Here is a 54,885-nt window from a genome sequence, read left to right as displayed (position 1 = left end):
CAGCTGATGCCGGCCGATCCGGTCCAGCGCGCGCGTGCCCGCCTGTTCCTGCTCAACTTCGAGAAAGAGCTGTTCGTCCACGTCGGCACGCTCGAAAACGAGAAGGGCAAGGCAGCGGAGAAGAATCACGAGAAGGCGCGCCTCGCGATCCGCGATCGCCTGACGCAGCTCGCGCCGATCTTCCTGAAGAACAAGTACATGCTCGGCGAAGAGTTCTCGATGCTCGACGTCGCGATCGCACCGCTGCTTTGGCGCCTTGACCACTACGGTATCGAGCTGTCGAAGAACGCCGCGCCGCTGATGAAGTACGCCGAGCGCATTTTCAGCCGCCCGGCTTATATCGAAGCGCTGACGCCGTCGGAAAAGGTGATGCGTCGTTGAGTTTGGCTTTGGAGCGCGGACGCCGCATCGCTTCGATGCGCGACCGCGCCCGCAAGAGGACTGTTGATGCAAGAGATTTCCACGAAGCCTTATCTGTTGCGCGCGCTCTACGAGTGGTGCACGGATAACGGCTACACACCGCATATCGCGGTCCGCGTCGACAATCAGACGCGCGTGCCACGTCAGTTCGTGCGCGACAACGAGATCGTGTTGAACATCAGCTTCGAGGCGACCAGCCAGCTGCAGATGGGCAACGAGTGGATCGAGTTCAACGCGCGCTTCTCCGGCAAGTCCCACAAGATCGAAGTGCCGGTCGCCAATATTCTTGCGATCTACGCGCGCGAGAACGGCCAGGGTATGGCGTTCCCGGTCGAATCGGCGGGCGGCGAGGCTCAGGATTCGGGCGCGGATGCCGCGGACGAAGCTGACACGCCGGCGGCTCCGCGCGCCGTCGAAACCGCCCCCGCCGCCCCTGCCGACCCTGCCGCGGCCACCGACGCCGCCGACAAACCGCAGCCCGACGACGATGGCTCGAAAGGCGGCGGAAGGGCTCGCCTTAAGATCGTGAAATGAAGTAGAATCACGGCCTCATGCCGGCTTAGCTCATCAGGTAGAGCGCTTGACTTGTAATCATGAGGTGGCGGGTTCGAGTCCTGCAGCCGGCACCAGATTGCGTTATCAGCAGTAACTGGAAATGCTAGAAAACCCCGTCGAAGCACACGCTTTGGCGGGGTTTTTCTTTTTTCGGTGGAAATTGCCCGGATCGTTGCTGATGCCGATCACCGAAGCCTTGGCCCGGCTTGTTTGCGACGAGGGTTTCACGCACGTCAAAACGTGCGAAGGCAGCGTGAGGTGAGCCGCGCGATGGCTCAAAAACCACGATATCTCTTTCACCTTGTCGATTGTAGACATTATTGTCTACTTTCGGTGCGTCTAGACTCACCTCATCACCGTCACCAATTCATGCCGCGCCGCGAATCCGCACGGCGGCGGTACGTTACTATTCGGGCGTCGCCCGGGATGGCGGGCAGCCGCCGGACATTCCGGTCCGCTGTCGCGGTCCACGTCGCCGGCGACGTCACATCGACTCCATTGCACCATGACCAGCCCCGCAACTCTCACCTGGCCAGAAGCCGACGGCCCGCGCACCGTACGTTGGCGTTCCGAAGCGGCCGTGCCGCCGCCGAAGCGCGTCGTCGTCGCCGACGACCGCACCACCGCCGATTCGGCCTACCGCCTCGCCTGCGAAGGCACCGCGCTGCTATGGCGCGGCGACTTCCAGAACGCGCGCCAACTGCTGCAGGCCGTCACGCGCCGGCTCGAACGCAAGCCGCGCAAGCAGGGAGCCACACCGCTCGACGCGTTCAACCAGCATCGGCAGGCGCAGTCGCAGCGCGCGCGCACGCTCGGCATGATCCTGATTCCGCTCGATGCCGACTACGCCATTCCGCTGCGTCGCGCGCCCGACGTGCGGCAGGCCTGCATCGAAGCTTATGGACCGGCGAGCGGTGACGCGTCGGTCGTGTCGTTGCGCGAGTTGCTCGGTTTGATCGGCGCGCACGAATGGCGCAAGAAGGGCGTCGAGATTACGGCGCTCGGCGAGCGCATCCATCCGCACTTCGGTGTGTTCTCACCGGTGCGCGGCGAGTACGTCGATCTGGTCGCGCGCACGCCGCTGCCGTCGCTGGACCTCGCGTTCGATATCGGCACCGGCACTGGCGTGCTGGCCGCGCTGTTGGCCAAACGCGGCGTGCGCAAGATCGTCGCGACGGACCAGGATGCGCGCGCGCTTGCGTGTGCTCGTGAAAATCTCGCGCGTCTTGGTTTCGCCGAGCACGTCGAGATCGTACAGGCCGATCTGTTTCCGGACGGTCGGGCACCGCTCGTCGTCTGCAATCCGCCGTGGGTGCCGGCGCGGCCCGCGTCGCCGCTCGAATACGCGGTCTACGATCCGGACAGCCGCATGCTGGTCGGCTTCCTGAACGGCCTCGCCGATCATCTGACGCCGGGCGGCGAGGGCTGGCTGATCATTTCGGATTTCGCCGAGCACCTTGGGCTGCGTACGCGCGAGTGGCTGCTCGCGGCGATCGAGCACGCGGGGCTCAGTGTCGTGGGGCGCGAGGACATTCGTCCACGGCATCCGAAGGCCAGCGATCAGAACGATCCGTTGTATGTTGCGCGAGCGGCCGAGGTCACGTCGTTGTGGCGGCTCAAGGCGCGGTGACGGCGACTGCGCGCGTCACGCCGACGTGCCGTGCGCTTCCAGATACGCGCACGCGCCCCGGCCAGCGACCAGCCCGCTGGCAAAGCAGGCGGTCAACAGATAACCACCGGTCGGCGCCTCCCAATCGAGCATTTCGCCCGCGCAGAATGCGCCGGGCATCCGGTCGATCATCAGATGCGCGTCCAACGCCTCGAACGGGATTCCGCCCGCCGTACTGATCGCTTCCTCGATCGGTCGCGCGCGCAGCAGTCGCATCGGCAGCGCCTTGATCGCGTGGGCGAGGCCGCGTGCATCGGCGAAGGCTTCTTTCGACAGAATCTCGTGCAACAACGCCAGCTTGACCCCGCCGATTCCGATTCGCCCGTGCAGATGACTCGCGATCGAGCGTGAGCCGCGCGGCCGCGTCACTTCCTCCACGACTCGCTCGAGCGGCAAGTCTGGCGCGAGATCCAGCGCGATCGTGACCTCGCCGCCGGCGAGAATCCGCTCGCGGATCAGCGCCGACAACGCGTAAATCAGGCTCCCTTCGAGGCCCGTTTCGGTCAAAAGTATTTCACCTTGTCGATTGTGGACTTTTCCGTCTACGCCGGTGACGGAAATCGCGACCGTCTTGATCGGCTGACCCGCGAAACGCTCGCGCAGATACGGGCTCCAGTCCGCGTCGAAGCCGCAGTTCGCGGGACGCAGCGGCGTCACCGGCACGTCGCGCGACGTCATCAGCGGCACCCACGCGGCGTCGGAGCCGAGACGCGGCCAACTGGCGCCGCCGAGCGCGAACACGACCGCGTCGCAGCTGATCGTCTGCTCACCGTTGGGCGTGTCGAAGCGCAACGCGTGGGCGGCACCGTCTTCGGATGTTGACGCCCAGCCGCTCCACTTGTGACGCATATGAAACTGCACACCCGCTTCGCGCAGCCGATGCAGCCACGCGCGCAGCATCGGCGCGGCCTTCATGTCGGACGGAAATACGCGCCCCGAACTGCCGACGAACGTCTCGACGCCCAACTCGCGCAACCATGTGCACAGCGCATCGGGACCGAACGCGTCGAGTAACGGCGCGATGCGCTCGCGGCGCGAGCCGTAGCGGTCGAGAAACGGCGCGAGGGCTTCCGAATGCGTGATGTTCATGCCGCCTTTGCCCGCCATCAGGAATTTGCGGCCGACCGACGGCATCGCGTCATATACGTGGACTTGCACGCCGCGCCCGGCAAGCGACTCGGCGGCCATCAGGCCGGCGGGGCCGCCGCCGATCACGGCGACGCGGGCGGAATCGAGCGAGAATGACATGCGGTTCAGCGGATCAACGGGGAGAAAAGGCGGTGCGCCGCGGTGACCGAACGGATATGCGGCGCGAAGGGCGCTATTGTCACACCGCGCGCGGCGCGCGGCAAACGCCGACAAACTCTGTCGAACTGTGCTCGGTACTGGCAAACAGGCGGCTATTCGCCAGGCGACCGGGCTCGATCGCCCCAGACCGGAAAATACTGGATTCAGTCTTTCTCCCGGCCGTTGCGCATCGCGTTCACCGCTTGGCCCGCGCCGCACGCGACCTATACTTTTCAAACATCTTCCATCGGACGCCGTTCGCGTCGTTCCTCGCGTCAATCCCCAATCACGTCGCTTGCGACGCAGCCGCTGCGGCGCGCTTCACTGCCGCGCGCCGGCAGCCGACGCGAAGCGCCTGATGCATCGATGGAAGAGTCGATCGTCTGGTTCAAGGAGATTGCCATGACCCGCAAATATATCGACTGTCGCGAGTTTCCGAGCGAAACGAACTGCACTGTCGCGCTATCCGCCGACAGCGACGGCGAACTGCTCGAAGCCGCGGTCCAGCATGCCGTCAGCGTTCACAAGCACGCGGATTCGCCGGAGCTGCGCGAGCAGCTGAAGACGCTATTTCACGAGGGAACGCCGCCAGTCGAGGCGCGGCACGCTTGAGACACCCGTGGAAGGGGAGTGTGGAAGCCCGCGTCGCGAGCGGCATCCAGCCGGCCGCGTGCGGGCGTGTTGCAGCAGTCTTGTGGTGACACGAGAAACGCGATACCAAGCCAATCTAACCAGCATGCCGACGCGCTAACCCGGATACGCCTCATCGACCTTCAGCCCGGCGAGCTTGAAGATCACCCGCAACGTCTGCGGCTTGATGTCGCGTCGCGACGCGAGCGTCGTCATCACGAAGTCGAGCACCTTGGCGTACTTGAGCATCGTCAGGCAGGTCTCGAGATCGACGTTGCCGTCACGCATGACCTCGGCGAGCCGCAGCATTTCCGTGGAGATGTCGCGAGCCATCTCCAGTTCGAGTTGCTGTTTCTCCGACCATGCCGGCGCGGCGGTGAGCTTCGCCATCATTTCCTGAAACTTCTGTTCGACATTTCCGTTGGGTACCGTATCCATTGCCGCCTCTTCTGTGATCATCCGAGCGCGCGACCCGTTGCAAAGCCGGCCGCTGCTGGTTACGTAACGTTCGCCCCTTGTTGCGGGACCGCTCTCCCCACATGCATCCGGTTCGCATGTCCGGTTGCACGGCCGGACAGCTTCCTGTTTTCGGCGACGCGGCTTGCACCCGCAGGCTCAGCCGGCGCTCAAGCTGTTTTCAGCCATTCTCGAGACAATTCCGCGCAGCGCCTTTCGAGCAGGAAGTGTTCCCGGTGGACCGCCTATCTCGCGTGACCCAGGCAGCGTACTCGCTGGGATTGCCGCACTTTGGGTAAACTGGCAGCAACCTTTCTCTTTTTCCGTCATCTGTCGCACGTTCGCACTGCAATTGATGGCGGCCCATACGATGTCCGGCAAAACCCACGAAATCCGTCCCAACCAGTCCGTCGAACTGCTCAAAGAGCTCCACATCCTCACGCGCGACGGCAAGATGAATCAGGACAGCCGTCGCAAGCTGAAGCAGGTCTACCATCTGTTCCAGTTCATCGAGCCGCTACTCAAGGACCTGAAGGACCAGCAGGGGGCGCTGACGCTCGTCGATCACGGCGCGGGCAAGTCATACCTCGGTTTTATCCTGTACGACCTGTTTTTCAAGGAGTTTCAGGATGTCGCTGGTGGGGCTTCGCACATTTACGGCATTGAAACGCGCGAAGAGCTGGTGACGAAGTCCGAAGAGCTGGCGGCGCGGCTCGGCTTCAAGGGGATGTCGTTTCTGAATCTGTCGGTGGCGGAGTCGATCACGTCGACGCGGTTGCCCGCCGAAATCGACATCGTGACCGCGCTGCACGCGTGCAATACCGCCACCGACGACGCGATCCGTTTCGCGCTCGAAAAGCACGCGAAGTACATCGTCGTCGTGCCGTGCTGCCAGGCCGAGGTGGCCGGCGTGCTGCGGCAGAACAAGGGCAAGGATCTGAAGAACGCGCTGACGGAAATCTGGCGGCATCCGCTGCACACGCGCGAATTCGGCAGCCAGATCACGAACGTGCTGCGCTGCCTGCAGCTCGAAGCGCATGGCTATCAGGTCAGCGTGACCGAGCTGGTCGGCTGGGAACACTCGATGAAAAACGAGTTGATCATCGCGCAGTACAAGGACCTGCCGCGGCGCCGGCCCGCTGAGCGGCTCGGCGAAGTGCTGGACGCGCTCGGGCTCGATGCGCTGAAGGAGCGATTTTTCGTGCCGGCCTGAGGCGCGGCCTGGCGCTTCACTTAGCGTTTCATCAACGCATCCCAGCCCGCGAGGCCAATGCGCCGCAGCGTTTCCTGATTGCGCTCGTAGATCTCTTCCGCGTCGGGAAAGGCCTGCACGGCCCGCTCGATGCTGTCCTCGCGCAGCAGATGCAGGATCGGATAGGGCGCCCGGTTCGTGTAGTTTTCGATATCGTCGGGCTCGCTGCCTTCGAACTGGTAATGCGGATGAAAGCTCGCGATCTGGATGACGCCTTCGAGCCGCAGTTGCTGGACCAGCCGGTCGGCGAAGAGCAGGCAGTCGTTGAAGCCGAGAAAGTCCTCGAACGCGCACGGCAGGATCAGCAACGTCGTGTCGATGGCGGCGGGGTCGGCGGCGACGAGGGTCTGCAACTCGGCTTCCAGGTCGGCCAGCACCGCTTCGAGCGTGTCCGCTTCGCTGAGCGCATAGCGAATCTGCCCCTTCACATGCACGGCCTTCGCGAACGGACACAGGTTCAAGCCGATCACGGCCTCCGTCAGCCAATGACGGGTCGCGGCGATAACGGCATCGTGGGATTCGGCGGGCAACGGCATGGCGGACGGATGTGACGGGAAAACGCGCAATTCTAAAGGACCCAGCTGACGGACTGGCTCAGCGAACCGGCTTCTCCGCCGCAAGCGGCCGCTATCAACTGCGCGGCGACTTTCGGCGCGGCGAGGATCGGCCCGCAGCCCGGCCCGTAAGTCTGGCTCGCCGCGTACACGCCCTCGATCAGCAGACCGAGCCCATCGGCCAGCGCTTGCGGATCGCCGGCGCCGGCCGCTGTCGACAGTTCGACGAGGCGCGCCATCAAGCGCTGCTTGTTGCGGAACACGAACTGCCGCGCCGGATGCGCGGTATCCGAAAACTCCACCGACACGTTCACGAACGGGCAGCCGCGGTAATCGTCGACCGAGGCGCGCACCGCGAGGTCGTCGAAGTACTGCTGAAGCTGCTTCGCCGGCTCGCCCGGATGCTTCGCGAAGCTCTTCTCGACGTAGCGGAAGAACTGCTCGTCCTTCTGCTCCAGATACGCCATCACGAGCTCGTCCTTCGACGAAAACTGCCGGTACAGACTCATCTTGTTCACGCCCGCGCGCTCGACCACCGCATCGACGCCGACCGTGCGCACGCCCTCGCGATAGAACAACTCGCTGGCCGCGCGCAGCAGATGCAGCTGCGCCTGCGGCCCGGCGGTCTGTGCGCCGCGCGCGCGCCGCGCACGAGTAGGGGCGGGCTTGGGGGTTTCGCTGTCGGACATGGCAAGTCACCCGAATGAGATTGACGCCTTGACATGTTACCGACCAGTAACTAAGATCGCAACACTATTGTGACCGATCTGTCACAAGTCATTCACCGAGGCCGCAATAATACGAACGACGCCGCCACCCGGGCCGCGTCGATGGGAGAATCGATGAACTGGGCTGCGCGACTGATAGGCGGGCGTTTCCACTACGGCTGGTTGACCGTCGCCGTGGTGTTCCTGGTGTTGCTCGCGGCTGCGGGTACGCGAGCGACACCGAGCGTGATGATGGTGCCGCTCGAGCACCAATTCGGCTGGAGCCGCGCGACGATTTCGCTCGCGATCTCGGTGAACATCGCGCTGTACGGGTTGATGGGGCCGTTCGCGGCCGCCGCGATGCAGCGCTTCGGTGTGCGCCCCACGCTGCTGAGCGCGCTCGGCGCGATGGCCGCGGGTGTCGCGCTGTCGTCGCTGATGACGCATCCGTGGCAAATGGTGCTGATCTGGGGCGTGATGGTCGGCGGCTCGACCGGGGTAGCGGCGCTGTCGCTGTCGGCGACGGTCGTGACGCGCTGGTTCACGACGCGCCGCGGTCTCGTGATGGGTATCCTGACCGCCAGCTCGGCGACCGGCCAGCTGGTGTTTCTGCCGCTGCTCGCGGCCATCGCCGAGCATTACGGCTGGCGTCAGGTCGTGTGGGTCGTCGCGCTCGCGGCGGCCGTCGTGATTCCGCTCGTCGCGTTCCTGCTGCCCGAGCATCCGGCCAGCATGCAGCTGCGCCCGTACGGCGAACCCCATGACGCGCCCATCACGACGACCGTCACCAGGCAGAATCCGCTCGCGATCGCATTCGGCACGCTCGCGTCGGCGAGCAAAACGCGCGACTTCTGGCTGCTGTTCTTCAGCTTCTTCATTTGCGGCGCGAGCACCAATGGCTATGTCGGCACCCATCTGATCGCGATGTGCGGCGACTACGGGATGACCGAAGTGCAGGGCGCGTCGTTGCTCGCGGCGATGGGCGTGTTCGACCTGTTCGGCACGACGATGTCGGGCTGGCTGTCGGACCGCTTCAATAGCCGCGTGCTGCTGTTCTGGTATTACGGGCTGCGGGGGCTGTCGCTGATGTATCTGCCGCACGCGTTCGGCATCGACTTTTTCGGACTGCCGCTGTTCGCGGTGTTCTACGGTCTCGACTGGATCGCCACCGTGCCGCCGACCGTGCGTCTTGCGACCGACGTCTACGGCAAGGAATCGGCGCCGATCGTGTTCGGCTGGGTGGTCGCGGGCCACCAGCTCGGCGCGGCGTTCGCGGCGCTCGGCGCGGGCATGCTGCGCGCGAGTCTTGGCACCTACACGGTCGCATCGATGATTTCCGGCGGCTTGTGTCTGATCGCCGCGGTGATCGTGCTGCGCATCAATCGCCCGGCCAAGGTGCCGACGCCGCAGGCAATCTGAGGCGCCCTCGCGAGCCGCGCGGATTCACCGTCAGCGAAGCAACGACGCACGGCCCCATAACGGGGCCGTGCGCGTTTTCTCAGCCAGCACGCATAGCGCCGCGCCGCAACTTGGAGCGCGCACCGAAAGCCCGTTATGCTATGTGGCCTCGGGCAGCCGCCCGGAGAACATGAATATCTACCGAGAGAAGCGCATGGCCACCAAACCCGCCTCAACCGAAGTTGCCATTCACGAGCTGATTGCAGGCCGTTGGAGCCCTCGCGCGTATTCGAGCGAGCCGGTGAGCCGCGATCAGTTGCGCGCCGTGCTCGAAGCGGCGCGCTGGGCGCCGTCTTCATATAACGTGCAGCCCTGGCGTTTTGTGGTATTCGATCGCAGCGTCGACGAAGTCGCGTTCAAGAAGGCTTTCGCCACGCTGGTGCCGTTCAACCAGGGCTGGAATGCGCTCGCGCCGGTGCTGATCGCGGTGACCGCGCACACACTGACCAACAAGGGCGACGTAAACCGCTGCGCGTTCTACGACGCCGGCGCGGCGGCGATGTCGCTGGTGCTGCAGGCGCACGCGCTTGGCCTCGCCGCGCACCAGATGAGCGGCTTCGACGTGAACGCGTTCCGTACCACCTTCGAACTACCAAAGGACGTCGAGCCGATCGCGATGATCTCGCTCGGCCATTACGGCGACGTCGACAAACTGGACCCGGTCCTGCGCGAACGCGAGAAGGCGCCGCGTCAACGCGCGGCGCTCGCGGATATCGCGTACGCCGGCGCCTGGAAGAAGGCGTTCTGAGCGATGAATTCGCCGCGCTTGCCGCGCGATTTCGCGTAAAGCGAAGAAAGCAGTCGATGAGCAACGAAGCAGTCAGGCACGCGCGGCACGGTCCGCGCGTTTTTCATGCAGCGCCGTCCATGCCGTTCTCGCCCTCCGTCACGCTGGACAGCGGCGCGGCCACATGCTCGAGCGACTTGCGCTCCGCGTCGACACCCCAGATCGCCGCGACGAGCGCCGCCGCGAGCATCAACGCCGAGCCGACCAGATAGCCCGAAAACACCTCGCTGCGCTGATGCGTATCGATCAGCCGACCGAAAAACGCCGGCCCGATGATGCCGCCGAGCGCGGTGCCGAACGCATAGAAAACCGCGATCGCGAGCGCGCGGATTTCGAGCGGAAACGATTCGCTCACGGTCAGATACGCGGAACTCGCGGCCGCCGACGCAAAGAAGAAAATGACCATCCAGGCGACCGTCTGCGTGACGACGCTCAGCAGTTGCTGCTCGAACAGATAGCCGGACAGCGTCAGCAGGATCGCCGACATCGCGTAGGTCGCGGCGATCATCTTGCGTCGACCGATCACGTCGAACAGCCGCCCGAGCACGAGCGGCCCCAGGAAATTGCCGAGCGCGAAAGGCAGCAGATACCAGCCGATGTCGTCGCCCGGCACGTGATAGAAGTCGGTGAGGACGAGCGCGTAGGTGAAAAAGATCGCGTTGTAGAAGAATGCCTGCGCGGTCATCAACGTGAGACCGACCAGCGCGCGGCGCCGGTGCACGTTGAACAGCGTATGGAACACCTCGCGCAACGGCGTATGGTCGCGCGCGCGCAGCCGCAGCCGCGTGAGGGCGTCGTCGGCGAGCGTGTGGCCGGCGTCGCGAAAACGCGTCTCGATGCCCTCGACGATCGTGCGGGCGTCGCGCTCGTCGCCGTGCGTGAGTAGCCAGCGCGGGCTTTCGGGTATCCAGATGCGCATCGGCAGGATCACCAGCGCGAGCACCGCGCCGATGAAAAAACACGCGCGCCAGCCCCAGTCGGAAGGCAGCAGGTGCGGATCGAGCAGCACCAGCGAGCCCGCGGCGCCGAGCCCCGCGCCCACCCAGAACGTGCCGTTGATGCCGAGGTCGGTCCAGCCGCGCACGCGTGCCGGCGTGAATTCCTGGATCGTCGAGTTGATCGCCGTGTATTCGCCGCCGATACCCGCGCCGGTGAGGAAGCGGAACAGCATGAAGCTCATCAGATTCCACGACAGCGCGGTCGCCGCGGTCGCGGCCAGATACAGCGTCAGCGTGATGAAAAACAGCTTGCGGCGGCCGAGACGGTCGGTCAGCCAGCCGAAGCCGAGCGCGCCGAGCACCGCGCCGGCAATGTACGCGCTGCCTGCGAGGCCGACGTCGGCATTCGAAAAGCGCAGCGCCGGGCTCGTTTTCAGCGCGCTCGCGACGGCGCCGGCAAGCGTCACCTCGAGCCCGTCGAGCAGCCACGTCACGCCGAGCGCAACCACGATCAGCGTATGAAAGCGGCCCCACGGCAGACGGTCTAGCCGCGACGGCAGATCGGTTTCGATCAGCGTGGCGTGCTGGTCATCGACGGCGGCGGTGGGCGGCACGCTCATGACGCGAAGTCTCCTCGATGGCGAAATGGGGCGGCATATTCGGTCGGACGTAGCAACATCCATTCCGCGCCATGATTTCAAACGATCTTGCGGCCGTCCCGGCAGCTTCAGTTGATGCTGCCGGAGTTTTCGTGATACAAAGCCGCTCCCCTTTCTTTGCGCGCCAGCCGTGAGCGGCCATTCCTGCCATGAACTATTGCGCGATTGACTTCGGTACTTCCAATTCGGCCGTCGCGGTTCCGATCGGCCCGCAGCTGAAGCTGGCGCCGGTCGAAGGCGCGTACACGACGCTGCCCACCGCGGTCTTCTTCAATACCGACGAACACACCAGCGAATTCGGGCGCGCGGCGCTCGCTGCTTACATCGACGGTTTCGACGGCCGGCTGATGCGCTCGATGAAAAGCATTCTCGGCTCGCCGCTCGCCGAGAATACGACCGATCTCGGCGACGGCAGTGCGATCAAGTACACCGACGTGATCGCGACGTTCTTGACTCACCTGAAGCGCGCGGCCGAGGCGAGCGCCGGCGGCGCGATTGACCGCGCGGTGCTGGGCCGCCCGGTGTTCTTCGTCGACGACGACCCGCGCGCCGACCAGATGGCGCAGCAACAGCTCGAAGCCGCTGCGCGCACGGCCGGCTTGCGCGACATCCACTTTCAGTATGAACCGATCGCAGCTGCGTTCGACTACGAATCGCACCTGAGCGCCGAGGGGCTCGTGCTTGTGGCGGACATCGGCGGCGGTACGTCGGACTTTTCGCTCGTGCGAGTGGGGCCGGAACGGATGAAGCGCGTCGAGCGCAAGGACGATGTGCTCGCGCACCACGGCGTGCACGTCGCGGGTACGGACTTCGACCGCCGCGTCGAACTCGCCACGATACTGCGCGAACTCGGCTACCAGTCGCTCGATCCGCAAGGGCGCGAAATCCCGAACCGGATTTATTTCGATCTCGCGACCTGGCACCTGATCAACACCGTCTACACGCCAAAGCGCGTCAGCGAACTCGCGCTGATGCGGCACCTTTTCACGGAGACGAAGCACCACGACCGGCTGATGCGCGTGGTCGAGCAGCGTTTCGGGCACGCGCTCGCCGCCCACGCGGAAGAGGCGAAGATCGGCGTGGCGGCGGGCGGCGAGACCGTGATCGATCTCGAGCAGGTGGAAGAGGATCTGCGTCTCGCGTTCGACGAAGCGCAGCTCGTCAAAGCGGGCGAGGAAGAAACGCGACGCATCGTGCAGGCCGCGCGCGATACGGTGCAGGCGGCGGGCGTCGCGCCGCGCGATGTCGACGCGATCTATTTCACCGGCGGGTCGACCGGCCTCGCGTTTCTGTCGGGCGCGTTGGCCGCGGCGTTTCCAGATGCGCAAGCGGTATTCGGCGATCGTCTCGCGAGCGTTGCGACCGGCCTCGGTATTCATGCGCGGCGTGTATTCGGATAATCCCGAATAATCAACAAATAATCCGCCGCGGATTGCGAAGTAACGCGAAGTTAATCGGCGCATTCAGATTGGCCGCCGTAATAAAAAACCCCGCCGAGGCGGGGTTTTTTTGCGTCCAGAAGGAAGCGCGGAGCTTACACCGGCTTGATGTTAGCCGCTTGCTTGCCCTTCGGGCCCGTCTTCACTTCAAACGTGACCTTCTGGTTTTCTTGGAGCGTCTTGAAGCCTTCAGTGCGAATTTCCGAGAAATGCGCGAACAGATCTTCACCGCCGCCGTCCGGAGTGATGAAGCCAAAGCCCTTAGCGTCGTTGAACCACTTGACGGTACCGGTTTCCATATTACTTTTTCCTAAAAATGGTGAATAAGGCCGAAGCCCGGGGTGCATGAAAATCAAGGAAGGGGGTAATGGGACCAACCGGAGTACCGTTGATGGGCGAACTACGAAAGAACCACTTCACTCGCCACTTGAAATCCTGCCCGAACGTTATACGGCGAATTCGGACGAAGGTCAACAGTCTAGACGAAACTTTGCCGGACAGATCCGAAATTTTCTTACAAAGCTTGCGCATGGGGACAACTTTTTGTAGGGAGAACCCTTAGTTCGGCTGCGGTTTCGCTGCAGTAACACGGTGCAACCGTTAAACTACGCGCCGCGCGTCGGTTGCACCTATTCCGCATCTGGACGCGCTTACATGCGCGTCACCCCGTCCCCACCGCCACAAGCGATGTCACGCGGTGCCGACATGGTTCTGATTTAGGAGAAGACTTGAAAAGTTCTATACAACGGAACATCGGGCCATTCGCGCTGATGCTGACCGGTCTGGGCTCGATCATCGGTTCGGGTTGGCTGTTCGGCGCGTGGAAGGCTGCAAAAATTGCCGGTCCGGCTGCGATTTGCGCATGGATCATCGGTGCGGTCGTGATTCTCGCGATTGCGCTGACCTACGCGGAACTTGGCGCGATGTTTCCGGAGTCTGGCGGGATGGTGCGCTATGCGCGCTACTCGCACGGCGCGCTGGTCGGTTTCATCAGCGCGTGGGCCAACTGGATCGCGATCGTGTCGGTGATCCCGATCGAGGCCGAAGCATCGATCCAATATATGAGTACCTGGCCCTATCCCTGGGCGCATGCGCTGTTCGTCGACGGGTCGTTGACGACCAACGGCCTGCTGTTGTCCGCCGGGCTCGTCATCATCTATTTCCTGCTCAACTACTGGGGCGTCAAGCTGTTCGCGCGCGCCAACTCGGCGATCACGATCTTCAAGTTCCTGATCCCGGGCGCAACGATCGTCGGCCTGATGATGACAGGCGTCCACACCGAGAACTTTGGCCAGACGACCACGTTCGCGCCGTACGGCTGGTCGGCGGTGCTGACCGCGGTCGCGACGAGCGGCATCGTGTTCGCATTCAACGGTTTCCAGAGCCCGATCAACCTGGCCGGTGAAGCGCGAAATCCGGCCAGGAGCGTGCCGTTCGCGGTGATCGGCTCGATCCTGCTCGCGCTCGTGATCTACGTGTTGCTGCAGATCGCTTACATCGGTGCCGTGAATCCGGCCGACGTGATGAAGGGCTGGAGCCACTTCAGCTTTGCTTCGCCGTTCGCGGAACTGGCGATTGCGCTGAACCTGAACTGGCTGGCGATCCTGCTGTACGTCGACGCGTTCGTGAGCCCGAGCGGCACCGGTACGACCTACATGGCAACCACCTCGCGCATGATCTACGCGATGGAGCGCAACAACACGATGCCGAAGATGTTCGGTAACGTGCACCCGTTCTATGGCGTTCCGCGCAACGCGATGTGGTTCAACCTGCTCGTCTCGTTCATCTTCCTGTTCTTCTTCCGCGGCTGGAGTTCGCTCGCGGCGGTGATTTCGGTCGCGACCGTGATCTCGTACCTGACCGGCCCGATCAGCCTGATGGCACTGCGCCGCGCGGCAACCGATCTCGAGCGCCCGCTGCACATCGCCGGCATGAAGGTGATCGCGCCGTTCGCGTTCGTCTGCGCGTCGCTGATCCTGTACTGGGCGAGGTGGCCGCTGACCGGCGAAATCATTCTGCTGATGGTCGTCGCGCTGCCGGTGTATTTCTACTTCCAGGCGAAGTCGGGCTTCGAGGGCTGGGGCCGTGACCTGAAGGCCGCCTGGTGGCTGGTCGCGTATCTGCCGATCATGGCGATCCTGTCGCTGATCGGCAGCAAGGAGTTTGGCGGCTTCGGCATTCTGCCTTACGGCTGGGACATGCTCGTCGTGATCGCCTTCGCGTTGGTGTTCTACTTCTGGGGCGTGAACAGCGGCTATCGTTCGGAGTATCTGGACGAGCGGCTCGTGCACGACGAAGTGCTCGAAGTTGTCGGCGCGCATTGAGCGCCGGTCGAAACCGAAGATCCGCTCGACGCGGGTCTTTCGGGGCCGATAAAAAGCCCGCCCGATCGATGATCAGGCGGGCTTTTTGTTGACCTTTGTGCGCGACCCCGCGCCGGATCATGCGGTCCCGAACACGTAGTTCGTCATCGCGAGCGAGCGTTGGTAGGTGCCGAGCGACTGGATCGCGAGCGAATAGTCGTCGTCGGCGGCACCGAGCGCGGCGAATACCGGCAACAGATGCTCGTCGGTCGGATGCATCAACACCGCGTGCGGCGCCTGGCGGCGATAGTCGAGCAGCGCGTCGATATCGCGCGCGACGAGCTTGTCCTCGAACCAGTCGGTGAATTCGGCCACACGCGGATCGGCGTCTTCCGGGCGCGCGGAGAAATCGGCGGCGCGCAGGTTATGGGTGATCTGGCCGGAGCCGATCACCATCACGCCTTCGTCTTTTAGCGCGCGCAGCGCGCGGCCGACGCGGAAATGATGCGCGGCGTCCTTGTGCGGTTGGATCGACAGTTGCGCGATTGGCACGTCCGCTCGCGGAAACATCAGCAGCATCGGCACCCATGCGCCGTGGTCGAGTCCGTGCGGCTGCACGTCCGCGACGATGCCGCTCGCGCCGAGCAGCGCGGCGGCGCTACGTGCGATGTCGGGCGCGCCCGGCGCCGGATATTGGATTTCATAGAGCTGGCGCGGAAAACCATAAAAATCGTGGATGGTTTCAGGCGCCGTCGCGATGCTCGCGAGTGGCTGCGCGGTACCCCAGTGCGCCGACAACATCAGGATTGCCTCGGGACGCGGCAATTGCGTGGCGAGCGCGCCGAACTCGGCGGACGGCATTGACGGATCGATCGGCAACGTGGGTGCGCCGTGGGACAGGAAAAGCGAAGGTAAGCGGTTCATGACAGCAACGCGGCCGTGTAAGCACGGCACGGAGAAATTGGGTTGCTACCAATATAGGTCCGCACGCCAGCTTGATAAATGGGCTCGGCGGGAATTGATTGCGTCGCAGCCGTTGTTAATCCGCGTTGTCGCGGTTACTCCTGCGCGCCCCGCAATCCTTCCCACGCCGGCGACAACGCCGGCCCCAGCGCAAACAGATCGAGCACGCGTGCGACAGTGTGGTCGACCATCTCGTCGATCGAAGCAGGCCGGTTATAGAACGCGGGCAGCGGCGGGAAGATCACTCCGCCCATTTCGGTGACGGCCCTCATATTGCGCAGATGCGCGAGATTGAACGGCGTTTCGCGCACCAGCAGCACGAGACGGCGACGCTCCTTCAGTGTGACGTCGGCGGCGCGGGTGATCAGGTTGTCGGCGAAACCGTGCGCGATGCTCGCGAGTGTTTTCATCGAGCAGGGCGCGACGATCATGCCGTCGGTCGCGAACGAGCCGGACGCGATGCTCGCGCCGACATCACGCACCGAATGGACGACATCCGCGAGCGGATGCACGTCTTCCTTGCCCAACTCGAGTTCATGCTGGATGTTGAGCCAACCCGCGCTCGAAATCAGCAGGTGGCTCTCGACGCCGCCGAGCCGCCGCAGCGTCTCGAGCAGCCGGATGCCGTAGATGGCGCCGGTGGCGCCGGTGATCGCGACGATCAGCCGGCGAGGCACCGCGGTGCGTGCTTGCTGCATGGCTTGCGGCGCCTGATGAAGCGAACGAAGCGTAGAACGCTCAGGCCGCGGCGAACAGCTGCTGCAGTTCGCCCGATTCGTACATCTCCATCATGATGTCCGAGCCGCCGATGAATTCGCCCTTCACGTACAGCTGCGGAATGGTCGGCCAGTTCGAGAACACCTTGATGCCCTGACGGATTTCGTCGTCTTCGAGCACGTTGACGGTCTTGATTTCACCGGCACCGCACGCCTTCAGGATCTGGATGGCGCGGCCGGAAAAACCGCACATCGGGAACTGGGCCGTGCCCTTCATGAAGAGAACGACGTTGTTGCCGTCGACGATTTGCTTGATGCGTTGTTGCGTATCCATGACTGACCTTGCGGTTCCGATAAAGGATGGGAATAGGCTGAAATGATAGCGGATTTCGCTACGGGCGGCCGCAGCCACGTCGCGCCTGGGGTTTTAGCCTCGGCGACCGCGCTCAGGCCGCAGCGGCGCGCAGCACGCCGCCGCTGATCCGCTCGATGCCGGCGAGATCGCGCGCCGAGCGGACCTCGGCAAAACCGCGTTCGCTCAACAATGCGCGCACGGCTTCGGCCTGGTCGTAGCCATGTTCGATCCAAAGCGTGCCGTCGGCGGCGAGACGCTCGGGGGCGCCGGCGACGATGGCGCGGATCGCGCTGAGGCCGTCGGCCTCGTCGGTGAGCGCGCCGCGCGGCTCGAAGCGCAGATCGCCCTCACGCAGATGCGGGTCGCCGCTCGCGATATACGGTGGATTGCTGACGATCGCATCGAAGCGCAACGCGGCGTCGAGCGAGCCGTACCAGTCGCTGGGCAGGAAAACGACGGCGCCCCCCGGGCGTTTCACGTCGAGCAGGCGCGCGCCGTTGCGCGCGGCGACGGCGAGCGCGTCGACCGAGCGGTCGAGCGCCCAGACCTGCGCGTCGGGCCGCATCGACGCGATCGCCACCGCGATTGCGCCGGTCCCGGTGCCGAGATCGAGCACACGTGGGCGCGGCCGAGGTTCGATCGCCGCGAGCGCGGTCTCCACCAGCAGCTCGGTCTCAGGACGCGGAATCAGCACGTGCGGCGTCACTTCGAATTCGAGCCCGAAGAACTCGCGCGCACCGACGAGCTGCGCGACCGGCTCGCCGGCCATGCGCCGCGCCTCGAGCGTGCGATAACGCTCGACGCTTGCGCGTTCGAGCGGCTCCTCGCCGCGCGTGATCAGCTGCGTGCGCCGCCAACCGAGCACATGCGTGAGCAGAATCCGCGCTTCGAGCGGCGGCAGCGGCGATGCGCGTATTAGCGCCTCGGCCGTGGCGGGCAGAGCGGTGGGGTCGAGCGGAGCCGGGGAGGCGTCGGTCATTGTCGGGGCGTTAGTCCGCGTCGCCGAGCGAAGCCAGCAGTTCGGCCTGATGCTCGCTGACGAGCGCCGCGATCAGTTCTTCGAGATCGCCGTCCATGATCGCGTCGAGGCGATACAGCGTCAGGTTGATGCGGTGATCGGTGAGGCGCCCCTGCGGGAAGTTGTACGTGCGGATGCGCTCCGAACGGTCGCCCGAGCCGATCAGGTTCTTGCGCGTCGCCGCTTCCTTCGCCTGCTGCTCGTGCGCCTGCTTGTCCTTGATGCGCGCGGCGAGCACCTTCAGCGCGCGATCCTTGTTCTTGTGCTGCGAGCGGTCGTCCTGACATTCGACGACGATGCCCGTCGGCAAGTGCGTGACGCGCACCGCCGAGTCGGTCTTGTTGATGTGCTGGCCGCCCGCGCCCGACGCGCGGAACGTGTCGATACGCAGATCGGCCGGATTGATCTCGACTTCGCCGATCTCGTCCGCTTCCGGCATCACCGCGACCGTGCACGCCGAGGTATGGATGCGGCCCTGCGTTTCGGTGGCCGGCACGCGCTGCACGCGATGCCCGCCCGACTCGAACTTCAGCTTCGAATACGCGGCATCGCCGGCAATTCGCACGATCACTTCGCGATAGCCCCCGAGGTCCGATTCGCTCGCCGACATCATCTCGACCTGCCAGCGGTTGCGCTCGGCATAGCGCAGATACATGCGCAGCAGATCGCCCGCGAACAGTGCGGATTCGTCGCCGCCGGTGCCCGCGCGGATTTCGAGGAAAATGTTGCGCTCGTCGTTCGGGTCTCTCGGCAGCAGCATTTTCTGCAGTTCGACGCCGAGCGTCTCCATACGATCGCGTGCTGCGCGGATTTCCTCTTCGGCGAAATCGCGCATCGACGTGTCGGCGAGCAGTTCCTGCGCGGTGGCGGCGTCGTTCTGCGCCCGGCGCCACAGCCCATAATGCTCGACGACCGGGTCGAGCTCCGCGTGTTCGCGCGTCAGCTTGCGGTACTGGTCGAGGTTGGCGGTGATGTCCTCGCGGCTCAACAGGTCGTTCAGTTCGGCCAGCCGGGTGGTCAGCTGGTCGAGCTTGCGTTGCATGCTCGTTTTCATCGGGCGGGTAGCGGAGCGGACTCCGGAATGGATGCGGCCAGGGGAACGGGCGAATGCCCGGGGCGGAAGCACTTTGCGAGCCACGGCGGTGGCGCGCGGGGGTGCGGCGAGCACTGCGCCGCTAACGCTCGGTAGAGCCGGGGTGTTTGTAGAAGCCGCTCATCAGCTCGATCAGCTTGTCGCGGTTGTCGGTGCTCGCGCGATTCAGCGCGTGCGTAGGACCATGGATCAGCTTGTTGGTGAGCGATTGCGACAGTGCCTCGAGGACTGCGGCCGGATCGTCGCCGCGCGCGAGCATTTTCTGCGCGCGTTCGACCTCTGCGCGGCGCAGCGTGTCGGCCTGCGTGTGCATGTGGCGGATCACCGGCACGATGCTGCGCGCATCAAGCCACTGCATGAAGTTCTGCACGCGCGTTTCGATGATCGCTTCGGCCTGCGCGACCGCGGCCTGGCGCGACGCATTGCCTTCGCGAACGATCGCACCGAGGTCGTCGACGGTGTACAGGAACACGTCTTCGAGCTGGCCGGCTTCGGGTTCGATGTCACGCGGCACCGCGAGGTCGACCATGAAAATCGGCCGGTGACGGCGCGCCTTGACCGCGCGCTCGACCGCGCCAAGACCGATGATCGGCAACGTGGACGCCGTGCACGACACGATGATGTCGAATTCGTGCATCCGCGCGGGGAGCTCGGAGAGCGGAATGGCGCGGCCGTTGAAGCGCTCGGCGAGCCGCATGCCGCGCTCGGCGGTTCGGTTCGCGACGACGAGTTCCCGCGGATGCTGCGCCGCGAAGTGCGTCGCGCAAAGCTCGATCATTTCGCCAGCACCGATGAACAGCACGCGCTGGTTCGCGATCTTGTCGAAAATGCGTTGGGCGAGGCGTACCGCGGCGGCGGCCATCGACACCGACTGCGCGCCGATCTCGGTGGTGCTGCGCACTTCCTTCGCGACGGCGAAGGTGCGCTGGAATAGCTGATTCAGGTAGGTGCCGAGGGCGCCGGCTTCGGAGGCGGTGCGCACCGCGTCCTTCATTTGTCCGACGATCTGCGTTTCGCCGAGCACCATCGAATCGAGCCCCGACGCGACGCGGAACGCATGGCGCACGGCTTCGGACTGCGGCAGCGCATAGACGTGCGGCGCGAGTTCATCGATCGGGAGGTTGTGGTACTTCGACAGCCACTGCACCGAGGCTTCGCGCGCGGCGAGGTCGTCGGTCGCGCAGTAGAGTTCGGTGCGGTTGCAGGTGGACAGAATTGCCGCCTCGGGCGCGTTGGGGGCCATGTGGCCCAGCCAGATGCCTTTGAACGTATCCAGAGCGGGCTTTATCTGTTCGAGCGGAAACGCCACGCGTTCGCGCAAGGCGACAGGCGCAGTGTGATGGTTGATTCCGATCGTTAGAAGCTGCATTTGGGGGAGCTATCGTTCAGCCATATATTATAGCGTTTCCACGATACTCACATTCTGCCCGCCATATATCCCGCATGCGTCAGTTCGCGCCTGTCAGGCTCTCCGGCGGGATCGCGTCGAGCTGGTAACCGTAACCATAGACCGGCGTCAGCGTGTAACCAAGCTCCGGGCGCAGTTGCAACTTGCTGCGCACGCGCGACGCGTGGGTGTCGATGGTGCGCGAATTTACGTCACGGCGGCGGGCCCACACGGTTTCGAGAATATGCGCGCGCGACACCGGCCGCGCGAGATTGTTGAACAGCACCAGCGCGAGGCGGAATTCCTTCGGCGTCAGGATCACGGTCAGGTCGCGGAATGTCACGGCCAAATTCGCCGCGTCGAACGTATAGCCGCCGATCACGTCGCGTCGACGGTTGGGCGGCCGCCGCAGGCCCGCACGGCGCTGCAGCGCCTCGACACGCGCGAGCATTTCGGGGCCGCGCACTGGCTTGCTGAGACAGTCGTCGGCGCCGGCATGCAGCGCGGCGACGATCTGGCATTCGCGCGGTGCGCTCAGCAGCATCATGATGGGCAGGCCCGGCAGAATGGAGCGCGCGCGCGGGATCACGTCTTCGGCGCAATGGTCGCCGGCCCAACTTTCGGTGATCAACAGGTCGAAAAATTCGTCGGTAGCGCGCTGCAGGAAGGTGGCGCTAGTGGTGAAGTGCTGGCACGCGTGGCCGCCGGCGAAAATGAGCCGGTCGACCAGTTTGGCGTGTTGCACGTCGGGTTCGATAAGGGCGATGCGCATGGCGCTGCGTCAGCCTGGCAACGGGCGAAGCATGAGGCGTTTTCGTCAGACTTACAACTTGCCTAAGCACACCCCGATCCCTAAACTCAACCGCTATGCGGAAAGCGCCGTGCTGAACTTGTATAGTTGAGGAGGCAAAAATGCTAGCGTTGGCGGCTCCTTCCGCCTATGAGACGAATCCGAAATTGATCTTGCCATGTTTGAGCGCCCAGTCTGGAGTCGACGCCTGATGGGTTGGCCAGGCATTCTCGTACTCGGCGCGGTGATCGGCCTCGCGGGCTGGTGGTTGCATCCGCAGCGCCGCGCGAGCCACGCCCGCTGGTGGGCCGCGCTGTTGGCCGGTGTGCTCGGCACGAGCGTCGCGCGGATGGCCGGCAATGTGACAAGTCTCTTCCATGACGGCGACATGCTCGAATGGCCGGTATGCACCGCCGTCGCGCTCATCGCCGTCGCCGTGACGGTCGGCCTCTTGTCGCGTCAATCAACGCGCCGGTCAATCCGTCGATGAATCCTTGCAGGTAACTCCATGAACGCCCGACTTCCCGAAACCTCCTCCATTCCCGAGCGCCTCGCGAGCCTGCGCGCCGCGATGGCGCGCGAGGGCATTGCCGCTTACCTCGTGCCGTCGGCGGATCCGCATCTGTCCGAGTATCTGCCAGGGCGCTGGCAAGGCCGCCAGTGGCTGTCGGGCTTCACCGGCTCGGCCGGCACGCTGATCGTCACCGCCGATTTCGCCGGCGTCTGGACCGACAGCCGCTACTGGGAGCAGGCAAGTGCGCAGCTCGCCGGCAGCGGTGTCGAGCTGATGAAGATGACTGGCGGCCAGCTCACGACGCCGCATTTCGAATGGCTCGCGCAGAACGTCGCGAGCGGCGGCACGGTCGGTGTGGACGGCGCGGTGCTGGGCGTCGCGGCCGCGCGCGCGTTGAGCGCCGCACTGAACGCGCGCGGCGTGCAATTGCGCACCGACCTCGACCTGTTCGACGCGATCTGGGCGCAGCGCCCGGCGCTGCCCGCCGACGCCGTCTTCGAGCACGCCGCGCCGCAAGCGGGAGTCACACGTGCGGACAAGCTTGCGCAGGTGCGTCGCGCGATGGTCGAGAAAGGCGCGCAGTGGCACTTCATCTCGACGCTCGACGACCTCGCCTGGCTGCTGAATCTGCGCGGCGCCGACGTCAGCTACAACCCGGTGTTCGTCGCGCACGCGCTGATCGGCGTGGATCGGGCGTCGCTATTTATCGCCGACGGCAAGGTGTCGCCGGCGCTCGCCGAAGTGCTCGCGCGCGACGGCATCAGCGTCGAGCCGTACGCGAAAACCGCCGACGCGCTTGCTGCGCTGCCAGCCGGCAGCACACTGCTGATCGATCCGCGCCGCATCACGTACGGCTCGCTGCAGGCGGTGCCGTCGTCGGTCAAGGTGGTCGAGGCGGTCAATCCGTCCACTTTCCTGAAGTCGTGCAAGACCGCCGCCGATGCCGCGCACGTGCGTGAGACGATGGAGCAGGACGGCGCCGCGCTCGCCGAATTCTTCGCATGGTTCGAAAGCGCGCTCGGCCGCGAGCGCATCACCGAGCTGACGATCGACGAGCGTCTGACGGCAGCTCGCGCGCGCCGTCCCGGCTTCGTGTCGCTGAGCTTCGCGACGATCGCGGGCTTCAATGCGAACGGCGCGATGCCGCACTATCGCGCGACCGAGGAGTCGCATGCGGTGATCGAAGGCAATGGCCTGCTGCTGATCGATTCGGGTGGCCAATATCTGAGCGGCACGACCGACATCACACGCGTCGTCCCGGTCGGCACGCCGAGCAGCGAACAGCGCCGCGATTTCACCGTCGTGCTGAAGGGCATGATCGCGCTGTCACGCGCGCAATTCCCGCGCGGCATCCGCTCGCCGATGCTCGACGCGATCGCGCGCGCACCGATCTGGCAGGCCGGCGCCGACTATGGCCACGGCACCGGTCACGGGGTCGGCTACTTCCTGAACGTGCACGAAGGCCCGCAGGTGATCTCGCACTACGCACCGGCCGAACCGTGGACCGCGATGGAGGAGGGCATGATCACGTCGAACGAGCCGGGTCTGTATCGGTCGGGCAAGTGGGGCGTGCGAATCGAAAACCTCGTGCTGAACGTGGCCGCGGAAAAAACCGAATTCGGCGACTTCCTGAAGTTCGAAACGCTGACGCTGTGCCCGATCGACGCGCGCTGCATCGAGCTGTCGCTGCTGCGCGACGACGAGCGCGCGTGGCTCAACGCGTATCACGAGACGGTGCGCGCGCGCCTCGCGCCGCATGTATCGGGCGACGCGAAAGCGTGGCTGGAACTGCGCACGCAACCCATCTGAGCATAGCGACGACCTTCCAAAGGAGCGTGGTGCATGGCGATCAAGGCAGTGGTGTTCGATTTCGGCGGTGTGCTGATCGACTGGAGTCCCGAGTACCTGTACCGCGAGCTGATTCCCGACGAAGTCGAGCGCCGCTGGTTCCTCACGCACGTCTGCTCGATGGACTGGGTGATCCGCCAGGATGGCGGTCAGCCGATCGTCGAAGCCACCGACGAGCTGATCGCGCGGTTTCCCGATCACGAACCGCTGATCCGCGCGTTCTATGAGCGCTGGCACCAGATGGTGGCGGGTGTGCTCGACGACGGCATCGCGCTGATGGAAAAGCTCGAAGCGGCCGAGGTGCCGCTCTTCGGGCTGACCAACTGGTCGGCCGAGACGTTTCCGTACGCGTGGGAGCACTATCCGGTGCTGCGGCGGTTTCGCGACGTCGTCGTGTCGGGGCGCGTGAAACTCGTGAAGCCCGACCCGGCGATCTTCGCGGAGATGCGCCGGCGCATCGAACTGCAAATGCCCGGTGTCGAGCCGGCCGAACTCGTCTTCATCGACGACAACGCGAAGAACGCCGAAGCCGCGAAGGCGCTCGGCTGGCACGGCGTGCATCACACGAGCGCCGCGCAAACGGAAGCCAAGCTGCGCGAGTTGGGCTTGCCGGTTTGAGCTGACCGCCGCCGCTACTGCCCCAGCAGATTCTTCAGCGCATTGCCGAGACCCTTGACGGTCTCGCCCGCACCCTTCGCGACGCCTTCGACGCTGACCCCGAGCGCCTGCGCAAACCCCGCGCCGATGCGCGTGAGGATCCCTTCGCGCACCGAGAACTTCGGATCGCGCAGATCGCCGTCGAGCACGAAATGCAGCGTGATATTGCCGTTATGCGTCTTCAGCGCCGCGACGGCGGCGCGGGTCGGAATCGACATGAACGTCTCGAGCGGATTGTCGGATTCGGCGAGCTGCAGGTTGTGGACTGTCACCGTGCCGGGCGCATGGAGATGATAGTTCCGCACCGTCGATTCGATCGTCAGATCGACGGTGCCGCCCGTCACCTGTGCGCGCGTGCCGGCCTTCTTCAGCAGATACGGATCGAGCATCGCAATATCGACACCGTGCAGCGTGCTCGTCGTCTGCGAATCGCGGCTGGCGATTTTGATCCAGCCGTCGAACGTCACGATGCCCGTATGCGCCGGCCCCTTCATCGAGCCGCGAACGCTGACATGGGTCGGTTCGGTAAGCGCCGGCAGATGCAGATGGTCGACGCTCGCGTTCGCGTTGCTGACCGTGACCTTGAACGGCGGCGGCCCGACAGTCATGTCGTAGAAATGGAAGTTGCCGTGTTCGAAGCGGATATGGTCGACCAGCTTTTCGCGCGGGATCGGCGGCGCCGTGCCGGCGTTGCCCGGCTGATCGCCGCGGTTCAGCGATTCGCGCAGGTTCGGCAGCAGATTCAGCGAGCCGTCCTTCGTGCGTAACACGGCTATGTCGAAGCCGCGCACGACGACCTCGCGGATATGCATGCGCCGCGCGATCAGATCGCGCACGTCCGGGGTGATCGTGATTTCGTCGGCGCGTAGCGGTTCACCCGCTGGCCAGTCAGGCGGCGCTTTTAGCACGACGTGGGTGAGGTGTACCGAGGTGAGGCCGACGTCGATACTGTCGGCGCTGCCGAGCGGCCCGAGCGCCGCGCTGACGCGATTCTTGACTTCCTGTTGCGCGAATTGCATCGCGCCGATCGCGATCAGAACCAACGCCAAAAGCGTTCCGCCCACGATGACGATCCAGCGCCTGCCCTTCGACATCGCCATGCCTGTCTCCTCGTTGCCGCGTCGCGCGGCGCTGTGTTGACCGTCTGTCGCGTGCGCGAGACTTTCACGCGCGCCTCCATCTAGCGACGGTTAGCAACGCGCATGCCCCGCGGCCCGTGCGGCATCGCGCCAGACGGGCCGTCGTCCGCCCGCTTCTTAACGCGAGATCGGCTTGTAGCGCAGGCGCTTCGGCCGCGCGCCTTCCTCGCCGAGACGCGCGCGCTTGTCCGCTTCGTATTCCTGGTAGTTGCCGTCGAAGAACGTGACTTGCGAGTCGCCTTCGAACGCGAGGATATGCGTCGCGATGCGATCGAGGAACCAGCGATCGTGCGAAATCACGAGCACCGAGCCCGCGAATTCGAGCAGCGCGTCTTCGAGCGCGCGCAGCGTTTCGACGTCGAGGTCGTTCGACGGTTCGTCGAGCAGCAGTACATTGCCGCCCGCGATCAGCGTCTTCGCCAGATGCAGACGACCGCGCTCGCCGCCGGACAGATTGCCGACGATCTTCTGCTGGTCGCCGCCCTTGAAATTGAAGCGGCCGATATACGCGCGCGATGGTGTTTCGTACTTGCCGACCGTCAGCACGTCCGCGCCGCCCGAGATTTCCTCGAACACGGTCTTGGTGCCTGCGAGCGCTTCGCGGCTCTGGTCCACGTACGCGAGCTTGACGGTCGGACCCTGCACGATTTCGCCCGAATCGGGTTGCTCGCGGCCGGTCAGCATACGAAACAGCGTCGATTTGCCGGCGCCGTTCGGACCGATGATGCCGACGATCGCGCCGGCCGGGATCTTGAAGCTGACGTTATCGAGCAGCAGCCGGTCGCCGTACGACTTGCTGACGTTCTTGAACTCGATCACTTCATTGCCGAGGCGGTCGCCGACCGGAATGAAGATTTCCTGCGTTTCGTTGCGCTTCTGGTAGTCCTGGCTGTTCAGCTCCTCGAAGCGCGCGATACGCGCCTTCGACTTCGCCTGGCGGCCCTTCGGGTTCTGGCGCACCCACTCGAGTTCCTTCTTGATCGCCTTCTGGCGCGCGGACTCCGACGCTTCTTCCTGCTTCAGACGCTCTTCCTTCTGATCGAGCCAGCTGCTGTAGTTGCCCTTCCACGGAATGCCGTGACCGCGGTCGAGTTCGAGAATCCACTCGGCGGCGTTGTCGAGGAAGTAGCGATCGTGCGTGACGGCGACCACGGTGCCCGGGAAGCGCGTCAGGAACTGCTCGAGCCATTCGACCGATTCCGCGTCGAGGTGGTTGGTCGGCTCGTCGAGCAGCAGCATGTCGGGCTTTTGCAGCAGCAGCTTGCACAGCGCCACGCGGCGCTTTTCGCCGCCCGACAGATGCTCGATCTTCGCGTCCCATGCCGGCAGGCGCAGTGCGTCGGCGGCGATTTCGATCTGCTGCTCGGCGCTGCCGTCGGTCGTTGCGAGGATCGCTTCGTACTTCGCCTGCTCGGCGGCCAGCGCGTCGAAGTCGGCATCCGGCTCCGCGTAGGCCGCGTAGATTTCGTCGAGCTTCTTCTGCGCTTTGAACACGTCGCCGAGGCCTTCCTCGACCGCTTCACGCACGGTTTTCTGCGGATCGAGTTGCGGCTCCTGCGGCAGATAGCCGATGTTCAGGTTCGGCATCGGTGTCGCTTCGCCTTCGATCTCCGTGTCCACACCGGCCATGATGCGGATCAGGGTCGACTTGCCCGAGCCGTTCAGGCCGAGCAGGCCGATCTTCGCGCCGGGGAAGAACGAAAGCGAAATGTCTTTCAGGATCTGGCGCTTGGGCGGCACGATTTTGCCGACCCGGTTCATGGTGAAAACGTATTGGGCCATTAGCTTGCAGTAGACGTTGACGACGCCGGCCGCGTGCGGGCGGGCAGTCGGGGGTGAATGGGTAGTCGGTGTGAGGGCCGGGCGGAACACCCGGCGCCGGCAGGCGCGGCGTCGGATTCGACGACGCTGCCGCGCGCGGCATGTGGTTCAGGTGGCATTGTACTTCGCGGCGAGGGCCGGGCGGCAGGGGGGCCGGCGGCGGGCCGCCGTCGCGGCGCGCCACGGGCGTCTCAGTTCGCGCGCCGTCCAGTCGCCGGATCGAAGAAGTGCAGATGCTGCGCGGGCAGCACGACCTGCAGCGCCTCGCCGGCCGCGGGACGATGCGCGTGCGGCAGCCGCGCGGTCACATCGTGCTTGCCCCAGCGGCCGTGCGCTAGATTGTCCGCGCCGAGAATTTCGCAAGAATCGACGCTCAGTGTCGCGAACGGTGCGTTGGCCGTGCCCGGGCTCAGATGCTCGGGGCGAATGCCGAGCGTCCACTCGCGGCCTGTCGCGACTTCGCGGCCGATCGACGGCACGCCCGCGAGCGGCAGCTTCGGGCCGTTGCCGGCGACGTCGAAGGTCGAGCCGTCGTCCGCGACACGGCCTTCGAGCAGGTTCATCCCCGGCGAGCCGATGAAGCTCGCGACGAACACCGTGGCCGGCCGCTCGTAGACTTCGGTCGGCGCGCCGATCTGCTCGGCGTGGCCCTGGTTCATCACGATCACGCGCTGCGCCAGCGTCATCGCTTCGATCTGATCGTGCGTGACGTACAGACTCGTGGTCTTGAGGCGCGCATGCAGGCGCTGGATTTCGAGGCGCATCTGCACGCGCAAACGCGCGTCGAGATTCGACAGCGGCTCGTCGAACAGAAACACCGCCGGCTCGCGCACGATCGCGCGGCCCATCGCGACGCGCTGCCGCTGCCCGCCCGACAACTCGCGCGGCTTGCGCTGCAGCAGCGCGCCGAGCTCGAGAATCTGCGCGGCGGCTTCGACGCGTTTCGCGATCTGCGCACGATCGACGCCCGCGATCTTCAGCGCGTAACCCATGTTCTCGGCCACGCTCATATGCGGATACAGCGCGTAGTTCTGGAACACCATCGCGATGTTGCGATCCTTCGGCTCAAGCTCGTTGACGACCTTGCCGGCGATCGAAATGCTGCCGTCGGAGATGCGCTCGAGCCCGGCGACCATTCGCAGCAAGGTCGATTTGCCGCAGCCGGACGGCCCGACCATGACGACGAATTCGCCGTCGGCGACGTCGACGTCGATGCCGTGCAACACGAACTGTTTGCCGTCGTAGGTTTTCTTAACGCTTTGCAGAGTCAGTGCAGCCATGCCGTTCTAGCCTTTGATTTTGAGTGCTTGTCGCTGTCCGCCATACCGGATCATTTTTCCGAATCCACGAGGCCGCGCACGAACCAGCGCTGCATCGTCAGCACGACGGCGAGCGGGGGCAGCATCGCGAGCAGCGTGGCCGTCATCACCAGATGCCATTCGGTCGCGGTATCGCCCGAGGCGATCATTCCCTTGATGCCGATCACCGCGGTGATCAGCGACTGCTGGCTGGTGATCAGGATCGGCCACAGATACTGGTTCCAGCCGTAGATGAACGTGATCACGAAGAGCGCCGCCATCGTGGTCCGCGACAGCGGCAGCACGACGTCCCAGAAGAAGCGCAGCGCGCCCGCGCCGTCGATGCGCGCGGCTTCCATCAGCTCGTCCGGCAGCGTCTTGAAGAACTGGCGGAACAGGAACGTCGCGGTCGCCGACGCGATCAGCGGCAGCGTCAGACCGGTGTACGTATTGCTCAGATGCATCGACGACACCACCTGCACGGTCGGGAAAATCCGCACTTCGACCGGCAGCATCAGCGTGATGAAGATCAGCCAGAACGCGAGCGTGCGAAACGGAAAGCGGAAGTAGACGATCGCGTACGCGGAGATCATCGACACGGCGATCTTGCCGATCGCGATGACGAGCGCCATCACGAGGCTGTTGACCAGCATGCGATTGAACGGCGCCGCGGCGTTGCCGGTGCCCTGCGTCCAGATCGTGACGATGTTCTCGAACAGATGCGTGCTCGGCACGAGCGACAGCGGCACCGTGAACACCTCGTGCTCGCTCATCGTCGCCGCGCAGAACGCGACGTACACCGGAAACACCACCAGCGCGACGCCGATGATCAGCACCGCGTGACAGAACAGGTCGAAACCGCGTCGGTTCTCGATCATGAGTATTGAACCCTGCGTTCGATGAAGCGGAATTGCACGACGGTCAGTGCCACGACGATGATCATCAGCACGACCGACTGCGCGCCCGAACTGCCGATGTCGAGCCCCTGGAAGCCTTCGGCGAAAATCTTGTAGATCAGCGTGCGGGTGGCCTGGCCGGGGCCGCCGCCGGTCGCCGCGTCGATCACGGGAAAGGTGTCGAAGAACGCGTAGGTGATGTTGATCACCAGCAGAAAGAACGTGGTCGGCGACAGCAGCGGCAGGGCGATGCCGAAGAAGCGGCGCACCGGACCGGCGCCGTCGATCGCGGCCGCTTCGATCAGCGAGCGCGGAATCGCCTGCAGGCCCGCATAGAAGAACAGGAAGTTATAGCTGATCTGCTGCCAGACCGACGCGAGCACGACGAGGAACATCGCCTGACCGGGGTTCAGCGCGTGATTCCACACGATGCCGTATTTCGCGAGCGCATACGTGACGAGGCCGATGCTCGGGTTGAACAGGAACGACCACAGCACCGCGGCGATCGCGGGCGCGACCGCGTACGGCCAGATCAGCAGCGTTTGATAGGCCTTCGCGCCGCGCGTCACGCGATCCGCGCAGACCGCGAGCAACAGCGAGATCACGAGGCCCGACACGGTGACGAGCGTGCAGAACACGATCGTCGTGTTGAACGACGCCAGATACAGCGGGTCGGCGAACAGCTGTTTGAAGTTCGCGAGTCCGACGAACGCGCTCGACGTACCGAACGCGTCCTGGGTTTGCGTCGATTGCCAGAGCGCGACGCCCGCCGGCCACAGGAAGAACACGAGCGTGATGAGCAGCTGCGGCGCGACGAGCAGGTAGGGCAGCACGCTGGTGCCGAAGTAGGAGCGCTTTTCCATCGGAATGTCCAGAGTGTGCTGCAACGACGGGTTCCCGCGCGGGAGCGCCGGAACCCTGCCTGCAGGCGATGCTTAGTTACCGGCCTTTTCGAAGCGGCGCAGCAGGTCGTCGCCGCGCGCGACGGACGAGTCGAGCGCCTGTTGCGGCGTCTTCTTGTCCGCCCACACCTGCTCGAGTTCTTCGTCGATCACGGTGCGGATCTGCGGCATGTTGCCCAGACGCAGGCCCTTCGTGAACGGCAGCGGCGGCTTGTTCAGCATCTGGCGGATCGCGGTGTCGCTGCCGGGGTTCTTGTCGTAGAAGCCCTGCTGGCGCGTCAGGTCATACGCGGCGGTCGTGATCGGCAGATAGCCGGTGTCCTGATGCCACTTCGCGGCGACTGGCGCCGTGGCCAGATAGGCGAGGAACTTCGCGACGCCCTTGTAGACGGCCGGATCCTTGCCCGACAGCACCCACAGGCTCGCCCCGCCGATGATCGCGTTCTGCGGCGCGCCCTTCACGCTGTCGTCGTACGGCATCATGCCGGTGCCGAAGTTGAACTTCGCGTATTTCTTGATCGTCGCGAGCGAGCCTGACGAGTTCGTGATGATGCCGCAGTCGCCGCTATAGAACTTCGACACCGGTTCGTCCTTGCGGCCGACATAGGTGAACGTGCCGTCCTTCGCCATGTTCTGCAGGAACTGGATGTGCGCGACCTGCAGCGGCTTGTTGAATTCGAGCTGCGCGTCCATGCCGTCGAAGCCGTTGTTACGCGACGCGAACGGCGCCGCATGCCACGCGCTGTAGTTCTCGAGCTGAATCCAGCTTTGCCAGCCCGACGAATAGCCGCACGACATGCCCGAGGCCTTCAGCTTCTGCGCATCGGTGTGCAACTCGGCCCAGGTCTTCGGCGGCTGGTTGGGATCGAGGCCAGCCTTCTTGAACGCATCCTTGTTGTAGTACAGCACCGGCGTCGAGCTGTTGAACGGCATCGAGATCAGTTCGCCGGTTTTCGAGTCGCTGTAATAGCTCGCGATGGTCGGCACGAAGGCTTTCTGATCGAGCGGCAGGCCCGCATCCTTGAATACCTGCGTGACCGGGACGATGGCTTTCTTCGCCTGCATCATCGTCGCGGTGCCGACCTCGTAGACCTGCAGGATGGCGGGCGCATTGCCGCTGCGATAGGCGGCGATGCCGGCGGCGAGGGTCTGGTCGTAGGTGCCCTTGAACACGGGCACGATCTTGTAGTCGTTTTGCGATTTGTTGAAGTCGTTCGCGATGTCGTTCAGACGTTCACCCAGTGCGGCTTCCATGGCGTGCCAGAACTGGATTTCGGTCGCGGCGTGAGCCGCCTGGCTGACGCCGATGCTCAATACAGCGGCGACGGAAAGTGAGCGGAACAGCGGCTTGTAATTCATCGATTTGTCTCCGGTTCGGAAGGGGCGCGGACGCGAATCGCGCGATTCTAGTTGTGTTCGATGACATTCCGGCGGCGGCGCGCCGGAAGCCGAAATTTAGCATTGGCTGTCACGGAAAGGAAATAAACGGGAATCTATTCGGAAAGATCACGGGTGATGCAACTCGGGCCACGGCGCGGGCAAAAACAATCGCCTCATGCAACACGTCCGATCGGTCGGGCCGATACCTGAAGGTTCGTACACGATTGGGTCGCCAAGGCATTCCCATCATGTCGGAGCTTTCGGCATGCCATTGACGCCTAATCCGGGAATCGCTCTTGCCTATGCGTTGCCGAGAAATCCCACAGCTGTGCTGAAGGTCGTAGACCCTGTCGAAGGCGACAGTCACATTCTCGCGGTATCGCGTGTGTGCGGCATTCCGTTTATTGACGATGCGCCGAAAAACTACAAGGCCAAAGCGTTGCACGGTGTTTCGGCGGTCACGACTGCCAAGGCCCGTTGTCTCGACGCGTTGCGGAAGTCGTAGCGCGCAAACAAAAAAGCCCGCAACCCCTGAGGTTCGCGGGCCTTAAGCGCGCAGCGCAGTTTGCGCTGCTTCGCGCTTACACGTTGAACAGGAAGTTCATCACGTCGCCATCATGCACGACGTACTCCTTGCCTTCCGCGCGCATCTTGCCGGCTTCCTTCGCGCCTTGTTCACCCCTGTAGGTGATGTAGTCGTCGAAGCTGATCGTCTGCGCGCGGATGAAGCCGCGCTCGAAGTCGGTGTGGATCGCGCCGGCCGCCTTCGGCGCCGTGTCGCCGACGTGGATCGTCCACGCGCGCACTTCCTTCACGCCGGCCGTGAAGTAGGTCTGCAGGCCGAGCAGCTTGAAGCCCGCGCGGATCACGCGGTTCAAGCCCGGCTCATGCATGCCCATGTCGGCGAGGAAGACTTCCATGTCGGCTTCGTCGAGGTCGGCGATTTCCGCTTCGACCGCCGCGCACACGGCCACGACCGGCGCGCCTTCCGCGGCCGCGAACTTCGTGATCGCGTCCAGGTGCGGGTTGTTCTCGAAGCCGTTTTCCTTCACGTTGGCGACGTACATCGTCGGCTTGGCGGTGATCAGGCAGAACGGCTTGAGCGTGGCCTTTTCTTCATCGGTCAGATCGAGCGCGCGGACCGGCTTCGCCTGGTCGAGCTGCGCGCGGACCTTCTCCAGCACCGCCGCGTTCTTCGCGGCTTCCTTGTCGTTACCCGACTTGGCCGCCTTGGAATAGCGCGCGAGCGACTTCTCGACGGTGGCGAGGTCGGCAAGCGCGAGCTCGGTGTTGATCACCTCGATGTCCGACAGCGGATCGATCTTGTTCGCGACGTGAATCACGTTGTCGTCTTCGAAGCAGCGTACGACGTGCGTGATCGCGTCGGTTTCGCGGATATTCGCGAGGAACTGGTTGCCGAGGCCCTCGCCCTTGCTCGCGCCGGCCACCAGACCGGCGATGTCGACAAACTCGACCACGGCCGGCAGGATGCGCTCCGGCTTGACGATTTCGGCGAGCGCCTTCAGCCGCGCGTCCGGCACCTCGACGATGCCGACGTTCGGCTCGATCGTGCAGAACGGATAGTTTTCGGCGGCGATTCCCGCCTTGGTCAGCGCGTTGAACAGGGTGGACTTGCCGACGTTGGGCAGGCCGACGATGCCGCATTTGAGGCTCATGGAAATCCTTCAGTGAATCAGTAGGTTGCGTGATGCGCTCGACGCTGCGCGCGGATTCGGAAAGCCTTCGCGTGAGGTGGGGCGCGGCAGGCTCAGCGGAGCGGACAAGACACCGAATCGGGGCGTTGGCTCGACGATTGAGTGCGAGTTTTCACGGAAAGCGCAATTGTAACCCGTTCGCCCGCGCGGACCCGCCGGCGCATTGGCGCGAAGCCACTGTAGAATCGTCAGGTCAGAGCCGGCGGAGCTCCAATTTCCGGGGGAGCAGCGTGGGAATCATCAGATGGGTTGGGATCGGCGTCGTCGCCGCGGTCGTGGTGGGCTCGGTCGCGACATGGGTCGCGCCGAATTTCGACGAAGCGCAGGCCACCACGGACCGGCAGACCATCGATTGTTTGACGACCCACCTGTCGCACGAAGATCACGCCGACATCGCGCGGTTCGCCGATAAGAACGACTACGACTCGCTATGGCGCGTGTTCGACCGCGTGTTCCCCGACTGCGCGGTACGCAGCGATCAGCGCGATCGCAAGGCGGAGCTCGAGGCGGCCGCGTGGCGCAACCTCTCGTCCAATCGCGACTTCATGCGCATGCGCGAGGCGAACGCGGCGCTCGCGGCAAGCGCCGCGACGCATTAGCACGACGCATCGAGGCCGCGCGGCCACCGGCCCGGGACTCAAATGCGCGTGGCCGCCAACGCATGAAGTGCGGGTTGCGCGAGCGGTCGGCATCAGACTCGCACAGTCCCGGCCGACAACCTCAGGCTCTGCCCCCAGACACCATGTCCGGCACGAGCCCGCGAGGCCCCACGCACAGCGCCCAACGGCCGCGCCCGTCGATCCGTCCCCCGCACCCCCCGCGGCTATAATGCGCGCATGAACGCACACCACCAGACCTTTGATGCCGCCGTGATCGGCGGCGGGCTCGTCGGCAAGACCGCGGCGCTCGCGCTCACGCAAGCCGGACTGCGCGTCGCACTGCTCGCGCAGCCTTGCGCGGCGCTGCCCGCCGGTGCTGTCTTCGACTCGCGCGTCTATGCGTTGTCGTCGAGTTCGCAGGCCTTGTTCGAACGGCTGCGGGTCTGGCAGGCGCTCGATCACACACGGCTCGGTCCCGTCTACGACATGCGCGTCTATGGCGACGCGCACGCCGAGCTGCATTTCTCGGCGTTTCAGGCATCGGTGCCGCAGCTTGCGTGGATCGTCGAGTCGTCGGTGATCGAGCGCGCGCTCGATGCCGCGCTGCGCTTCCAGCCGAACCTCACGTGGTTCGACGCGCGCGCGCAGGCGCTCGATTTCTCCGTCGACAACGCGAGCGTCGGCCTCGCGAACGGCAGCGTGCTCGAAGCGGATCTGGTAGTCGGCGCGGACGGCGCGCACTCGTGGGTGCGCGCGCAGATCGGCTCGAAGATGGTGCGCCGCGACTACAGACAGATCGGTGTGGTCGCCAATTTCAAGGCTGCGAAGCCGCACGGCGAAACCGCGTATCAGTGGTTCCGCGAGGGCGAGATCATCGCGTTGCTGCCGATGCCGGACGGCCACGTGTCGCTGGTCTGGTCGGCGCGCACCGAACACGCCGAGCAGTTGCTCGCGCTCGATCCCGAGCGGCTCGCCGCCGAAGTCGAGCACGTGAGCGGTGAACAGTTCGGTGCGCTCGACTGCGTGACGCCCGCGCAGGGCTTCCCGCTCGCGTTGCAGACCGTGGACCGGCTCGTCGCCCCGCGGGTCGCGCTGGTCGGCGATGCCGCACATCTGATCCATCCGTTGGCAGGACAGGGCATGAACCTCGGCTTGCGCGACGTCGCCGCGCTCGCGAGCACGATCGGCGGCAAGGAGTCGTTCCGCGATCTCGGCGACATGGTGCTGCTGCGTCGCTACGAACGCGCGCGCCGCGAAGACATTCGCGCGCTGATGATTGCCACCGACGGTCTGCAGAAACTGTTCTCGGTGCCCGGTCCGCTCGCGCGCGCCGTGCGCAATACCGGCATGGCGTTCGTCGGCGCGCAGCCATTCATCAAGCGCTGGCTCGTGTCGGCCGCGCTGGGGTAAACCGCGACGAGGCGTCGGGCGGATAGCCGATGGCCGGTCACCGGCGCCCGGGACAGGTATCATGACCGGATCGAAGCGCTGCGATCCGCCCTTATCCGACCCCCGATCGAACCTGATCGAGCCTGATTGAACAGATAGGCGGCCGAAACTCGCGGCCGGAACGTAAAAAACGCGCAGGTGCGCGACTGACTCCAGGACTCCAGCATGAAAAAGACCTTCCGCATCGCCGCCGCCGCGCTCGCGATCGGTGCCGCTATGCTCGGCTGCTCGGCGCAGGCCGACCAGACCACCGACAAGCTCAAGGCCACCTTGCAAACCCGTCTTTCCGACGTGACGATCAAAAGCGTGTCGAAGACGCCGATCGCGGGCCTGTACGAAGTGAATCTCGGCACGCAGATTGTCTACAGCGATGCGAGCGGCGACTACCTGATGCTCGGCGACATGGTGGACTCGAAGACGCGCAAGAATCTGACCGAGGCACGCCTGTCGGAAACCAACCGCATCGACTTTGCGAGCCTGCCGTTCGGCAACGCGGTGAAGGTCGTGCGCGGCAATGGCGCGCGCAAGATCGCGGTGTTCTCCGATCCGAACTGCCCGTACTGCAAGCAGCTCGAAAAAACGCTGCTGTCGATCGACAACGTGACGGTCTACACGTTCCTGTACCCGGTGCTGTCGCCCGATTCGACGGCCAAGTCGAAGTCGATCTGGTGCTCGGCCGATCGCGCGAAGGCGTGGGAATCGTGGATGCAGGACCGTCAGGCGCCGACCGCCGCCGCCACCTGCGACACCGCCGCGATCGACAAGAACCTCGCGCTCGGCCGTTCGATGAACGTCGAAGGCACGCCGACCGTGTTTCTCGCCGACGGTCGCCGCCTGCCCGGCGCGGTGCCGGCAGATCGGCTCGACAAGGAACTGTCGGCCGTGCACTGAACAGCGCGCTGGCCACAGCGCCACGCCCGCCCCGGGCGCGCAACAGATGCAACGTTCAAACTGAAGGAGGCGCACGCAGCGCCTCCTTTCGCATCGAGCCCCGAACTTCTCCGCCTCACTCTCCTGACACTCCCAAGCGCCGCCGATGAAGCCGATCCGCTACACCATCGTTCCGGGTAACCCCGCCGCCCACCTGTTCGAAGTCACCGTGACCGTCGCCGATCCCGATCCGGCCGGCCAGCGTTTCATGCTGCCGGTGTGGATTCCGGGCAGCTACATGGTGCGCGAGTTCGCGCGCAACATCGTCACGCTGCGCGCGGTGAACGACGCGGGCCGCAAGGTGCGCGTCGAGAAGATCGACAAGCACACGTGGCAGGCCGCGCCGGTCAAGGGAGCCTTGACGCTGCGCTATGAGGTGTACGCATGGGACCTGTCGGTGCGCGCCGCGCATCTGGACGACACGATCGGCTTTTTCAACGGCACCAGCGTGTTCCTGTCGCCGCTCGGCCATGAGGACGCGCAGTGCGTGGTCGATATCCAGAAGCCGCAGGGCGCCGCGTATCGCGGCTGGCGCGTCGCGACCGCGCTGCCGGAAGCGCGCGGCACGAAGCGCTACGGCTTCGGCGAATACCGCGCGCAGAACTATGACGAATTGATCGACCATCCTGTGACGCTCGGGGAATTCGCGCTCGCGACGTTCAAGGCGCACGGCGTGCCGCACGACGTCGTGATCGGCGGTCGCGTGATCGGGCTCGACATGGAGCGTCTGTGCAAGGATCTGAAGCGCATCTGCGAAGCGCAGATCGCGTTGTTCGAACCGAAGTCGAAGAAGGCGCCGGTCGAGCGCTACGTGTTCATGACGCAGGCTGTCACCGACGGTTACGGCGGGCTCGAGCATCGCGCGTCGACCGCGCTGATCTGCAATCGCACCGATCTGCCGGTGCAGGGCCGCGAGCCGATGAGCGAGGGCTACCGGACCTATCTCGGTCTGTGCAGCCACGAGTATTTCCACACGTGGAATGTGAAGCGGATCAAGCCGGCCGTGTTCGCGCCGTATGACCTCGGCGTCGAAAACTACACGTCGATGCTGTGGCTGTTCGAGGGCTTCACGTCGTATTACGACGACCTGATTCTCGTACGCAGCGGCGTGATCTCGCAGGACGACTATTTCGGCCTGCTCGGCAAGGTGATCGGCGGGGTGCAGCGCGGCAGCGGGCGCCTCAAGCAGAGCGTCGCCGAAAGCTCGTTCGATGCGTGGGTCAAGTACTACCGGCAGGACGAGAACGCGCCGAACGCGATCGTCAGCTATTACACGAAGGGCTCGCTGATCGCGCTCGCCTTCGACCTGACGATCCGCGGGCAGACCGGCAACCAGAAATCGCTCGACGACGTGATGCGTCTGCTGTGGAAGCGCTTTGGCCGTGACTTTTATCGAGGCAAGCCGGTCGGCGTCGACGAAAGCGAGATCGAGGCGATTTTCGCGGAAGCGAGCGGCGCGCAACTGGCCGAACTGTTCGCCGAGGGCGTGCGCGGCACGCGCGATCTGCCGCTCGACGCGCTGCTCGCGCCGTTCGGCGTGGCGCTCGCGCCGGACGTCGACAAAAACGGCAAGCCGTCGCTCGGCGTGCGGCTACGCGGTGGCGCGGATTGCGCGCTCGCGACCGTGCACGAGGGCAGCGCCGCGCAGAAGGCCGGCCTCTCCGCTGGCGACGTGCTGATCGCGATCGATGGTCTGCGCGTGACCGGCGGGAATATCGATGCTCTGCTGATGCGCTATCAGCCGGGCGCGAAAGTCGACGTGCACGCGTTCCGCCGCGACGAGTTGCGGGTCACGCAGGTGAAGCTCGACGGTCCCGAAGTGGCCCGCTACAAGCTCACGGTCAGCGATCACCGTCCCGCCGCGCGCAAAGCCCTTGAGCGCTGGCTGACGAAGTGATCGGCGTGGTGGTGGGCCGCACCGGGCGGTCCACCGATCGTCGCCTGTCCCGTTGTCAATCGGCGGAGGAGGGCGGTTGATTGTTCTACCCATGCAACAATCCTTCGCCGCCGGACGGCTTTTTCGCCGGCCGGTAAAAAAACACAATGACTTCACTCGCGCAACACTGCGCGCCCCTACTGGAGTCAACCATGACCACGATCCTGCAAATCAACTCGGCAGCCCGTTCGCAAGGCGCGAACTCGACGCTTCTCGTCAACGAGCTGACGGAAAAGCTGCAACAGTCGAATCCGGGCGCGCAAGTCGTCGTCCGTAATCTGCAAGCCGAACCGCTGCCGCACCTCGACGACGCCGTGCTCGGCGCGTTCTTCACGCCGGCCGACCAGCGCACCCCGGAACAGGCCGCCATCGCCGCACGCAGCGAAGCGCTGATCGCCGAACTGCAAGCCGCCGACGTCATCGTGATCGGTGCGCCGATGTACAACTTCGGCATCTCGTCGCAACTGAAGACGTACTTCGACTTCATCGCACGTGCGGGCATCACGTTCCGTTACACCGCGAACGGCCCGGAAGGCCTCGTGACGGGCAAGAAGGTCCACGTCGTGTCGGCGCGCGGCGGCAAGTATCTCGGCACGCCGAACGATAGCCAGACGCCGTACCTGAAGAGCTTCCTCGGCTTCCTCGGCATGACCGACGTGAACTTCATCTACGCCGAAGGCCTGAACATGGGCCCGGACGCCGCGAACGCCGCGCTGAGCTCGGCACGCGAAGCGATCGCCGCGGTTTAAGCGGGTTTGTCCTGCCGCATTGCGCAGCTTCGATGCGGCGCGAGCGGTGAAAAGAATAACGCCACGGATGGGTTCACCCTCCGTGGCGTTTTCGTTGTGTATCGCAATCTTCTGAGCGACGACGCTCTCACGCAAGCATTTGCGCGTCGTCCGGTAGACGCCAGTCGATCGGCTCCCGGCCGTGCTGCAACAGATATTCGTTCGCCTTCGCGAAATGCCCGCAACCGAGAAAGCCGCGATGCGCGGACAGCGGCGACGGATGCGGCGCCTCCAGCACATAGTGCGACTTGCCGCCGAGTAGCGCGCGCTTTGCCTGCGCATGCGCGCCCCACAGCATGAAGACGAGGTTCTGATGCCGCGTCGCGAGTTCGTGGATCAGCGTGTCGGTACATTTCTCCCAGCCGCGTTTCGCGTGGCTCGCGGCGCTGTCGCGCTCGACGGTCAGCACCGTGTTCAGCAGCAGCACGCCCTGTTTGGCCCAGCTGTCGAGGCAGCCGTGCTGCGGCGTCTGGTGACCGAGACTCGCGGCGATTTCCTTGAAGATGTTGCGCAGCGACGGTGGCGGCCGCACGTGCGGCGCGACCGAAAACGCGAGACCGTGCGCCTGCGGCGTGCCGCGGTCTTCGCCGTGGTACGGGTCCTGGCCGAGGATTACGACTTTCACTTCGTCGGGGCTCGTCAGGCGGAGCGCGCGGAACACGTCGGCCGGGTAGATCGTTTTGCCGGCGGCACGCTCACCGTCGACGAAGCGGCACAGCGGCGCGTAGGTGTCGCTGTCGATGAAGGGTTTCAGATGCGCGCGCCAGGCCGCTGGTAGCGCGGCGAACTGTGCTTCGAGCGTGGGCGGGGCGGCGGTGGGGGCGGCAGAGGCCGGGGCGGGCGCGACATCGTCGAACAGCGATGCCTGCGGCAAACTGGAGCGGGTGCGGGAAGCGGAGGTCATGGCGGGGAAGTGTCGCAGCAAACGCGGACTAGCTCAAGTTGCGGCAAGCGAGCGCATGAGGTGCCGCGGGTTTCGGGCAACGCGCTCACCTGGCGCGCAACCGATACCCGCGCTGCGCCTTGCTGATGTCATCCGGCGCGAGGCCGGCAATCCGTTTGCCGAGTTCGGCGGCGAGCGTGTGAAGCGCCGCTTCGTCGCCCGATTTCAGTTCGAGCTCGATCTCCGAGATCGGCGCGCGGCGCGCTTCATCGTCGACTTCGGCAAGCACGTCGCCCTGATCGATCGCCGCCTCGATCTGAGCGCCGTCGGAGTCGAGCAGCCATAGCGTGCGCGTGAAATTGGTGTGGAACAGCTCGATCAGCGCAGGCGCGGCCTGTTTCAGCGCATCCGCGGCGGCGGGTTCGTCGCAAGCGCTCAGCAACGATTCGATTTCGAGCTTCGCGCCCGCGACCGGCAATTCCCATTCGTGCCGGCTATGCAAGCCGTTCGTCGCCGTGCCGACCGTCTTGAAGGTCTGCAGCCAGCCGTCCGGGGTCTGCCGTAGACGCAGCGCGCTCTTTGACGACGCCAGCGTCAACTGCGGCGTATCGAAGTAAATGTTCACGAGCTTGATCGCGCGTCCGTTCTTGCCGGCGCGCGCGGCGAACCACTGCGTCGCCGCCTGCACCTGCGAAGCCGGCAGCGCCAGCTTGATTTCGCGTTCCATGCCCATGCTGGGTGTCCTCGTTGCGTGGATTTCTCTGCGCCCGATACGCGGATACGTCGATACGACGCTCAGAAAAACATCCGCGCGAGTTCCACGCCCGGCTCGTCCGCGCGCATGAACGCTTCGCCGACGAGGAAGGTATGCACATTCCGCGCGCGCATGCGCTCGACGTCGTCGCGCGACAGGATGCCCGATTCGGTCACGACGATGCGATCGTCGGGAATCGCGTCGAGCATGCCGAGCGTCGTGTCGAGCGAGGTTTCGAAGGTGCGCAGATTGCGGTTGTTGATGCCGATCAGTGGCGTCTTCAGCGTCAGCGCTTCCTTGAGTTCATCGCTGTCGTGCACTTCGACGAGCACCGCGAGCCCCAGCGAGTGCGCGAGCGCTTCGAGGTCCTGCATCTCGGCGGTTTCGAGCGCGGCGGCGATCAGCAGGATCGCGTCGGCCCCCATCGCGCGTGCTTCGACAACCTGATACGGATCGACGATGAAGTCCTTGCGTATCACCGGCAACTGGCACGCGGCGCGCGCTTGCTGCAGATAGGCGACGCTGCCCTGGAAGAACTGCACGTCGGTCAGCACGGACAGACACGCCGCGCCGTGCTTCTCATACGAACGCGCGATGTCGGCCGGCACGAAGTGCTCGCGCAGCACGCCCTTCGACGGGCTCGCCTTCTTCACTTCGGAGATCACCGCGGCGAGACCCGCCGTGTGCTTGGCGCGCAATGCGCCGACGAAGTCGCGGAGATCGCGCGACGACGCTTCGAGCCGCAGTTCTTCGAGCGGCACGCTTTGCTCGGCCGCCCGGACTTCTTCGCGTTTGACCGCGATGATGCGGTCGAGGATGTCGCTCATAAATGTCTCGCTACGTGATTACTGCTTGAATTGCTGGGTGAAGCGCACCAGTTCGTCGACCTTCGCGCGTGCCTTGCCGCTCGCGATCGCTTCGCGCGCGAGCTCGATGCCGTCCGCGATCGTGGCCGCGACGTTCGCCGAATAGAGTGCCGTGCCGGCGTTCAGCGTGACGATTTCCCGCGCGACGCCGAGCTTGTTGCTAAGCGCGTCGAGCAGCATGACCTTCGACTCGCCCGCGTCGGCGACTTTGAGCGTGCGGTTCGACACCATCTGCATGCCGAAGTCTTCCGGATGGATCTCGTACTCGCGGATCTCGCCGTCGCGCAACTCGCCGACCAGCGTGGCGCCGCCGAGCGACACTTCGTCCATGCCGTCCATCCCGTACACGACGAGCACGTGTTTGGCACCGAGGCGCTGCATCACGCGCACCTGAATGCCGACGAGGTCGGGGTGAAACACGCCCATCAGCTGATTCGGCGCGCCGGCCGGATTGGTGAGCGGCCCGAGGATATTGAAGATCGTGCGGATGCCGAGTTCCCGGCGTACCGGCGCGACGTTTTTCATCGCCGGATGATGGTTCGGCGCGAACATGAAGCCCATGCCCGTTTCCGCAATCGATGCCGCGACCTGCTCCGGCTGCAGATCGATGTTGACGCCGAGCGCTTCGAGCACGTCCGCGCTGCCCGACTTGCTCGATACGCCGCGATTGCCGTGCTTTGCGACCTTCGCGCCCGCCGCGGCCGACACGAACATCGTCGCGGTGGAAATGTTGAACGTGTGCGCGCCGTCGCCGCCGGTGCCGACGATATCGACGAAGTTCGAGTTGTCCTGGACGTCGACGTGCCGGGCAAATTCACGCATCACCGTGGCGGCCGCGGTGATTTCGCCGATGGTCTCTTTCTTGACGCGCAGACCGGTGATGATCGCCGCCGACATCACGGGCGAGAGTTCGCCGCGCATGATGAGGCGCATCAGGTGCAGCATTTCGTCGTGAAAAATCTCGCGGTGCTCGATGGTCCGCTGCAAGGCTTCCTGGGGCGTAATGGACATGATCTCGTCTCCCTTTGTGTCAGGCATTGCGGGACGCCGCGTGATTCGAGGCCTTGCCGGCGACGGCGAGCTTTGACTGCTTGACGAAGTTTTCGAGCAGCGCGTGGCCGTGTTCGGACAGGATCGATTCCGGGTGGAACTGCACGCCTTCCACGGCCAGTTCCTTGTGGCGCACGCCCATGATTTCGCCGTCTTCAGTCCATGCCGATACTTCGAGGCAGTCGGGCAGCGATTCGCGTTCGATCGCGAGCGAGTGGTAGCGCGTCACCGTGAAATGCTTCGGCAGGTCTTCGAATACGCCCTTGCAGTCGGTTTCGATCGTGCTGACCTTGCCGTGCATGATGGTCTGCGCGCGCACGACGCGGCCGCCGAACGCCTCGCCGATCGCCTGATGGCCGAGGCACACGCCGAGAATCGGCGTCTTGCCGGCGAATTCGCGCAGCACGTCGAGCGTGATGCCCGCGTGTTGCGGATTGCTTGGGCCCGGCGACAGGCAGATGCGCTCGGGGTTCAGCCTGGCGATTTCATCGAGCGTGATTTCGTCGTTGCGATAGGTGCGCACGTCTTCGCCGAGTTCGCCGAAGTACTGCACCAGGTTGTAGGTGAACGAGTCGTAGTTGTCGATCATGAGCAGCATGGTGTGTCTCCGGTCAGAAGTCGCTATCGAGGCCGTCCTGGACCTGCTCGGCGGCGCGCATTACCGCGCGTGCCTTGTTCTCGGTCTCCTGCCATTCGGATTCGGGCACCGAATCGGCGACCACGCCCGCGGCCGCCTGCACATACAGATTGCCGTTCGCAATCACGCCGGTGCGGATCGTGATGGCCAGATCCATCTCGCCGGTGAACGACAGATAGCCGACCGCCCCGCCGTACAGGCCGCGCTTGACGGGCTCGAGCTCGTCGATCAGCTCCATCGCGCGGACCTTCGGCGCGCCCGACAGCGTGCCGGCCGGAAAGGTGGCGCGCAGCACGTCGAAATTGGTCATGTCGTTCTTGAGCTTGCCTTCGACCGAGCTGACGATGTGCTGCACGTGCGAGTACTTCTCGATCACCATCTTGTCGGTCACGACCACCGAGCCGATCTGCGCGATGCGGCCGACGTCGTTGCGCGCGAGGTCGATCAGCATCACATGCTCGGCGATTTCCTTCGGATCGTTCAGCAGCTCGGTAGCGAGCGCGGCATCGCGCTCGGGCGTGTTGCCGCGCGGACGGGTGCCGGCCAGCGGGCGGATCGTGACGATACGGTCCTCGCCGCGCTTTTCCTGGCGCACCAGAATCTCCGGCGACGCACCGACCACGTGGAAGTCGCCGAAGTTGTAGTAGTACATGTACGGCGACGGATTCAGCGAGCGCAGCGCGCGATACAGCGACAGCGGATTGTCGCGGTACGGCTTGATCAGGCGCTGGCCGACCTGCACCTGCATCAGTTCGCCGGCGGCGACGTATTCCTTCGCCTTGCGCACGGCCGCCAGGTAATCGTCTTTCGCGAACTCGCGGTAGATCTCGGTGCGTACGCTGGCCGACACGACGGGCGGCTCGACGGTGACGCGCAGCCGCTGGCGCAGTTCGCGCAGACGGTGCTTCGCTTTCGTGTAGGCCTCAGCCTGGGTCGGGTCGGCGTAGACCACCAGATAGAGCTTGCCGGCGAGGTTGTCGATGACCGCGACTTCCTCGGTCAGCAGCAGCTGGATGTCGGGCAGATTGAGGTCGTCTTTCGGCGCGCTGTGCGCGAGCTTCTTCTCGATGTAGCGCACCGCGTCATAGCCGAAGTAGCCGGCGAGACCGCCGGTGAAGCGCGGCAGCCCCGGGCGTTGCGCGACGTTGAAGCGCGCCTGGAATTGCTGGATGAACGCGAGCGGATCGCCGTCGTGCGTCTCGACGACCTTGCCGTCGCGGACCACTTCCGACACGCCGTTGCGCGTGCGCATGAGAGTCCGCGCCGGCAGGCCGATGAACGAATAACGCCCGAAGCGTTCGCCGCCGACCACCGACTCCAGCAGGAACGAGTTCGCGCCGTTGCGCTCGGTCTGCGCGAGCTTCAGGTACAGCGACAGCGGCGTCTCGAGGTCGGCGAGCGCTTCGGCGATCAGCGGGATGCGGTTGAAACCCTCGTTGGCGAGGGACTGGAATTCGAGTTCGGTCATGTTCCGATCCTGTACGGTGGTCCGGCGGCAGCAAGCGTCGGGCAAAGCGGGGCTAAGCGCCTCCGGTCAGGGCGTGGGTCGACGTTCTCGACACAATGATACCGACCGGCGCGGGTCTTCCATCGGCGCGTGCGAGCGGTGCGGGTGAGCAACGGTACCTTGCGGGTACGCGCAGGCTCAATTAGCCGATGCAGCTGCGCAAAAACAGATCGATGGAAAAAGCGCGTGAGCGCAGCGAAGTAAAAAACGGTTGCCGAAGACGAGCTTCAGCGTACCTCAGGCGAGGTTAGCGCGACCAGCGACGCCAGGGCCAGGCTCCCCGGTCGATGCTAATCAGACTCCGTTTTTTATTCAGAAACATGAGGATGAAGGACTGTTAAGTCGTGGATTGATGCGCTGCGATCGCCCTGGCGGCGTCGAGCAGCGAGGCAACTATACCATCGGATTTTATCGTTTGTATAGCTTGGCCGTGGTTGTACCCGTAGGGCACGGTCAGCGTCGCCATGCCGGCCGCGCGGCCCGCCAGCGCGTCGTTTTCCGAGTCGCCGATCGCGACCGTGGCGCTCGGCTCGACGCCGAGTTGCGCGGCGGCGGTCAGCATCGGAAGCGGGTCCGGTTTCTTTTTCGCGAGACTGTCGCCGCCGAGCACGACGCTGAAATACGGTGCAAGCCGGTACTGCTGCAGCAATTCGAGCGCGAAGCGGTGCGGCTTGTTGGTCACGCAGGCGAGCTTCAGGCCCGCGTCGCGCAGCGCGCGCAGACCGGCCTCGACGTCTGGATAAAGCCGCGTGTGCACGCCGTTGATCTTCGCGTACTCGGCCTGATAGATCGCGAGCGCTTCGTCGAAGCGCTCTTGCGCGTGCTCGGCTTCGAAGCGCGGCGCAAGCACGCTGCGGATCAGATGCTCCGAACCCTTGCCGACATAGCCGACCACTTCCTCGCGCGTCGTTTCCTCCGCGTCGAGCTGAGCGAGCATACCGTTCAGGCCGGCGGTGAAGTCGTCGACCGTGTCGATCATCGTGCCGTCGAGGTCGATGATCGCGGCTTCGAGGCGCGGGCCGGTAAACGTCGGGGCGGGATACGAAGTGGTCATGAGGCGCTGGTTTTTAACGCTGGACGGTCGCGAGGGCGGCGCGCATCTTGTCGATCACGACCTTGTGATCGGGCTGGCCAAAGATCGCCGAGCCGGCCACGAACGTGTCCGCGCCGGCCGCCGCGATTTCCGCGATGTTGTCGACCTTCACGCCGCCGTCCACTTCGAGGTGGATGTCGCGGCCGGTGCGCTCGGTGTACGCGTCGATGCGTTTGCGCGCTTCGCGCAGCTTGTTGAGCGCCTCGGGGATGAACGACTGGCCGCCGAAGCCCGGGTTTACCGACATGATCAGCACGAGGTCGACCTTGTCCATCACATGATCGAGATAGTTCAGCGACGTCGCCGGATTGAACACGAGGCCGGCCTTGCAGCCGTGGTCGCGGATCAGCGACAGCGTGCGGTCGATGTGATCCGACGCTTCCGGGTGAAAGCTGATCAGGTTCGCGCCGGCTTTCGCGAAGTCCGGCACGATGCGGTCGACGGGACGCACCATCAGGTGCACGTCGATTGGCACGTCCACGTGCGGGCGGATCGCTTCGCATACGAGCGGGCCGATGGTCAGGTTCGGCACGTAGTGGTTGTCCATCACGTCGAAGTGGATCCAGTCGGCGCCGGCGGCGACGACGTTGCGGACTTCTTCGCCCAGGCGGGCGAAGTCGGCGGAGAGAATGCTGGGGGCGATGCGAAATTGCGTCATGACAGGGGGCCGATGCAAGCGGGAAAGCGCCATTTTACCGGTTTTGCGCGTGCAGACCGGGGTGCTGGCCGCGGTTGGCGTGGCGGAATCGCGCGATGAAACTTCGCAAAGTGCCGGCGCAAAAACGACATGGAGACTGGGCGCGGCAAAGCAGCCGTGTCCCAACGTCTTAGACACTGCTGGCCGAAAGGCGTATCCGGTTGCGGCCATGCCCCGCATCAAGCAGAATGCCATTCCATGAGCGCCGCATCGCCGCTGCACCCGCAGACCATTGGCGTTCGGGCCTTCCACGATTTTTCACAGCCCGTTTGATCAGATCGGAATCAGGATGAGCCAGTACGAATTCAGCGTCTCGGCGCAGGTGCACTACCTGCCCGAAGAATCGGACCCGGAGCGTCGCCAGTACGCCTTTGCCTACACGCTGACCATCCGTAACACCGGCCAGGTGCCCGCACAGTTGATCGCGCGTCACTGGATCATCACCGACAGCGAAAACACCGTCCAGGAAGTCAAAGGTCTGGGCGTGGTCGGTCATCAGCCGCTGCTCAAGCCGGGCGAGCATTTCGAATACACGAGTTGGGCAGTGATCGCGACGCCGGTCGGCACGATGCGCGGCGATTACTTCTGCGTGGCGGAGGATGGTGAGCGCTTCGAGGCGCCGGTGCCGGAGTTCGTGTTGCGCATGCCGCGAACGTTGCATTGAACCGGCGCGGTGTTGCGCGGTCGTTAACGAGTTCGTATCGGCGCGCGGCACAGCGGGCAGTTGAGTGGGCGGTTGGATGAGCGCTCAGACGAGCGCTTGATGCACGAGGGGTTGCGCGGTTCTGCATGCAACCCGCAGGCCAGGTCACTGCGGCTTTTGCTGTTGGGACCGTTCCGCCGGCTTGGCACGTCGCGCTTTTTTCTTGCCAGCCGACGTCCACACAACGATAAAGACGAGCAGGAACAGCGCAAGCAGCGATTCCAGCGCGAAGATGAGCATCGGGTATTCGTCGAACAAATCAGACATGGCGGTTTCCATCAAGAACGAACATTGTATGCGTTTTGTCCGCCGAGCCGGCGCGTGGGTCGGTGCATTGTCGGTTGCGGTGTTGCTTGCCTCCTGCGGCGGCGGCGGCGCGCTCCGGCCTTCGCCGCCGAGCGGCGCGGCGATCATCCCCGGCCAGATCGCGTCGTCGCGCTTGACCGCGGTTGCGTGGCGGCAGGTGCCGGGCTGGCAGGACGACTCGCTGATCGGCGCGACGGCCGCGTTGCGGCAAAACTGCACGAGGCTCGCGCGTCAGCCGAACTGGTCGCGTGCATGCGCGGCCGCCGCGCAAATCGACGATCTCGACGTCACCGGCGCGCGCGCCTTCTTCGAAGCCTACTTCACGCCGTTCCAGCTCGCGAATAGCGACGGCACGCTCGACGGTCTGGTCACCGGTTACTACGAGCCACTGCTGCGGGGCTCGCGCACGCGGCATGGGGTATATCAGACCGCGCTGTACCGCTGGCCCGCCGGCTATCGCGCGGGGGCGCCGTTGCCGGCGCGCGCCCAACTCGAACGCTCGGGCGCGCTCAGCGGCAACGAACTCGTGTGGGTCGACGATCCGATCGAAGCATTCTTTTTGCAGGTGCAGGGCTCCGGGCGCATCGTGATGGAAGACGGCAGTGTGATGCGCGTCGGCTTTGGCGGTACCAACGATCAGCCGTACAAGTCGATCGGGCGCTGGCTGCTCGATCATGGCGAGATCACACCCGCGCAGGCGACGATGCAGGGCATCAAGGCATGGGCACGCGCGAATCCGACGCGCGTCGATGGATTGCTCGACACCAATCCGCGCTTCGTGTTTTTTCGCGAGATGCCGTCGGCCGAAAGTATGCCGAGCGGTGGCGCGGACGGTCCGATCGGCGCGCTTGGCGTGCCGCTGACGCCGGAGCGCTCGATTGCGGTCGACCCGAGCGCGATTCCGCTCGGCACGCCGGTGTTCCTGCAGACCACACGGCCGCTGACGAACTCGCCGATGAACCGCCTCGTGTTCGCGCAGGACACGGGCACCGCGATCAAAGGCGGCGTGCGCGCCGACTACTTCTGGGGCCTCGGCGACGATGCCGGTGATCTGGCTGGCAAGATGAAGCAGGGTGGCCGGATGTGGTTGCTGCTGCCGAATTCGTGAGGCGGTGGGGCGCAGGCGGAAGCGTGACTGCCGTTTGAGTTCCGGCGGTTTTCGGGAGGCGGGTTGGAGGCTGCCGCGAAGCCGTTAATAGAAGTCGTGGCAATCGGCGTCACGTTTGGATCAGGATCCGTGCGTGACGCCGTTTTTGGTTGGGCTCTTACGCTGCGCGTCGCTGCCCGTTGCCTGACTTAGAGCCCCGAACTGCGCTTGTCGACCACCCGCCGCGCCTTGCCCACCGAGCGCTCGATCCCATTCACGGCCAGCACGTTCACCAACGCGCTTACGCCAATCAGCGCCTTGATGTCGTACGCCAGCGCGTTTTTCGCGGTGGTTAGCGCGGAAGTATCCGGCGCGCTTTCGGGGCACGGTTCGACGTTCAGCGTCAACACGTCGAGCGGCCCTTCCTTCGTCAGTACGATCTGATAGTGCGGCGCGAGCGCGTGCTGCTTGAGCAGCAACTCTTCGATCTGCGTCGGGAACACATTGACGCCACGGACGATCATCATGTCGTCCGAGCGGCCCGTGATTTTTTCCATACGCCGCATCGTGCGGGCGCTGCCCGGCAGCAGGCGCGTGAGATCGCGTGTGCGGTAGCGGATGATCGGCAGCGCTTCTTTCGTCAGCGACGTGAACACGAGTTCGCCGAGTTTGCCATCGGGCAGCACCTCGCCCGTTTCGGGGTCGATGATCTCGGGATAGAAATGGTCTTCCCAGATCGTCGGGCCGTCTTTGGTCTCGATGCACTCCGAGGCGACGCCCGGGCCCATCACTTCGGAGAGACCGTAGATGTCGACCGCGTCGATGCCCATGCGTTTTTCGATCGCCTCGCGCATTTCGTTGGTCCACGGCTCAGCACCGAAGATGCCGATGCGCAATGAGCAGCTAGCCGGGTCGATACCCTGGCGCTCGAGTTCGTCGGCGATCGACAGCATGTAGCTCGGTGTCACCATGATGATGTCCGGCCGGAAGTCCTGGATCAGCTGCACCTGCTTTTCGGTCTGACCACCGCCGAACGGAATCACGGTGAGCCCCGCGCGCTCGGCGCCGTAATGCGCGCCGAGGCCGCCCGTGAAGAGGCCGTAGCCGTAGCTCACGTGCACCTTGTCGCCGCGCTTCGCGCCGGCGGCGCGTATCGAACGGGCGACGAGATTCGCCCACGTGTCGATGTCGCGCGCCGTATAGCCGACGACGGTCGGCTTGCCGGTCGTCCCAGACGATGCATGGATTCGCGAAATCTGCTCCTGCGGCACCGCGAACATGCCGAACGGATAGTTGTCGCGCAAATCCTTCTTCGTCGTGAACGGTAAGCGCGCGAGGTCCGCGAGCGAGTTGACATCGCCCGGATGAACACCGGCTTCGTCGAACTTGCGCCGGTACACCGGCGAATTTTCATACGCATGGGTGAGTGACCATTTGAGCCGTTCAAGTTGGAGCGCGGCGAGCTCGTCGCGGCTGGCGGTCTCGATCGGATCGAGCGGAAGAGCGGTGCTCATCGAATGTCTCCTTGCTGCCTCAGTATCTGAGTTTGATATGTAACGCGTTGGCGTCAGAGAGCCACGCAGACAGTCGTCCGCGAGGGCGGCTCTGGCTTGCCGCCGCTCAATGTCAGTCGCCGGTGGGAATCAGGTTGCCCCTGATTTGCGCCGACTTGCCGCGAAACATCGCGACGGTCTCGCCGGCGCGATTCGTGACGCGAATATCGTAGATGCCAGTGCGCCCGCTCGATGTCTGCTCGACCGCTTCGGCGCTCAGCACGTCTCCGCCGTAGACCGGCCGGAGGTATTCGATCGAGCAGCCGGCGGCAACCGTATTGATGTTGTAGGTGTTGCAGGCGAACGCGAAGGTCGAATCGGCGAGCGTGAAGATCAGGCCGCCGTGGCAGATCTGGTGGCCGTTCAGGAAGTCGTCGCGCACCGCCATGCGCAGCCGCGCATAGCCGGGGCGCACGTCGAGAATCTCGAGCCCGAGCGCGCGACTGCAGGCGTCGTTTTCGTACATCGCGGCGGCTGTCGCGCGGGCGAGTTCGTCGGCAGTCATCTGGTCGGGGCGGGTGGTTTGCGTGGACATCTCAACGCCCCTCGAAGCGCGGCGCGCGCTTTTCGATAAATGCCTGCACGCCTTCCGCGTAATCGTGCGAGGCGCCTAGTTGGCGCTGCAGATCACGCTCGAGATCGAGCTGCTGGTCGAGCGATTGCGTCGTGCCGGCACGCATCGCCTGCTTGATCGCGGCGATCGCGCGCGTCGGTTGCTGGGCAAGCTGGGCCGCGAGTTTTGCCGCGGCCGGAGCCAGTTCGGCGTCGTCGAGCGCTTGCCAGATCAAGCCCCAGCTTTCGGCTGTGTCGGCGCTGAGCTTGTCGCCGGTGATCGCGAGGCCGAGCGCGCGTGCCATGCCAACGCGTTGCGGCAGGAACCACGTCCCGCCCGAATCCGGCACGAGGCCGATCTTCACGAACGCCTGGATGAAACTCGCGGAGCGAGCTGCGAGCACCAGGTCGCAGGCCAACGCGAGATTGGCGCCCGCGCCGGCCGCCGTGCCGTTGACCGCGGCGATCACCGGAAACGGTAGCGCTTGCAGACGGCGGATCAACGGATTGAAGTATTCATCGATCACGGCGCCGAGGTCGGTCATCGCGCCGGGCGTGAAATCGAGGTCGGCGAGATCCTGGCCGGCGCAGAAGCCGCGTCCCGCGCCGGTGAGCACGAGCGCACGGGCGCCGGACTTTTCGACCTGGTCGAGTGCCGCGCCGAGTTCCTGATGCATCGCGCGCGTGAAGCTGTTGAGCTTGTCCGGGCGGTTCAGCGTGATGGTGGCGACGTGGCTCGATGAGTCGATGTCCAGCCGGATCGCTTCATATGACATGGGGTGTCTCCTCAAACTCTCTTTGGCCGATGGGCACGGTCGCTCGACTAGCGTCGGCGCGTGATGCCGATCCGATGTCTGATGTTAGTCAGAGCGCACGACTCGGTCCATCCGCCGAACGGCATAGGACGAAGTCGTGCGTTGCGCTGAAGCCTTCTTATGCCGTTCAGCCAGCTACCGCGGGCGCCGCTTTCGGTTCAACATGAACGCGGCTTTGAACGACACGGAAGCGGTTGGCGACGAAAGCGGCATCGGCAAGCGCGGCATTCGCGGCCGGGTTGGCGCCGGTGCCGTGAAAGTCCGAAAAAGCCGCGGACTGGTTGACGAACACGCCACCGGTCAGGTTGATCGACAGTGCGACGCCGCCGCGAATCGACGCTTCGTGCGCGGCGTCGAGCACGGCGTCGTCCGTGCTGTAGACCGCCAGCGTTAGCGCGCCGTGCTCGGCAGCAATGTCGCCAGCGAGGTCGAGTGACTGCGCGGTCGAGTCCGTCGCGATGACGAACGAGATCGGCCCGAACCATTCTCTCGTGAACTGGGCGCGGTCGGTCGAGGCGTTGAGTTGCAATACGAGCGGTGTGCGCACGCGAGCGCCCGGAAAGGACGGATGGTCGAGCGTCTGGCTCGCGACGAGAACGCGGCCGAGCCCGGCCGCTTCGTCGATGCGCTGCACGACGCCTTCGTTCTGGATCGCGCCGAGCAGTTCGACGGCGCGGGCCGGATCGGCGACGAGCTTTTGCACCGCGCCGGCTAGCGCCTGGGAGACATCGTCAAAGCTGAGCGTGCCTTCCGCGGTGCGAATGCCGTCTCGCGGTACGTAGATATTTTGCGGCGCGGTGCACATCTGGCCTGAGTAGAGCGCCAGCGAGAACGCGATGTTGCGCGCGGCCGCCTTGATGTCGTCGACCGAGTCGATGACGATCTGATTGACGCCAGCTTTTTCGGTGTAGACCTGCGCCTGGTGCGCGTTGCGCTCGAGCCAGGTGCCGTTCTGGGTGCTGCCCGTGAAGTCGATCAGTTTGATCTCGGGGCGCTGGGCCAGTTGCTGGACGAGGGCGCCGTCGTTCGGGGCGGTGGCCAGCAGCGTGACGACGTTCGGATCGAAGCCCGCTTCGCGCAACACGTCACGCGCGATGCGCACGGTCAGCGCGAGCGGCAGGATCGCGCCCGGATGCGGCTTGACGATCACCGTGTTGCCGGTGGCCAGATCGGCGAACAGGCCCGGATAGCCGTTCCACGTCGGGAATGTGCAGCAGCCGAGCACGAGGCCGATGCCGCGCGGCACGACGGTGTAGCGCTTGTGCATCGCGAGCGGCGGGTTTTTGCCTTGCGGCTTTTCCCAGTGCGCGTCGGCGGGAATACGGCGCAGCTGATCCCAGGCATACGCGACCGCTTCGAGCGCGCGATCCTGCGCGTGTGGGCCCCCTGCCTGGAAGGCCATCATGAACGCCTGACCGGTCGTGTGCATCACGCTGTAGCCGAGCTCGAAGCTGGCGCGATTCAGGCGCGCGAGGATTTCGAGGCTCACGCCGATCCATGCCTGCGGGCCGGCGGCGCGCCAATCGCGTTGCGCCGAGGCAGATGCGGCGATGAGCGCGCTCGGGTCGGCTTTCGGGTAACGCACGCCGAGCTGGAAGCCGAACGGCGAAACCTCTGCGCCGACGGTCTCTCCCGTCGACGGTTGGTCCAGGTCGAACGTTTTGTCTAGAAGCGCCTTGAACGCGGCTTCGCCGTCCGCGTTGGCTGTTTCCCCGTACACTTTCGGACTGGGCATCTCGACGAACGGGCTCCAGTAGCCGCGCGTTTCGAGCGCGGCGAGCGCTTTGTGCAGCGTGTCTTCGTGCTTGGTGAATAGCGGATGTGTCATGGCAAAGAGGCTCGGCTATACGTTGGGGAAATACCTGTCGAATAATTGACCGACCGGTTGGTTGGGAAATGGTAGCATCACTACGGACGATGCGCGAAGCGTTTTTCGCGTGCGATTAACCCTTATGGAGGCGGCATGGCTTACGAAAACATTCTGGTTGAGACGCGGGGACGGGTCGGACTGATTACGCTCAACCGTCCGAAGGCTCTGAATGCACTGAACGACGCGCTGATGGACGAACTAGGCGCAGCGTTGCGCGAGTTCGACGGCGACGAGTCGATTGGCGCAATCGTCGTGACGGGCAGCGAGAAAGCGTTTGCGGCGGGTGCGGACATCGGGATGATGGCGTCGTACTCCTATATGGATGTCTACAAGGGCGACTACATCACGCGCAATTGGGAAACGGTTCGCTCGATCCGTAAGCCGATCATCGCCGCGGTGGCGGGCTTCGCGCTCGGCGGCGGCTGCGAACTGGCGATGATGTGCGACATCATTTTCGCCGCCGACACGGCGAAGTTCGGTCAACCGGAAATCAAGCTCGGGATCATGCCGGGCGCGGGCGGCACGCAGCGCTTGCCGCGGGCGGTGTCAAAAGCGAAGGCGATGGACCTCTGTTTAACCGCCCGTTTCATGGATGCCGCCGAAGCGGAGCGCGCCGGACTGGTTTCGCGCGTGATCCCGGAGGCATCGCTGCTTGACGAAGCGGTCGGCGCGGCCGCCACCATTGCGGAATTCCCGCTGCCGGCGGTGCTGATGGTCAAGGAGGCGGTCAACCGAGCCTTTGAAACGACGCTCGCGGAGGGCGTGCATTTCGAGCGCCGCCTGTTCCATTCGCTCTTCGCCACCGAAGACCAGAAAGAGGGCATGGCCGCGTTCGTGGAGAAGCGCAAACCGGTTTTCAAGCACCGTTAATACGCTTGTCAAAATATCGCTTGCAAGTCCCGATGTCGGCGACTAGAATTCCGCACTTTCGTGCTCCGGACGCCGGGGTGCGGAGAAGCGGGAAGCCTTTGATGGCGTGGGCTTCAGCGGCGTGGGCAGGTTAGGCGAGTGATAAAAACCTGTTGACGATCCGACGGAAGTTCTCCATAATCTCGCTTCTCTGCTGCAGACGCAGCGACGCAAACGAAGCAGTGCCGGGTAGTGGTGGTTCAGGCGCGGCGGGTTTGGCGGACCGATCTTTAAAAACTAACAGTCGATAAGTGTGGGCGCTTGATGCGGAATGCGGCGGCGGATTCTCCGGAGT

Annotated in this window: 56 protein-coding genes and 1 tRNA gene (1 of these 57 only partly in view); 22 read left to right on the top strand and 35 right to left on the bottom strand. The window is 64.6% G+C overall.

From position 1 onward, the window contains the following. From OKW35_RS43180 to OKW35_RS43170, 3 genes are all read left to right on the top strand, one after another. Positions 1 to 381, top strand: the 3' portion of a protein-coding gene (locus OKW35_RS43180; RefSeq protein WP_006052302.1) for a glutathione S-transferase N-terminal domain-containing protein. It extends 231 nt beyond the left edge of the window; only the last 381 of its 612 coding nucleotides appear in the window; its start codon lies off the left edge, out of view; it ends in the stop codon at positions 379 to 381. Between the two features lie 66 nt (positions 382 to 447). After that, positions 448 to 954: a ClpXP protease specificity-enhancing factor gene (locus OKW35_RS43175; RefSeq protein WP_184065609.1), complete on the top strand. Its 507-nt coding sequence runs from the start codon at positions 448 to 450 to the stop codon at positions 952 to 954. 19 nt (positions 955 to 973) lie between these two features. Then, positions 974 to 1,049, top strand: a tRNA-Thr gene (locus tag OKW35_RS43170). A gap of 10 nt (positions 1,050 to 1,059) precedes the next feature. Here the strand turns inward: OKW35_RS43170 and OKW35_RS43165 are convergent. Further along, complete coding sequence (locus OKW35_RS43165) at positions 1,060 to 1,293, bottom strand: hypothetical protein (RefSeq protein ID WP_184065612.1); 234 nt, start codon at positions 1,291 to 1,293, stop codon at positions 1,060 to 1,062. A 187-nt stretch (positions 1,294 to 1,480) separates the two neighbouring features. Here OKW35_RS43165 and OKW35_RS43160 point away from each other — a divergent pair, with 187 nt between their 5' ends. Further along, complete coding sequence (locus OKW35_RS43160) at positions 1,481 to 2,605, top strand: methyltransferase (protein WP_429555278.1); 1,125 nt, start codon at positions 1,481 to 1,483, stop codon at positions 2,603 to 2,605. A 15-nt stretch (positions 2,606 to 2,620) separates the two neighbouring features. On the opposite strand, the gene OKW35_RS43155 is transcribed toward OKW35_RS43160, so the two are convergent. After that, on the bottom strand, positions 2,621 to 3,892 hold the full coding sequence (locus OKW35_RS43155) for a TIGR03862 family flavoprotein (RefSeq protein ID WP_429555277.1): 1,272 nt from the start codon (positions 3,890 to 3,892) through the stop codon (positions 2,621 to 2,623). A 441-nt stretch (positions 3,893 to 4,333) separates the two neighbouring features. On the opposite strand from OKW35_RS43155, the gene OKW35_RS43150 reads away from it, so the two are divergent. Beyond that, entirely contained in the window at positions 4,334 to 4,543 is a 210-nt protein-coding gene (locus OKW35_RS43150) for a DUF1059 domain-containing protein (RefSeq protein WP_090805487.1), read from the top strand. 135 nt (positions 4,544 to 4,678) lie between these two features. Here the strand turns inward: OKW35_RS43150 and OKW35_RS43145 are convergent, their stop codons facing one another. Then, a complete protein-coding gene (locus tag OKW35_RS43145; protein ID WP_090802066.1) occupies positions 4,679 to 4,999 on the bottom strand; it encodes a DNA-binding protein in 321 nt (106 codons plus the stop codon). 388 nt (positions 5,000 to 5,387) lie between these two features. On the opposite strand from OKW35_RS43145, the gene OKW35_RS43140 reads away from it, so the two are divergent. Continuing rightward, positions 5,388 to 6,230: a class I SAM-dependent methyltransferase gene (locus OKW35_RS43140; RefSeq protein ID WP_184065621.1), complete on the top strand. Its 843-nt coding sequence runs from the start codon at positions 5,388 to 5,390 to the stop codon at positions 6,228 to 6,230. Positions 6,231 to 6,250: 20 nt separating this feature from the next. Here the strand turns inward: OKW35_RS43140 and OKW35_RS43135 are convergent, their stop codons facing one another. Next, complete coding sequence (locus OKW35_RS43135) at positions 6,251 to 6,805, bottom strand: DUF1415 domain-containing protein (protein WP_184065625.1); 555 nt, start codon at positions 6,803 to 6,805, stop codon at positions 6,251 to 6,253. Between the two features lie 32 nt (positions 6,806 to 6,837). Beyond that, positions 6,838 to 7,512: a TetR/AcrR family transcriptional regulator gene (locus tag OKW35_RS43130; RefSeq protein WP_429555276.1), complete on the bottom strand. Its 675-nt coding sequence runs from the start codon at positions 7,510 to 7,512 to the stop codon at positions 6,838 to 6,840. Positions 7,513 to 7,665: 153 nt separating this feature from the next. Between OKW35_RS43130 and OKW35_RS43125 the strand changes: the two genes are divergently transcribed. Together OKW35_RS43125 and OKW35_RS43120 are read left to right on the top strand one after the other, a co-directional pair. Then, on the top strand, positions 7,666 to 8,949 hold the full coding sequence (locus tag OKW35_RS43125; RefSeq protein WP_184065630.1) for an MFS transporter: 1,284 nt from the start codon (positions 7,666 to 7,668) through the stop codon (positions 8,947 to 8,949). A 169-nt stretch (positions 8,950 to 9,118) separates the two neighbouring features. Further along, entirely contained in the window at positions 9,119 to 9,736 is a 618-nt protein-coding gene (locus tag OKW35_RS43120) for a nitroreductase family protein (RefSeq protein WP_260321396.1), read from the top strand. Between the two features lie 103 nt (positions 9,737 to 9,839). On the opposite strand, the gene OKW35_RS43115 is transcribed toward OKW35_RS43120, so the two are convergent. Then, positions 9,840 to 11,333, bottom strand: a complete 1,494-nt coding sequence (locus OKW35_RS43115) for an MFS transporter (RefSeq protein ID WP_429555275.1) — start codon at positions 11,331 to 11,333, stop codon at positions 9,840 to 9,842. A gap of 188 nt (positions 11,334 to 11,521) precedes the next feature. On the opposite strand from OKW35_RS43115, the gene OKW35_RS43110 reads away from it, so the two are divergent. Then, complete coding sequence (locus OKW35_RS43110) at positions 11,522 to 12,772, top strand: Hsp70 family protein (RefSeq protein ID WP_090802057.1); 1,251 nt, start codon at positions 11,522 to 11,524, stop codon at positions 12,770 to 12,772. Between the two features lie 134 nt (positions 12,773 to 12,906). Here the strand turns inward: OKW35_RS43110 and OKW35_RS43105 are convergent, their stop codons facing one another. Next, entirely contained in the window at positions 12,907 to 13,110 is a 204-nt protein-coding gene (locus OKW35_RS43105) for a cold-shock protein (protein WP_007180251.1), read from the bottom strand. Between the two features lie 429 nt (positions 13,111 to 13,539). Here OKW35_RS43105 and OKW35_RS43100 point away from each other — a divergent pair, with 429 nt between their 5' ends. Further along, positions 13,540 to 15,135 carry an APC family permease gene (locus OKW35_RS43100; RefSeq protein ID WP_184065637.1) on the top strand — a complete coding sequence of 532 codons (1,596 nt, stop codon included), beginning with the start codon at positions 13,540 to 13,542 and terminating at the stop codon, positions 15,133 to 15,135. 117 nt (positions 15,136 to 15,252) lie between these two features. Here OKW35_RS43100 and OKW35_RS43095 read toward each other — a convergent pair whose 3' ends face one another. The 7 genes from OKW35_RS43095 to OKW35_RS43065 all read right to left on the bottom strand — a co-directional run bounded on the left by OKW35_RS43095 (position 15,253) and on the right by OKW35_RS43065 (position 21,418). Beyond that, on the bottom strand, positions 15,253 to 16,038 hold the full coding sequence (locus tag OKW35_RS43095; protein WP_184065641.1) for a DODA-type extradiol aromatic ring-opening family dioxygenase: 786 nt from the start codon (positions 16,036 to 16,038) through the stop codon (positions 15,253 to 15,255). 134 nt (positions 16,039 to 16,172) lie between these two features. Beyond that, on the bottom strand, positions 16,173 to 16,775 hold the full coding sequence (locus tag OKW35_RS43090; RefSeq protein WP_429555274.1) for a UbiX family flavin prenyltransferase: 603 nt from the start codon (positions 16,773 to 16,775) through the stop codon (positions 16,173 to 16,175). Between the two features lie 40 nt (positions 16,776 to 16,815). Continuing rightward, positions 16,816 to 17,127, bottom strand: coding sequence for a Grx4 family monothiol glutaredoxin (gene grxD, locus OKW35_RS43085; RefSeq protein WP_018420101.1), 312 nt, complete (start codon positions 17,125 to 17,127; stop codon positions 16,816 to 16,818). Between the two features lie 112 nt (positions 17,128 to 17,239). Beyond that, the gene (gene prmC / locus OKW35_RS43080) at positions 17,240 to 18,127 is read right to left on the bottom strand and encodes a peptide chain release factor N(5)-glutamine methyltransferase (RefSeq protein WP_429555273.1); all 888 of its coding nucleotides are present in this window, start codon (positions 18,125 to 18,127) and stop codon (positions 17,240 to 17,242) included. Positions 18,128 to 18,137: 10 nt separating this feature from the next. Next, a complete protein-coding gene (prfA, locus tag OKW35_RS43075) occupies positions 18,138 to 19,220 on the bottom strand; it encodes a peptide chain release factor 1 (protein ID WP_429408188.1) in 1,083 nt (360 codons plus the stop codon). Between the two features lie 121 nt (positions 19,221 to 19,341). Further along, entirely contained in the window at positions 19,342 to 20,628 is a 1,287-nt protein-coding gene (gene hemA, locus OKW35_RS43070; protein WP_090802047.1) for a glutamyl-tRNA reductase, read from the bottom strand. Positions 20,629 to 20,707: 79 nt separating this feature from the next. After that, a complete protein-coding gene (locus OKW35_RS43065; RefSeq protein WP_184065653.1) occupies positions 20,708 to 21,418 on the bottom strand; it encodes a response regulator transcription factor in 711 nt (236 codons plus the stop codon). Positions 21,419 to 21,647: 229 nt separating this feature from the next. Here OKW35_RS43065 and OKW35_RS43060 point away from each other — a divergent pair, with 229 nt between their 5' ends. Genes OKW35_RS43060 through OKW35_RS43050 form a run of 3 tightly spaced genes read left to right on the top strand, consistent with a single transcriptional unit; the run spans position 21,648 to position 24,416 of the window. Next, positions 21,648 to 21,926, top strand: a complete 279-nt coding sequence (locus tag OKW35_RS43060; RefSeq protein ID WP_429555304.1) for a hypothetical protein — start codon at positions 21,648 to 21,650, stop codon at positions 21,924 to 21,926. Between the two features lie 18 nt (positions 21,927 to 21,944). Continuing rightward, positions 21,945 to 23,759, top strand: a complete 1,815-nt coding sequence (locus OKW35_RS43055; RefSeq protein WP_429555272.1) for an aminopeptidase P family protein — start codon at positions 21,945 to 21,947, stop codon at positions 23,757 to 23,759. Positions 23,760 to 23,792: 33 nt separating this feature from the next. Continuing rightward, complete coding sequence (locus OKW35_RS43050) at positions 23,793 to 24,416, top strand: HAD family hydrolase (protein ID WP_429356220.1); 624 nt, start codon at positions 23,793 to 23,795, stop codon at positions 24,414 to 24,416. Between the two features lie 14 nt (positions 24,417 to 24,430). On the opposite strand, the gene OKW35_RS43045 is transcribed toward OKW35_RS43050, so the two are convergent. From OKW35_RS43045 to ugpB, 6 genes are all read right to left on the bottom strand, one after another. Further along, a complete protein-coding gene (locus OKW35_RS43045; RefSeq protein ID WP_429555271.1) occupies positions 24,431 to 25,555 on the bottom strand; it encodes a DUF748 domain-containing protein in 1,125 nt (374 codons plus the stop codon). A 156-nt stretch (positions 25,556 to 25,711) separates the two neighbouring features. Continuing rightward, a complete protein-coding gene (ettA, locus tag OKW35_RS43040) occupies positions 25,712 to 27,376 on the bottom strand; it encodes an energy-dependent translational throttle protein EttA (RefSeq protein WP_184035945.1) in 1,665 nt (554 codons plus the stop codon). 230 nt (positions 27,377 to 27,606) lie between these two features. Beyond that, positions 27,607 to 28,695 carry a sn-glycerol-3-phosphate import ATP-binding protein UgpC gene (locus tag OKW35_RS43035; RefSeq protein WP_184065664.1) on the bottom strand — a complete coding sequence of 363 codons (1,089 nt, stop codon included), beginning with the start codon at positions 28,693 to 28,695 and terminating at the stop codon, positions 27,607 to 27,609. A 50-nt stretch (positions 28,696 to 28,745) separates the two neighbouring features. Further along, positions 28,746 to 29,591 carry a sn-glycerol-3-phosphate ABC transporter permease UgpE gene (ugpE, locus tag OKW35_RS43030; protein WP_090802035.1) on the bottom strand — a complete coding sequence of 282 codons (846 nt, stop codon included), beginning with the start codon at positions 29,589 to 29,591 and terminating at the stop codon, positions 28,746 to 28,748. Then, positions 29,588 to 30,472 (bottom strand): sn-glycerol-3-phosphate ABC transporter permease UgpA, encoded by an 885-nt coding sequence (ugpA, locus tag OKW35_RS43025; RefSeq protein WP_429555270.1) that lies wholly within the window; start codon positions 30,470 to 30,472, stop codon positions 29,588 to 29,590. Before ugpA ends, ugpE begins: the two co-directional genes overlap by 4 nt. A gap of 72 nt (positions 30,473 to 30,544) precedes the next feature. After that, the gene (ugpB, locus tag OKW35_RS43020; protein WP_184052405.1) at positions 30,545 to 31,870 is read right to left on the bottom strand and encodes a sn-glycerol-3-phosphate ABC transporter substrate-binding protein UgpB; all 1,326 of its coding nucleotides are present in this window, start codon (positions 31,868 to 31,870) and stop codon (positions 30,545 to 30,547) included. A 286-nt stretch (positions 31,871 to 32,156) separates the two neighbouring features. Between ugpB and OKW35_RS43015 the strand changes: the two genes are divergently transcribed. Further along, positions 32,157 to 32,396: a hypothetical protein gene (locus tag OKW35_RS43015; protein WP_429555269.1), complete on the top strand. Its 240-nt coding sequence runs from the start codon at positions 32,157 to 32,159 to the stop codon at positions 32,394 to 32,396. A 76-nt stretch (positions 32,397 to 32,472) separates the two neighbouring features. On the opposite strand, the gene ychF is transcribed toward OKW35_RS43015, so the two are convergent. Further along, complete coding sequence (gene ychF / locus OKW35_RS43010; protein WP_429555268.1) at positions 32,473 to 33,567, bottom strand: redox-regulated ATPase YchF; 1,095 nt, start codon at positions 33,565 to 33,567, stop codon at positions 32,473 to 32,475. Positions 33,568 to 33,836: 269 nt separating this feature from the next. Here ychF and OKW35_RS43005 point away from each other — a divergent pair, with 269 nt between their 5' ends. From OKW35_RS43005 to OKW35_RS42985, 5 genes are all read left to right on the top strand, one after another. Continuing rightward, positions 33,837 to 34,205 (top strand): hypothetical protein, encoded by a 369-nt coding sequence (locus OKW35_RS43005; protein ID WP_429293998.1) that lies wholly within the window; start codon positions 33,837 to 33,839, stop codon positions 34,203 to 34,205. Positions 34,206 to 34,442: 237 nt separating this feature from the next. Continuing rightward, complete coding sequence (locus OKW35_RS43000) at positions 34,443 to 35,615, top strand: UbiH/UbiF family hydroxylase (RefSeq protein WP_429356213.1); 1,173 nt, start codon at positions 34,443 to 34,445, stop codon at positions 35,613 to 35,615. Positions 35,616 to 35,819: 204 nt separating this feature from the next. Further along, positions 35,820 to 36,545, top strand: a complete 726-nt coding sequence (locus OKW35_RS42995; protein ID WP_090802025.1) for a DsbC family protein — start codon at positions 35,820 to 35,822, stop codon at positions 36,543 to 36,545. 145 nt (positions 36,546 to 36,690) lie between these two features. Next, a complete protein-coding gene (locus OKW35_RS42990) occupies positions 36,691 to 38,481 on the top strand; it encodes a M61 family metallopeptidase (RefSeq protein ID WP_429555267.1) in 1,791 nt (596 codons plus the stop codon). A gap of 191 nt (positions 38,482 to 38,672) precedes the next feature. Continuing rightward, entirely contained in the window at positions 38,673 to 39,269 is a 597-nt protein-coding gene (locus OKW35_RS42985) for an FMN-dependent NADH-azoreductase (RefSeq protein ID WP_184009117.1), read from the top strand. Positions 39,270 to 39,396: 127 nt separating this feature from the next. Here OKW35_RS42985 and OKW35_RS42980 read toward each other — a convergent pair whose 3' ends face one another. The 8 genes from OKW35_RS42980 to rpe form a co-directional block, all read right to left on the bottom strand. Further along, complete coding sequence (locus tag OKW35_RS42980) at positions 39,397 to 40,212, bottom strand: uracil-DNA glycosylase (RefSeq protein WP_184035969.1); 816 nt, start codon at positions 40,210 to 40,212, stop codon at positions 39,397 to 39,399. Between the two features lie 85 nt (positions 40,213 to 40,297). Further along, a complete protein-coding gene (locus tag OKW35_RS42975; RefSeq protein ID WP_090802018.1) occupies positions 40,298 to 40,924 on the bottom strand; it encodes a CYTH domain-containing protein in 627 nt (208 codons plus the stop codon). A 62-nt stretch (positions 40,925 to 40,986) separates the two neighbouring features. Then, entirely contained in the window at positions 40,987 to 41,772 is a 786-nt protein-coding gene (gene trpC / locus OKW35_RS42970; RefSeq protein WP_090802017.1) for an indole-3-glycerol phosphate synthase TrpC, read from the bottom strand. Positions 41,773 to 41,790: 18 nt separating this feature from the next. After that, the gene (gene trpD / locus OKW35_RS42965; RefSeq protein ID WP_429555266.1) at positions 41,791 to 42,822 is read right to left on the bottom strand and encodes an anthranilate phosphoribosyltransferase; all 1,032 of its coding nucleotides are present in this window, start codon (positions 42,820 to 42,822) and stop codon (positions 41,791 to 41,793) included. Positions 42,823 to 42,841: 19 nt separating this feature from the next. Continuing rightward, positions 42,842 to 43,459 carry an aminodeoxychorismate/anthranilate synthase component II gene (locus tag OKW35_RS42960; RefSeq protein WP_187614361.1) on the bottom strand — a complete coding sequence of 206 codons (618 nt, stop codon included), beginning with the start codon at positions 43,457 to 43,459 and terminating at the stop codon, positions 42,842 to 42,844. A gap of 13 nt (positions 43,460 to 43,472) precedes the next feature. Next, positions 43,473 to 44,966 carry an anthranilate synthase component I gene (trpE, locus tag OKW35_RS42955; RefSeq protein WP_429408213.1) on the bottom strand — a complete coding sequence of 498 codons (1,494 nt, stop codon included), beginning with the start codon at positions 44,964 to 44,966 and terminating at the stop codon, positions 43,473 to 43,475. Between the two features lie 376 nt (positions 44,967 to 45,342). Then, complete coding sequence (locus OKW35_RS42950) at positions 45,343 to 46,059, bottom strand: phosphoglycolate phosphatase (protein ID WP_429555265.1); 717 nt, start codon at positions 46,057 to 46,059, stop codon at positions 45,343 to 45,345. 13 nt (positions 46,060 to 46,072) lie between these two features. Then, the gene (rpe, locus tag OKW35_RS42945) at positions 46,073 to 46,756 is read right to left on the bottom strand and encodes a ribulose-phosphate 3-epimerase (RefSeq protein WP_018420129.1); all 684 of its coding nucleotides are present in this window, start codon (positions 46,754 to 46,756) and stop codon (positions 46,073 to 46,075) included. Between the two features lie 328 nt (positions 46,757 to 47,084). On the opposite strand from rpe, the gene apaG reads away from it, so the two are divergent. Continuing rightward, on the top strand, positions 47,085 to 47,459 hold the full coding sequence (gene apaG / locus OKW35_RS42940; protein ID WP_184009102.1) for a Co2+/Mg2+ efflux protein ApaG: 375 nt from the start codon (positions 47,085 to 47,087) through the stop codon (positions 47,457 to 47,459). Between the two features lie 144 nt (positions 47,460 to 47,603). Here apaG and OKW35_RS42935 read toward each other — a convergent pair whose 3' ends face one another. After that, complete coding sequence (locus OKW35_RS42935; RefSeq protein ID WP_018420131.1) at positions 47,604 to 47,765, bottom strand: hypothetical protein; 162 nt, start codon at positions 47,763 to 47,765, stop codon at positions 47,604 to 47,606. A 28-nt stretch (positions 47,766 to 47,793) separates the two neighbouring features. Between OKW35_RS42935 and mltA the strand changes: the two genes are divergently transcribed. Next, positions 47,794 to 48,912, top strand: coding sequence for a murein transglycosylase A (gene mltA / locus OKW35_RS42930; protein ID WP_429555264.1), 1,119 nt, complete (start codon positions 47,794 to 47,796; stop codon positions 48,910 to 48,912). A 188-nt stretch (positions 48,913 to 49,100) separates the two neighbouring features. Here the strand turns inward: mltA and paaK are convergent, their stop codons facing one another. From paaK to paaN, 4 genes are all read right to left on the bottom strand, one after another. After that, positions 49,101 to 50,405, bottom strand: a complete 1,305-nt coding sequence (paaK, locus tag OKW35_RS42925) for a phenylacetate--CoA ligase PaaK (RefSeq protein ID WP_429555263.1) — start codon at positions 50,403 to 50,405, stop codon at positions 49,101 to 49,103. A 112-nt stretch (positions 50,406 to 50,517) separates the two neighbouring features. Continuing rightward, positions 50,518 to 50,979, bottom strand: a complete 462-nt coding sequence (paaI, locus tag OKW35_RS42920) for a hydroxyphenylacetyl-CoA thioesterase PaaI (protein ID WP_429555262.1) — start codon at positions 50,977 to 50,979, stop codon at positions 50,518 to 50,520. A 1-nt stretch (position 50,980) separates the two neighbouring features. Then, positions 50,981 to 51,772, bottom strand: a complete 792-nt coding sequence (gene paaG, locus OKW35_RS42915) for a 2-(1,2-epoxy-1,2-dihydrophenyl)acetyl-CoA isomerase PaaG (RefSeq protein ID WP_429555261.1) — start codon at positions 51,770 to 51,772, stop codon at positions 50,981 to 50,983. Between the two features lie 166 nt (positions 51,773 to 51,938). Continuing rightward, a complete protein-coding gene (gene paaN / locus OKW35_RS42910) occupies positions 51,939 to 53,639 on the bottom strand; it encodes a phenylacetic acid degradation protein PaaN (protein ID WP_429555260.1) in 1,701 nt (566 codons plus the stop codon). Positions 53,640 to 53,774: 135 nt separating this feature from the next. Here paaN and OKW35_RS42905 point away from each other — a divergent pair, with 135 nt between their 5' ends. After that, positions 53,775 to 54,551 carry an enoyl-CoA hydratase gene (locus OKW35_RS42905; RefSeq protein WP_429555259.1) on the top strand — a complete coding sequence of 259 codons (777 nt, stop codon included), beginning with the start codon at positions 53,775 to 53,777 and terminating at the stop codon, positions 54,549 to 54,551. Between the two features lie 130 nt (positions 54,552 to 54,681). On the opposite strand, the gene OKW35_RS42900 is transcribed toward OKW35_RS42905, so the two are convergent. After that, the coding region (locus OKW35_RS42900; RefSeq protein ID WP_429555258.1) for a hypothetical protein at positions 54,682 to 54,885 on the bottom strand (204 nt) is incomplete at its 5' end.

This window comes from Paraburkholderia sp. MM5477-R1, assembly GCF_050436385.1.
GTDB lineage: Bacteria > Pseudomonadota > Gammaproteobacteria > Burkholderiales > Burkholderiaceae > Paraburkholderia > Paraburkholderia tuberum.
This window is presented reverse-complemented; position numbering and strand designations above follow the sequence as displayed.

Excerpts from the sequence above, each read along its gene's own strand:
- OKW35_RS42995 (WP_090802025.1), top strand. The coding sequence starts at position 35,820 with ATGAAAAAGACCTTCCGCATCGCCGCCGCCGCGCTCGCGATCGGTGCC.
- OKW35_RS42975 (WP_090802018.1), bottom strand. The coding sequence starts at position 40,924 with ATGGGCATGGAACGCGAAATCAAGCTGGCGCTGCCGGCTTCGCAGGTG.
- OKW35_RS43035 (WP_184065664.1), bottom strand. The coding sequence starts at position 28,695 with ATGGCTGCACTGACTCTGCAAAGCGTTAAGAAAACCTACGACGGCAAA.
- OKW35_RS42950 (WP_429555265.1), bottom strand. The coding sequence starts at position 46,059 with ATGACCACTTCGTATCCCGCCCCGACGTTTACCGGCCCGCGCCTCGAA.
- OKW35_RS43120 (WP_260321396.1), top strand. The coding sequence starts at position 9,119 with ATGAATATCTACCGAGAGAAGCGCATGGCCACCAAACCCGCCTCAACC.
- OKW35_RS43065 (WP_184065653.1), bottom strand. The coding sequence starts at position 21,418 with ATGCGCATCGCCCTTATCGAACCCGACGTGCAACACGCCAAACTGGTC.
- hemA (WP_090802047.1), bottom strand. The coding sequence starts at position 20,628 with ATGCAGCTTCTAACGATCGGAATCAACCATCACACTGCGCCTGTCGCC.
- OKW35_RS43045 (WP_429555271.1), bottom strand. The coding sequence starts at position 25,555 with ATGGCGATGTCGAAGGGCAGGCGCTGGATCGTCATCGTGGGCGGAACG.
- trpE (WP_429408213.1), bottom strand. The coding sequence starts at position 44,966 with ATGACCGAACTCGAATTCCAGTCCCTCGCCAACGAGGGTTTCAACCGC.
- ugpA (WP_429555270.1), bottom strand. The coding sequence starts at position 30,472 with ATGGAAAAGCGCTCCTACTTCGGCACCAGCGTGCTGCCCTACCTGCTC.
- OKW35_RS43055 (WP_429555272.1), top strand. The coding sequence starts at position 21,945 with ATGAACGCCCGACTTCCCGAAACCTCCTCCATTCCCGAGCGCCTCGCG.
- OKW35_RS43000 (WP_429356213.1), top strand. The coding sequence starts at position 34,443 with ATGAACGCACACCACCAGACCTTTGATGCCGCCGTGATCGGCGGCGGG.
- apaG (WP_184009102.1), top strand. The coding sequence starts at position 47,085 with ATGAGCCAGTACGAATTCAGCGTCTCGGCGCAGGTGCACTACCTGCCC.
- OKW35_RS42905 (WP_429555259.1), top strand. The coding sequence starts at position 53,775 with ATGGCTTACGAAAACATTCTGGTTGAGACGCGGGGACGGGTCGGACTG.
- OKW35_RS43145 (WP_090802066.1), bottom strand. The coding sequence starts at position 4,999 with ATGGATACGGTACCCAACGGAAATGTCGAACAGAAGTTTCAGGAAATG.
- OKW35_RS43140 (WP_184065621.1), top strand. The coding sequence starts at position 5,388 with ATGTCCGGCAAAACCCACGAAATCCGTCCCAACCAGTCCGTCGAACTG.
- ugpE (WP_090802035.1), bottom strand. The coding sequence starts at position 29,591 with ATGATCGAGAACCGACGCGGTTTCGACCTGTTCTGTCACGCGGTGCTG.
- OKW35_RS42960 (WP_187614361.1), bottom strand. The coding sequence starts at position 43,459 with ATGCTGCTCATGATCGACAACTACGACTCGTTCACCTACAACCTGGTG.
- OKW35_RS43095 (WP_184065641.1), bottom strand. The coding sequence starts at position 16,038 with ATGAACCGCTTACCTTCGCTTTTCCTGTCCCACGGCGCACCCACGTTG.
- prfA (WP_429408188.1), bottom strand. The coding sequence starts at position 19,220 with ATGAAAACGAGCATGCAACGCAAGCTCGACCAGCTGACCACCCGGCTG.
- grxD (WP_018420101.1), bottom strand. The coding sequence starts at position 17,127 with ATGGATACGCAACAACGCATCAAGCAAATCGTCGACGGCAACAACGTC.
- OKW35_RS43105 (WP_007180251.1), bottom strand. The coding sequence starts at position 13,110 with ATGGAAACCGGTACCGTCAAGTGGTTCAACGACGCTAAGGGCTTTGGC.
- ettA (WP_184035945.1), bottom strand. The coding sequence starts at position 27,376 with ATGGCCCAATACGTTTTCACCATGAACCGGGTCGGCAAAATCGTGCCG.
- OKW35_RS43150 (WP_090805487.1), top strand. The coding sequence starts at position 4,334 with ATGACCCGCAAATATATCGACTGTCGCGAGTTTCCGAGCGAAACGAAC.
- OKW35_RS43060 (WP_429555304.1), top strand. The coding sequence starts at position 21,648 with ATGGGTTGGCCAGGCATTCTCGTACTCGGCGCGGTGATCGGCCTCGCG.
- ugpB (WP_184052405.1), bottom strand. The coding sequence starts at position 31,870 with ATGAATTACAAGCCGCTGTTCCGCTCACTTTCCGTCGCCGCTGTATTG.
- paaK (WP_429555263.1), bottom strand. The coding sequence starts at position 50,405 with ATGAGCACCGCTCTTCCGCTCGATCCGATCGAGACCGCCAGCCGCGAC.
- mltA (WP_429555264.1), top strand. The coding sequence starts at position 47,794 with ATGCGTTTTGTCCGCCGAGCCGGCGCGTGGGTCGGTGCATTGTCGGTT.
- OKW35_RS43135 (WP_184065625.1), bottom strand. The coding sequence starts at position 6,805 with ATGCCGTTGCCCGCCGAATCCCACGATGCCGTTATCGCCGCGACCCGT.
- OKW35_RS43015 (WP_429555269.1), top strand. The coding sequence starts at position 32,157 with ATGCCATTGACGCCTAATCCGGGAATCGCTCTTGCCTATGCGTTGCCG.
- OKW35_RS42935 (WP_018420131.1), bottom strand. The coding sequence starts at position 47,765 with ATGTCTGATTTGTTCGACGAATACCCGATGCTCATCTTCGCGCTGGAA.
- OKW35_RS42990 (WP_429555267.1), top strand. The coding sequence starts at position 36,691 with ATGAAGCCGATCCGCTACACCATCGTTCCGGGTAACCCCGCCGCCCAC.
- OKW35_RS43165 (WP_184065612.1), bottom strand. The coding sequence starts at position 1,293 with ATGTCTACAATCGACAAGGTGAAAGAGATATCGTGGTTTTTGAGCCAT.
- OKW35_RS43050 (WP_429356220.1), top strand. The coding sequence starts at position 23,793 with ATGGCGATCAAGGCAGTGGTGTTCGATTTCGGCGGTGTGCTGATCGAC.
- rpe (WP_018420129.1), bottom strand. The coding sequence starts at position 46,756 with ATGACGCAATTTCGCATCGCCCCCAGCATTCTCTCCGCCGACTTCGCC.
- trpC (WP_090802017.1), bottom strand. The coding sequence starts at position 41,772 with ATGAGCGACATCCTCGACCGCATCATCGCGGTCAAACGCGAAGAAGTC.
- OKW35_RS43115 (WP_429555275.1), bottom strand. The coding sequence starts at position 11,333 with ATGAGCGTGCCGCCCACCGCCGCCGTCGATGACCAGCACGCCACGCTG.
- paaG (WP_429555261.1), bottom strand. The coding sequence starts at position 51,772 with ATGTCATATGAAGCGATCCGGCTGGACATCGACTCATCGAGCCACGTC.
- OKW35_RS43130 (WP_429555276.1), bottom strand. The coding sequence starts at position 7,512 with ATGTCCGACAGCGAAACCCCCAAGCCCGCCCCTACTCGTGCGCGGCGC.
- paaI (WP_429555262.1), bottom strand. The coding sequence starts at position 50,979 with ATGTCCACGCAAACCACCCGCCCCGACCAGATGACTGCCGACGAACTC.
- ychF (WP_429555268.1), bottom strand. The coding sequence starts at position 33,567 with ATGAGCCTCAAATGCGGCATCGTCGGCCTGCCCAACGTCGGCAAGTCC.
- OKW35_RS42985 (WP_184009117.1), top strand. The coding sequence starts at position 38,673 with ATGACCACGATCCTGCAAATCAACTCGGCAGCCCGTTCGCAAGGCGCG.
- OKW35_RS43175 (WP_184065609.1), top strand. The coding sequence starts at position 448 with ATGCAAGAGATTTCCACGAAGCCTTATCTGTTGCGCGCGCTCTACGAG.
- OKW35_RS42980 (WP_184035969.1), bottom strand. The coding sequence starts at position 40,212 with ATGACCTCCGCTTCCCGCACCCGCTCCAGTTTGCCGCAGGCATCGCTG.
- trpD (WP_429555266.1), bottom strand. The coding sequence starts at position 42,822 with ATGTCCATTACGCCCCAGGAAGCCTTGCAGCGGACCATCGAGCACCGC.
- OKW35_RS43160 (WP_429555278.1), top strand. The coding sequence starts at position 1,481 with ATGACCAGCCCCGCAACTCTCACCTGGCCAGAAGCCGACGGCCCGCGC.
- OKW35_RS43090 (WP_429555274.1), bottom strand. The coding sequence starts at position 16,775 with ATGCAGCAAGCACGCACCGCGGTGCCTCGCCGGCTGATCGTCGCGATC.
- paaN (WP_429555260.1), bottom strand. The coding sequence starts at position 53,639 with ATGACACATCCGCTATTCACCAAGCACGAAGACACGCTGCACAAAGCG.
- OKW35_RS43155 (WP_429555277.1), bottom strand. The coding sequence starts at position 3,892 with ATGTCATTCTCGCTCGATTCCGCCCGCGTCGCCGTGATCGGCGGCGGC.
- OKW35_RS43110 (WP_090802057.1), top strand. The coding sequence starts at position 11,522 with ATGAACTATTGCGCGATTGACTTCGGTACTTCCAATTCGGCCGTCGCG.
- prmC (WP_429555273.1), bottom strand. The coding sequence starts at position 18,127 with ATGACCGACGCCTCCCCGGCTCCGCTCGACCCCACCGCTCTGCCCGCC.
- OKW35_RS43125 (WP_184065630.1), top strand. The coding sequence starts at position 7,666 with ATGAACTGGGCTGCGCGACTGATAGGCGGGCGTTTCCACTACGGCTGG.